This is a genomic window from Pseudomonas sp. GM74 (assembly GCF_000282455.1).
Taxonomy (GTDB): Bacteria; Pseudomonadota; Gammaproteobacteria; order Pseudomonadales; family Pseudomonadaceae; genus Aquipseudomonas.
Genome location: NZ_AKJG01000103.1, coordinates 1 through 56,707 on the forward strand (window position 1 = coordinate 1; position 56,707 = coordinate 56,707).

Genomic DNA, 56,707 nt, shown 5'->3' on the forward strand with positions numbered 1-56,707 from the left:
TCACCATTGCCTGTGGCGCGGTATCGGGTTTCCACGCGCTGATCTCCTCCGGGACCACGCCGAAGCTGCTGGATAACGAAACCAACGCCCGCTACATCGGTTACGGCGGCATGCTGATGGAATCCTTCGTGGCGATCATGGCCATGGTTGCCGCTTCGGTGATCGAGCCTGGCGTGTACTTCGCCATGAACAGCCCGGCGGCCGTGGTCGGCGGTGATGTGGTGGCCGTTGCGACAGCCGTCAGCAACTGGGGCTTTGCCATTACCCCGGAAGCGCTGCAAGCGGTGGCCCACGACATTGGCGAAACCACCATCCTGGCCCGTGCCGGCGGCGCGCCAACCCTGGCGGTCGGTATCGCGCAGATCCTGCACAGTGTCCTGCCGGGTGAAAACACCATGGCGTTCTGGTACCACTTCGCGATCCTGTTCGAAGCGCTGTTCATCCTGACTGCGGTGGACGCCGGTACCCGTGCCGGTCGTTTCATGCTGCAGGACTTGCTCGGCTCTTTCGTGCCGGCGCTCAAACGTACCGAATCCTGGACCGCCAACCTGATTGCCACCGCCGGTTGTGTGGCGATGTGGGGCTGGTTGCTGTACCAGGGCGTGATCGATCCGTTGGGGGGCATCAACACCCTGTGGCCGTTGTTCGGTATCTCCAACCAGATGCTGGCCGGTATCGCCCTGATGCTCGGCACCGTGGTGCTGATCAAGATGAAACGCCAGCGTTATGTCTGGGTCACCATGTTGCCGGCGGTGTGGCTGTTGATCTGCACCACGACAGCGGGCTTCATCAAGCTGTTCGACGCCAACCCGGCGATCGGCTTCCTGTCGCTGGCCAAGAAATACAGCGATGCCCTGGCCAACGGCCAGATCCTCGCCCCGGCCAAGGACATCACCCAGATGCAGCACGTGATCTTCAACGCCTACACCAACGCAACGCTGACCGCGCTGTTCCTGTTCGTGGTGTTCAGCATCCTGTTCTATGCGCTCAAGGTTGGTATTGCCGCCTGGGGTAAAAAAGAGCGTACGGATAAAGAGTCGCCATTCCAGGCGCTGCCGGATGCGTAACCAGAGGATTGCAGCATGTTCAATGACTTGAGTCGCCTCGGTAAATACCTCGGTCAGGCCGCGCGCCTGATGGTCGGCATGCCCGACTACGACAACTATGTCGAGCATATGCAGAGCAAGCACCCGGACAAACCGGTGATGAGCTATGAGATGTTCTTTCGCGAGCGTCAGGAAGCCCGTTACGGTGGCAAGGGTGGGCCGAAGTGCTGTTGATCCGGTTGTCGGATTAACAGCAATACCTGTGGGAGCGGGCTTGCTCGCGAAAGCGGTGTGTCATTCAACATTCATGTCGACTGACACGACCCCTTCGCGAGCAAGCCCGCTCCCACATTTGTTTTGTGTTGTTTTTTCACTGTGTGAAAAAGGAGATCCAGTTTGTCCTCTCCCATCCCGGTCACGATCCTCAGCGGCTTCCTCGGCGCCGGCAAGACCACCCTGTTGCGTCACCTGCTCAAGGCCGAGCACGGCCTGAAAATCGCCGTGATCGAGAACGAATTCAGCAATGCCGGTATCGATACCCAGCTGTTGGGCGATGAGCCGGTACAAGTAATGACACTGTCCAACGGCTGCGTCTGCTGCACCATCCACACGGACCTGACCAAAGCGCTTTATCTGTTGCTCGAGCGTCTGGACCGGGGCGACATCGCCTTCGACCGCCTGGTGATCGAATGCACCGGCCTGGCCGATCCGGCACCGGTGGCACAAACCTTTTTCATCGACGAAGAGTTGCGTGAGCGCTATATCCTCGACGGCATCATCACGCTGGTCGACGCGGCACATGCCGACTTGCACCTGGCCCAGACCATCGCCCAGGCGCAGGTCGGATTCGCCGACCGCTTGCTGGTGAGCAAGCGTGATCTGGTGGACGAGGCGACCTTCACTGCGCTGAGCGAGCGTCTGACCCGCATCAACCGGCGTGCGCCGATTCGTGTGGTTGACCACGGCAAGATCGACCTGGCCGAGTTGCTCGATGTGCGCGGCTTCAACCTCAATGCCGATCTCGGCGGCGGCGTGACTTTGCGCCCGGTCAGCCAGGTTCCGTCCATCGACCGTATTTCAAGCCTGGTGCTGCGCACTGAAAAACCGCTGGATATCGACAAGCTCAGCGAGTTCATGAACGAGTTGCTGGAGGAGCATGGCAAGCAGTTGCTGCGCTACAAAGGCGTGTTGAACATCCTCGGCGAATCCCGTCGCATGGTGTTTCAGGGTGTGCTCAAGCTTTATGGTTTCGACTGGGATACCGAGTGGGGGGAAGACGACGTGCGCGAAAGCGTGATCGTGTTCATTGCCGATGACTTGCCGGAAGAAAAGATTCGCGAGGGGTTTGCGCGGGTGGCTGCGGTCTGAGGTTTTTATGGCGTCTTTGAGGACGCCATCGCGGGCAAGCCCGGCTCTCACAGGTTTCTGGTTGAACACAATGTCTGTGCTCATCCTCGAACACTGTGGGAGCGGGCTTGCCCGCGATGCAATCTAGCCGGCAACACAATGTTCACGGGTTGTATTGAGCAGTGTCTGTTCCAGGTAATCCAGATGCCGGTTGAGCGCGACTTGCGCCGTCGCGGCATCGCCTCGCTCCAGCGCATCCAGAATCGCCATGTGCTCCACACAATAATCCTTCTGCTGCAGATCAAACTGCGCAATCGCCAATGAAGTCAGCGGTACCAGGCTCTCAAGAAAATGCGCTAATGGTGCATTCCCCGCCATTTGTGCCAGCTGCAGGTGAAACTCTCCCGACAAACGAATCGCCCGGCCACGTTCGGTGCATTGACGCTCGTTGTCGACCAGTGTCCGCAGGCGCTTCAAGTCTTGTGCGCATGGACGTTGACAGGCCAGCCGCACCAGCATGATCTCGGCCAGACGCCGGGCATGCAGTGTTTGCCGGGTCTGCTCGACATCAAGTTCGGCGACGCGGGGACGATGATTGACGCGAAGGATGATGATCTGCTGATGGGACAGCCGCGTCAGCACATCACGGATGTCGCTGCGCCTTGCCCCGAACATCTGCGCCAGGCTTTCTTCGGTAAAGCGACTGGCCGAATGGATGCGCTGTTCGAAAATGGCGTCCAGGACCCGCGAATACAGATCATCCACCGACGGGCGGACGGGCAGGGTAGCGAGCGTTTGTGGTGAAGCGTAGCTGTTCATGGCCAATCTCCAGTTCGAAGAGGTTTCAACTGCCGAGGTTGTCTTCCGGAATGTTCAGTTCGATGCCTATGCGTTGGCCTTCGCGCAAAATGTGCCGACGCATTTCGACGCTGGCCTGGGCGCTGTTCTTGCTGCGGATCGCCCGCACCACGGCTTCGTTTTCTTCAAGGCGTTCGGCCAGATGCTCCGGGGAGTTGCGCAACACTTCGGCGCTTTGCTTGAGGGCATTGCTGGTTTGCTGGACCACGCTCTGGAAGATCGGGTTCGACGTCAGCGTGAACAGCTCTTCGTGGAACGCGATATAGGCGCTTACGCCGGCTTCACTGTCATTGGCCTCCAGGGCTTCGCGCATGTCCATCAGGGTCAGGCGCAGTTGCCCGACTTCCTTGCTGCTGATGGACTGCGCAACGAGACCGACGATGAATGGCTCCAGGGTGTAGCGCAGTTGCAGCACGTCTTCCAGGCTCGCTGCGGCCACTGCGCTGTCGTGGGACTGGCCATCGCTGAGACTGGCCTCGAGCACGACGACGCCTTTGCCCGGCATCGAACGCACCAGGCCAAGGGTTTCCAGGACGATGACCGCCTCACGCAGGCTTGGGCGGCTGATACCCAGCTGTTCGGCCAGCTCGCGTTGCCCCGGCAGCATTTCGCCGGAGCGCCACTGACCACGGGCCAAAGCGGCCCGAAGTTTTTCCACGACTGAAGTTACAACGGTCGACGAGGTAATCACTGTTCGCTCCATGAGCATCTAAAAGGGGTGAAGGTGTGCCGGCCAAGACGAGGCGGGCACACCGTTGATTCAGAATTCCTGCTGATGCGCCGGTGCGACCGGTTTTCTCGGCTGGAAGGTATAACCCGCCTGGCCCGAAAGTACCTTGTTCGCCCGCTGCACATCGATGTCCTTTTCCCACCGCGCGATGGCGACGGTCGCCACACAGTTGCCGATCAGGTTGGTCAGCGCCCGGCCGATGCCCATGAACCAGTCCACGGCCAGCACCAGCACCAGACCCACTACCGGAATGGCCGGGATGGCTGTCAGGGTGGCCGCCAGAATTACCAGCGCCGAGCCCGGAATACCGTGGGCCCCCTTGGAGGTGATCAACGATACCAACAGAATCGTCAGCAGGTCGGTCATTGCCAGCGGCGTGCCGGTGGCATTGGCGATGAACACGATGGCCAAGGTCAGATAGATCGAGAAACCGTCGAGATTGAACGAGTAACCTGTTGGAATCACCAGCCCGACCGTCGAACTGCCGATGCCCAGATGCTCAAGCTTGCGCATGATTTGCGGCAGCACGGCGTCGGACGAAGCGGTGCCCATGACAATCAGCAGTTCTTCTCGCAGGTATTTGAGCAACGGCCACATCTTCAGGCCGGAGAGGCGCATCACCAGACCGAGAATCAGAGCTACGAAGGCAACGCAGGTCAGGTAGAACAGGCCGACCAGGCTGCCCAGGTGTTGCAGCGAGTCCAGGCCATATTTGCTGGTGGTGAAGGCGATCGCACCGAATACACCGATCGGCGCCAGGCGCACGATCATGCCCATGATGCGGAAGATCACGTGGCTGAGTTCATTGATCAGCCGCGAAATACCCGATGCCGCCTCGCCCACCAGATTCAGCGCACTGCCGAACAGCACAGAGAACAACAGGACTTGCAGGATATTGTTATCGGCAAAGGCACCGATCACCGACGTCGGAATCAGGTCCATCAGGAACTGTGTGGTGGTGTGCATGTGCTGGCTGCGCTGGGCAATATCGCCCATGTCGGCTGCGGAAAGCTGCTCCAGGTGAATGTTCGCGCCGCTGCCGATGCCGGTGCTGAAGGCGAACACCAGACCGATCACCAGGGCGATGGTGGTCAGGATTTCAAAGTAGATCACTGATTTGAGGCCGATACGGCCGACCTTCTTCAGGTCGCCGGCACCGCTGATGCCGCTGACCACTACGCAAAACACAATCAAGCCAATGAGCATTTTGATCAGCTTGATAAAACCGTCACCGAGCGGTTTGAGCTGAGCGGAGTATTCGGGAAGGGTCAGCCCGCAGACGATGCCGAGCACCAGTCCGAGAACCACTTGGAGGAAGATTGAACGCGAGCACCATCTGAGCATGGGAGGAATCCTGGTCGGTGTCCTGGCTGCCGTGTGCGGGGCACATCAGATTCAGGACTTAATTATTGTGGTCTTACCGGTATGTCCAGTGCGGGTGCAGTTTAGGCGCTGATTTTGGTGGGTCGCAAGCGAAATTTACAAAATTGGCATGACCGGTCTTACCAGTGGAGCGGAATACCCGGTCTTGAGCGGTGTGGGAAAAATCGGATGCCGATTTTTTGAGAATATGGGTGAGGCTGCCCCGGGAGGCAGCCTGCGGGCGACATTATGTAAGCCGCATTTGATGGTGTTTGTTCAAACGTTATTGTGGGTAAAGTCAGGTTCGAGGTGCTTTTCTTTCAAGGATAGTCAGGATGAAAGTAATTTTTGAGCGCTCTTCAGTTTTTCCAAGATAAACATAGGGTGAGCCTTTTACTTTAAGTCCTCCCATGTAATGTTTGTCTTCGAATTTTAGCGAGATTGGTGAGTGAGTCGCCGGTAAATTATCCAGTGTGACCGCTGCGTCTTGATGGTTGAGAAGTGTAAAGGCTGTCGCTTCGCCAGTGTCTGAATTCATGGCGTCAAAGGTATTAAGCCAGTTCTCGCTGATGACCCGATTATAATAATTACCCTTGTTTTTTATTGTAAGTATGTAGCCATCAGCGGTATGCAGAAAGTGCAGTTTCAAGCTTTTCACTTCACTGATCTGCTCGTTGGGACGTATTCCGAGCAGGTGGGAGTGGTCCTGAGTTTGCGGTTTGCCGGTGTAAAAGCCTCCGCTGAACAGTCTGATGGTGGCCATCGCCGGTTTGCCGTGGAGCAGTTCAAGAACATTCACTTTATGGTCAAACATTCGCAGTATTGCGATGAAAGATTTTTCAATATTGCCATTCATGATGTAACCCATTCGTTATTGGTTGATGATTGAAACGGGTTTTAGAATAAGCAGTTTTTGTTAGTTGAGGGTGTCGTGTATGTTGCAAGGGTTTAAGTTTGCAAGTGGCAGGGTGTGTTTTTTTGTCTGGGTGTTGTTGTGTTGTTAGTTGGTTGTCTTGCGGGTATGAGTCGCTAATTAAACTCCAGGCAATAAAAAACCGGCCATCTCTGGCCGGTTTTCATTACTGCGGTTTAGCGGGGCTGATTAAGCGCCGTACACCGGCAGCTTCTTGCAGATGGCCTTGACCTTCTCACGAACGGCGTCGATCACCGCTTCGTTGGTCAGGTCAGCCAGGATGTCGCAGATCCAGCCGGCCAGTTCCTTGCATTCTGCTTCCTTGAAGCCACGAGTGGTCACAGCCGGGGTGCCGAAGCGCAGGCCGGAGGTGACGAACGGGGAGCGTGGATCGTTTGGCACGGAGTTCTTGTTTACGGTGATGAACGCTTTGCCCAGAGCGGCATCGGCGTCTTTACCGGAGATTTCCTGCTTGATCAGCGACAACAGGAACAGGTGGTTCTGAGTGCCACCGGAAACCACGTCGAAACCGCGCTCGATGAACACGCTGGCCATGGCCTGGGCGTTCTTCACCACTTGTTGCTGGTAAGCCTTGAACTCAGGCTGCAGCGCTTCCTTGAAGCAAATCGCCTTGGCCGCGATCACGTGCTCCAGCGGGCCGCCTTGGGCACCCGGGAATACGGCGGAGTTCAGCTTCTTCTCGATGTCGGCGTTGGCGCGAGCCAGGATCAGGCCGCCACGTGGACCACGCAGGGTCTTGTGGGTGGTGGTGGTCACGACGTCAGCGAATGGAACCGGGTTCGGGTAGACGCCGGCGGCAACCAGGCCGGCCACGTGGGCCATGTCGACGAACAGGTAGGCACCTACTTTGTCGGCGATTGCACGGAAGCGCGGGAAGTCGAGGATCTGCGAGTAGGCAGAGAAACCGGCCACGATCATTTTCGGCTTGTGCTCAACGGCCAGACGCTCGACTTCGTCGTAGTCGATCAGGCCGTTGGCGTCGATGCCGTACTGGATGGCGTTGTACAGCTTGCCCGAAGACGAAACGCTGGCACCGTGGGTCAGGTGACCGCCGTGGGCCAGGCTCATGCCCAGGATGGTGTCGCCGGCCGACAGCAGGGCCAGGTAAACGGCGCTGTTGGCTTGCGAGCCGGCGTGCGGCTGAACGTTGGCGTAGTCGGCGCCGAACAACTCTTTGGCGCGGTCGATAGCCAGCTGCTCGACGATGTCTACGTACTCGCAACCACCGTAGTAGCGCTTGCCCGGGTAGCCTTCGGCGTACTTGTTGGTCAGTACCGAGCCTTGGGCTTCCATCACAGCAGGGCTGGTGTAGTTTTCCGAAGCGATCAGCTCAATGTGCTCTTCCTGGCGCTGAGCTTCTTGCTCCATGGCGGCAAAGAGATCGGCGTCGTACTTGGCAATAGTCAAATCACGGCTGAACATGGCGGTCCTCAAGGATCGGGGGCGGAAAAGGGGGGCATTCTAACCCAATGGGTTTTAGATGGCATATGAAACGGCATCATGTCGCAGACAAGTGGGCTTCATGAGCGGGTATGCGGTGCCTGGGCGGGCCCCTTCGCGGGCAAGCCCGCTCCCACAGGGGAACGCATTCCAAATGTGGGAGCGGGCTTGCCCGCGAAGGGGCCGCCCGCATCACTGCAAGGCTTCAGTCAAACATGAACAGCGCATCATTGCTGAACTGCCCTTCAAACCGCCCCGCCGGCATCGGCCGACCGAACAGATAACCCTGTACCTCGTCACAGCCATGCTCCCTCAGGAAGTCCAACTGCTCTTGGGTTTCCACGCCCTCGGCGATCACCGCCAGGTTCAGGCTGTGGGCCATGGCAATGATTGCCCGGGCAATTTGTGCGTCCTGCTCACCGCTGGGCAGGCCATCGACGAAGGTGCGGTCAATCTTCAGAACGTCGATCGGGAACTGCTTGAGGTAGTTGAGAGATGAATAACCGGTACCGAAATCGTCGACTGCAATGCTCAGGCCGAGGTTTTTCAGTCCGGCGAGAATCTGCATCGCCTCGCTGACTTCGCGCATCAGGATACTTTCGGTCAGCTCCAGTTCCAGGCACGCCGGCGGCAGGCCGGTTTCCTTGAGGATGGTAGCGATTCGCGTACCGAGCTGGCCGTCGGAGAACTGTCGCGCCGAGATGTTCACCGACACCTTCGGCACCCGTACCCTGGCCTGATGCCAGGCCTTGAGCTGACGGCAGGCTTCGCTGATCACCCAGTCGCCGACATCCACCACCAGCCCGAGCTCTTCGAGCACCGGAATGAAATCCCCCGGCGGCACCAGCCCGCGGCGTGGATGACGCCAGCGCAACAGCGCCTCGGCACCGGTCAGGCGCTTGCCGTCGCCGCTGAACTGCGGCTGGTAATACAGCACGAATTCGTTCTGTTCCAGGGCATGGCGCAAGTCGCTTTCCAGCTCCAGGCGTTCCAGCGCACTGGCGTTCATGTCCGCCTGATAGAACTGGAAGTTGTTCTTGCCACGCTCCTTGGCGTGGTACATCGCGGTGTCGGCATTCTTCATCAACTGGCTGAGTTCGTTGCCGTCCTGCGGACTCAGGGCGATGCCGATACTGGCCGTGACGAAGAACTCGCGGCCTTCGAGCACGAAGGGTTTCACCAGGCTGGCGAGAATCTGTTCGGCCACATGGATCGCCCGGTTCAGGGCGATTTCACGGTTGGCTCGCGGTTGCAGGAGCAAGGTGAATTCGTCACCGCCCATGCGTGCCACCGTGTCGTCATCGTCGACGCAACCGAGCAGGCGCGTGGCCATTTCCTTGAGCATGCGGTCGCCGGCGGCGTGGCCCAGGGAGTCGTTGATCGGCTTGAAACGGTCGAGGTCGAGGAACATCAGCACCACCCACGACTTCTGCCGTTCAGCCGATTGCAGTGCCGTGTGCAGGCGATCCTGGAACAGCGAACGGTTGGGCAGGTGGGTCAGGGCGTCGTAGTAGGCGAGGCGGTGAATCCGCTGCTCGCTGGCCTTGCGCTCGCTGATGTCGCTGAAGAAACACACATAGCTGGCCAAGTCGCCTTCGTCGTCGAGTACGGCGGTGATCCCGACCCAGGCCGGGTAATGTTCGCCATTACGGCGCTTGAGCCAGACTTCGCCCTCCCAGGTGCTGTGCTGGCCCAATTGCTTGAGCACGTAACGCAGATGGGCTTCCTGCTGGTCGTCGACGGTCAGCATGTTCGGCAGCTGGTCGAGGACCTGCTCCACGGCGTAACCACTGACACGACTGAAAGCTTCGTTGGCCTGGACGATGTAGCCGGCCGGGTCGGTGATCAGGATCGCCGAGGTCGAGTGTTCGAATACCGTGGCGGCCATGCGCAGGTCTTTTTCGGCCCGGCGTTGCTGGCTGATGTCGCGGCCGACGCCAAGCACGCCTTCGAACGTGCCGTGTTCGTCCCAGACCAACACCAGACGCAGTTCGATCGGGATCTTGCGCCCGTCGGCCCGCAGGCAATCGAACAGGAACAGTTGGGTTTGTACCTGGCTGCGCAACAGCGCCAGTTGGTCCGGTTGATCCAGCGCTTTGCTGACCCGGTCCATCAGGTGGTAGATGCCGGTCAGTTGTTGCGGGTTGGCGATGGTCGATTGCCAGCCGTTCTGGAAAATCCACTCGGCGTCGTAACCCAGCACCGCTTGCACCGAAGGGCTGACGTAATTGAGGTTAAGGCGGCTGTCGGTGGAGAAGATCACGTCGCTGATGCTTTCGGCGAGCATCCGGTAGCGCTGCTCACTGTCGCGCAGGGATTCGCTGGCTTCGATCTGGTCGGTGATGTCCTTGGCCACGCCGATGATCCGCGTGACCTGGTCGTTCTTGTCCCGGGCCAGTGCCTGCTCGCGAATCTCGAAGCGTCGCCACTGGCCGTCCCGATGGCGGAAGCGCAACTGGCACTGCATCAACTGGCGATAACCGGCCTGGCGCTGGATCTGGCGGGAGCGATGGTAGTAGTCGGCGTCTTCGGGATGCAGGAGGATTTCCCAGAAGTATTCGCCCATCTGGTGCAGTTCGGTGCGGTTGTAACCCAGGGTCTGGCCCAGGTGATGGTTGCTGTAGATCATGCGCTGGCTGATCACATCCTGCACATACAGGTGATCTGGCACGGTGCGCACCACGTCCGACCAGAACCCTTCGCGCTCCTGCAGCGACAACTCGATGAGCTTGCGGCTGGTGATGTCAGTGATGCTCAGGATCACTGCCTTATAGTCGTCCGGAGTTTGCGGCAGGCGCAGCACCAGCCACAGGTGCTGGTCGCGACCGCTGGCGTCCTGCAGCTTGATTTCCAGCTCGAGCTGTTGCTGCTGGTTGAGCATTGCTTCGAGCACCTGGTCGCCGATGGCGGTGCCGTCCTGTGGTTTGCCGTCGATCAGCAGTTTCCAGGCTTTGTCGGCGCTATCGACATTCAGCAGTTGCAGCGCAACCTGGTTGACCTCGGTGATCCGCAGCTCCTTGAGCAATGGCCGGCGTTGCTCCGGGATCGCCAGCCACGCTTGCAGTTGCTCACTGCCCTGCAGTTGCGCCTTGTCGAAAAAGACCTTGAGCCCGGACATGTCGAGGACGCACAAGGCCACGCCTGTGCCTTCGAAAATGTCCTGGTAGCGCCGGCGGCCTTCATTCAACTGGCGCTGACGCCGGCGCATGTTCAGCAAGGCGAGGAACGGCAGCATGGAAAACGCCAGGCCCAGCAGGCATTTGCCGATGAACGCCGGCAACAGCCCTTCCAGCACGCGCTGACGGTCGAACAAGCCGCGCAGTTGCCAATCGCTGCTGCTCAGCGGGACGGTCAGCACGCTGTTGGCGACATCGTCTTCGGTCAGCGTGCCAGGATTGATCGAGGGCAGCGCTTCGTCGCGGCTGATGATCTGATGATTGATGCGGTTTTCCACCAGCCACAGCGGGCGGCCGTCGGCCTCGCTTTGTTTGGCCAGGGACGAAAAGAAGGTGGGGGTCAGGCGCAGGACCCAATAGCCTCGGGAACTGCCGCTGGCCTGATGCAACAATAAATGCACCACGGAACCGTCGGTGGCGTTGCTGAAGTAGTGCGCCTGGGCGTGGCTGCGGCGTACCAGTTCACCCAGGTAGTCGCTGTCATCGCTGTCGGGAGCGCTGTCACTGATGACTCTTCCCGAGGGGCTGAGCAACGCCAGGCTGCGCAGGTCTGGCAGCGACTGTTGCAGCTTGCGCAACAGGGCCTGCAATTCATCGGCGCCCTGGGGTTGCTCGACGATCGGTAACAGGTTGAGGGCGATCTGCGCGTTGAGCGCCATGTTCAGGCTGACCTGCGCGGCCAGATCGGCGGTGTAGTCGATGGTGTACTGGCGCTGGTTCTTCTGGGTTTCACGCAACTGGTCGAGCAACTGCCAGAACAGCAGGGCCAGCAGCAATAATACGAGTGTCGCCAAGGTGCCCTTCAACGTCCCGCGCAGGGGGGAGCCGGGCGCTGTGGCCGGCGCGCTGGAAGTCAGAGGCGGAGGGACAATGGACAAGCTGTAATCCTGCGGTTTGGCTGGACTGGCGCGACGTGCACTATAAGCCGGACGCCCGAAGGGCGGCTAGCATGCCTTGAGTTGTGGCGAAGTGCCAGCCCCTGTCCGTCGGCTGGACTGCCACTGGTCAATCAGGTAGCTTTGCCGGTTACGCGGGAGCGTTTCAGCTCCGGGGGGCGTTCTCAATTAGTTTCCGCACCGCGCCGGGTCTGCTGTTGTGCAGGGCAAGGCGCGAGAAGCGTGGTTTGGTCATTCCAAATAAGCTTCGAGCAACGCAGCCCTGCACAACAGCAGACCCGGCCCTTCAGGTTGTGCCTTAAAGCGGGCCAGGCTGCGTTGCAGGCCTTGGAAAGGGAACGACCATTTCCAGCGGCCTGCGCCTTGCCTGGCCCGCTTTAAGGCGACAACGCGGCGTGGAAACTAATTGAGAACGCCCCCATAATCAGACTTTTTCAGCGCGCACGTATTGATAGCCTCAAGCGAGCGACGCGCACGGTCTGGCCGGGCATCCGCCTGCGCACCAATCATTCATCAGTCACTGACCCTAGGTTCTCCATGGCTCAATACGTATTCACCATGCATCGGCTGGGCAAAGTTGTTCCGCCGAAGCGGGAAATCCTGAAAAACATTTCTCTGTCGTTCTTCCCCGGCGCCAAGATCGGCGTACTCGGCCTCAACGGTTCGGGTAAGTCCACGCTGCTGAAAATCATGGCCGGCGTCGACACCGAGTTTGAGGGCGAAGCCCGTCCGATGCCGGAGCTGAACATCGGCTACCTGCCGCAAGAGCCACAACTGGATCCGACCAAGACCGTGCGTGAAGTGGTCGAGGAAGCGGTCAGCGTGATCAAGGACGCCCAGGCGCGCCTGGACGAGGTCTACGCGGCCTACGCCGATCCGGATGCCGACTTCGACAAGCTGGCGGCTGAACAGGCCAAGCTCGAAGCCATCCTGCAAGCCAGCGACGGCCACAACCTGGAGCGTCAACTGGAAGTCGCCGCCGATGCGCTGCGTCTGCCGGCCTGGGATGCCAGGGTCGAAGTTCTGTCCGGTGGTGAAAAGCGTCGTGTGGCCCTGTGCCGCCTGCTGCTGTCCGCACCGGACATGCTGCTGCTCGACGAACCGACCAACCACCTGGACGCCGACTCCGTTGCGTGGCTTGAGCACTTCCTGCACGACTTCCCGGGCACCGTGGTCGCGATCACGCACGACCGTTACTTCCTGGACAACGTTGCTGGCTGGATCCTGGAACTCGACCGCGGCGCGGGTATTCCTTACGAGGGCAACTATTCGGGTTGGCTGGAAGCCAAGTCCGATCGTCTGGCTGCCGAATCCAAGCAGCAGTCGGCCCACGAAAAAGCCATGAAGGAAGAACTGGAGTGGGTGCGCAAAGGCGCCAAGGCCCGCCAGTCGAAATCCAAGGCTCGTCTGCAACGCTTCGAAGAAATGCAGTCGCAGGAATTCCAGAAACGCAGCGAAACCAACGAGATCTACATCCCGGCCGGTCCGCGCCTGGGCGACAAGGTCATCGAATTCAAGAACGTCACCAAGGGCTATGGCGACCGCGTGCTGATCGACAACCTGTCGTTCTCCATGCCTAAAGGCGCCATCGTCGGCGTGATCGGCGGTAACGGTGCCGGTAAATCGACTCTGTTCCGCATGCTGATGGGCAAGGAAACGCCGGACTCTGGCAGCATCGAAGTCGGTGAAACCGTGCAGCTGGCTTGCGTCGACCAGAGCCGCGAAGACCTGGACGGCAGCAAGACCGTGTTCCAGCAGATTTCCGACGGTTCCGACCAGATCCGCATCGGCAACTACGAGATCCCGTCGCGTACCTACGTCGGTCGCTTCAACTTCAAGGGCGGCGATCAGCAGAAGTTCGTCAAGGACCTGTCCGGTGGTGAGCGCGGTCGCTTGCACCTGGCCCTGACCCTGAAGGAGGGCGGCAACGTCCTGCTGCTCGACGAACCGTCCAACGACCTCGACGTCGAAACCCTGCGTTCCCTGGAAGAAGCCCTGCTGGACTTCCCGGGCGCCGCCATTGTGATCTCCCACGACCGGTGGTTCCTTGACCGCGTCGCGACTCACATCCTGGCGTACGAAGACGACTCGCAAGCGGTGTTCTTCGAAGGCAACTACACCGAGTACGAAGCCGACCGTAGAAAGCGCCTCGGCGAAGCGGCTGCCCAGCCGCACCGTGTACGCCACAAGAAACTGGCCTGATTTCGGGTTGGTTGCATAAAGAGCGGAGCCTTCGGGCTCCGTTTTTTTGCGCGTTTTTTCAGGGATACCGAGGTGGATTCATCGCTGGCAAGCCAGCTCCCACAGGGTTTGGGTAATGCCCAAAATGTGTGCGGCTACAAAACTTGTGGGAGCTGGCTTGCCAGCGATGACGATGTAACTGTTGGTGCAAGACTTGAGTTGCTCTCCCCATTCAGGTGCATGAATGACCTGGAAAACAGGGTGAATTTATATCATGTGCACCATTTAATTTCATTAATGCGACATTTTGCTCTGTTCTTGTGCGCGAATCGTTTGTTACAGTCCGGCTCAATCTCTTCCAACGACAATAAATTTGCCGAGACTTTTCCATGATCGAATCCGTCGAATCCTTCCTTGCGCGCCTGAAAAAACGCGACCCGGATCAACCCGAATTCCACCAGGCTGTCGAAGAAGTCCTGCGTACCCTGTGGCCGTTTCTTGAAGCCAATCCGCATTACCTGACCTCCGGCATCCTGGAGCGCATCTGCGAGCCGGAGCGGGCGGTGGTGTTTCGCGTGTCGTGGGTTGACGATCAGGGCAAGGTCCAGGTCAATCGTGGATTCCGCATCCAGATGAACAGCGCGATCGGCCCGTACAAGGGTGGCCTGCGTTTCCACCCGTCGGTGAACATGGGCGTCCTGAAATTCCTCGCCTTCGAACAGACCTTCAAAAACTCGCTGACTTCATTGCCCATGGGCGGCGGCAAGGGCGGTTCTGACTTTGATCCGAAAGGCAAAAGTGACGCGGAAGTCATGCGCTTCTGCCAGGCCTTCATGAGCGAGCTGTACCGCCACATCGGTGCCGACGTTGACGTGCCGGCCGGGGACATCGGTGTCGGCGCGCGGGAAATCGGCTTCCTGTTCGGTCAGTACAAGCGCCTGAGCAACCAGTTCACCAGCGTGCTGACCGGCAAAGGTCCAAGCTACGGCGGCAGCCTGATTCGCCCGGAAGCCACCGGTTTCGGTTGCGTGTACTTCGCCGAAGAAATGCTCAAGCGTCGCGGCCTGGCCGTGGAAGGTAAACGTGTAGCGATCTCCGGCTCCGGCAACGTCGCGCAATACGCGGCGCGCAAGGTCATGGACCTGGGCGGCAAAGTGATTTCGCTGTCTGACTCCGAAGGCACGCTGTATTGCGAAAGTGGTTTGACCGAGGAGCAATGGCTGGCGGTGCTGGAACTGAAAAACGTACAGCGCGGGCGCATCCGTGAACTGGCCGGCCGTTTTGGCCTGGAGTTCCGCGCCGGTGAGCTGCCGTGGAGCCTGAGCTGCGACATCGCGCTGCCGTGCGCGACGCAAAACGAACTGGATGCCGAAGCTGCTCGCACCTTGCTGCGCAACGGTTGCATCTGCGTGGCTGAGGGCGCGAACATGCCAACCACCCTGGAGGCGGTGGATCTGTTCATCGAGGCGGACATTCTGTTTGCACCGGGCAAGGCATCCAACGCCGGTGGCGTGGCGGTGAGCGGGCTGGAGATGTCGCAGAACGCCATGCGCCTGGCGTGGACCGGTGGCGAAGTGGACAGCAAACTGCACGCGATCATGCAGTCGATCCACCACGCTTGCGTGCATTACGGTGAGGAGAACGGCCGGGTCAACTACGTCAAGGGCGCGAACATCGCCGGCTTCGTTAAAGTCGCCGATGCCATGCTCGCCCAAGGCGTTGTCTAAGCCGGCTCGATACGGATCACCTCAATCACTTGATCACCGGCAGGGCGCTGCCACAGCACTTCATCGTTGAGTCGCGCACCGAGCAGTGCCCTTCCCAGCGGTGAACCCCAATTGATCAGGCCGTGGGCGGCATCGGCCTGATCTTCGCCCACCAGTTGTACCCGGCGTTCGGTGGCGTGTTCATCGGCGTAGGTCACCCAACTGCCGATCTGCACTTTCTCTCTCGAAGTCGCGGCGGGTACCACTTGAGCGCTGCCCAGGCGCTGCTTGAAGTAACGCAAATCACGCTCGAGATCCGCCAGGCGCTGCTTGTCTGCCTGCTCGCCTTTTGCCGATTGTTCGGCGTGCAGGGTTTGCAGTTCGGCGACTTTTCCCTGCAACAGGTCCAGGCCTTGCGGCGTGACGTAATTGGGCTGCGCGCTGACCTGCCGTTCGACAGGCTGATCGGCTTGCGCGGCGGCGTTATCTTCATTGACGAAGGCACGGCTCATGGAATTCTCCCGATATAGGGTTTTGGCCATGGTCGCAGGCATTTGGTTTCACCGGATGTCTGAAAGCGACTTATGGCGAGTGATAGGCCCGGGCGGCGGTCTGATCCTTCTGCTGCTGCCAGGCTTTGTCCCGTTCCTCCAGATGACTGTTGCGGTCGCATACCGCCCCATCTCACTCTCCCAGGCCGATACGCGGCTGATAAGGAAAGTCTAGAAGTGGATGCGTCGGGTGTTTGTGAAAGCTGTATATGCTTTTTGTCGAACGCCACGTACCCCCTGTGGGAGCAAGCCCGCTCCCACAGGGATTTGCGGTGCGTTCGGATCAGTAGTGATACCACTTCAGCTCAAGCATCACTTCGTTCTCGGCCGTCGCCAAATGGCTGAACTCACGCTCGGCGCTCAAGCGCAGTCCGAGATTGCGGGATATTTCCCACTGCTGGTTCAGGCTCAGGCTACGGCGCACCTCGCCATTGGTGAAGAAATCACCCTTGGCTTCCAGGCTCAGATTGCCCAGAGGGTTTTTCCACAGCACACCCGTGTTGAAGCCGGCGGCCGGTGCGATGAACGCGGCAAAGTCGTTGTTGTGCTCGATACGCACGGTGCCCAAGGCAAAGCCGAGCATGTCATCGCCCAGTTGCCAGGTGCCACCACCACCGCCGTTGACGTGGCTGACCAGGGTCTGGTCATCGTGCTTGCCCGGTACTCGCTCCAGACCGCCGGTGACTTGCCATGACAGCGGTTGCAGCAATTCGTTACGCGGGGTCAGGGAGCGAATGGTGGCCAGGTCCAGTTGCTGCATTTGCCAGTCATTGCCTTCGTACTGGCGCAGTTTCAACTGCAGGATTTCAATCTGCGCGCCAAGGGGAAAGCTTGCGTTGTTGTCATTGAGGTCGTGATAAGCCATGCGCAAGCCGTACTCGCCAAAGGCTTTATCTCCACGAGTGCCCAGGCCGAGTTGCCAGGTACGGGACTCGTGACCGTCCTCAGGCAGGCCCGGTTGCGGGATATCCAGCTCCGGCGCCGGGTTCTGGTTGATTGCCCGCAATAGCTCGAAGCTGCGTTGGGCGCGCGCCGGGTCGCGTTCCTGGCCGTTGGCGCGGTAACGCTCCAGACGATAGGCCGCATCGATGATCAGCGCCTGGCGTTCACGGGGTTGTGTCTTGAACGCCGGGTCCTGCAATTGTTTCTGATCGGCGCTGACTTTCAGCACCCATTGCTGCTCTTCAGGGTTCAACGGCGCGGCGCGGCTGAGCAACTCGCGCTCCCGGGACGGACGATATTGAATGGACTCCACCAGCCCGGCATTTTTCACGGCTTTGACGGTGTCGGTCGGGATGGCCGTAAGCGGGAACTGTTCGGTCAGGCGCAGGCCAGGGCGGGCCACTTGCAGCAGTTCCAGCAAGCGGTACGAGCAGTTTTCGTCGAAGAAGAAGTAGTCGAACTTGATCTGCTTCAGCTCCCAGACGTGCTCGACCATGCGCGCGGTTTCCTGTTGGGTCAGGTTCAGGCGGTACTCCCACAGGTCGCGGTTTTCCAGGCTTCGGTATTCCGAGAGCTTTTCCTGATAGGGCACCATCGCGAACAGGCCGGGATAGCCGCCCATCAGGCCTTTCCAGGCATAGATGATGCTGTTGTCGGAGCCCTCGATGTAGGCGCCGAAGTTGATCGCGTAACTGAGCAGCGAAGTCTTGTCGCTCTTCACTTCGGCCTGGTCGATGCGCAACAGGGTATGGCCGAACATCGAGGACGGGCTGTTCAGGTAAGCCGCCGGGAAGATCATCACCGCGCTGTCGGGCGAGACGTCCTTGAACCATTGCTTGAACCCGGCGCAATCGAGCGTCGGCAGGCCGGCCAGGCCGAGTTGTTCTTTCAGCCAGCGGGTGCGCGCCGGGTAGACGCATTGAGCGTGTGTTTCACCGGCACTGGCCGGGGCGTACAGGGCTTGTACAGTCGCCGCCAGTTCATGGTCAGGATGTTCATTGCCGTCAGCGGCGAGAAAAAACTTCCTGTCGCTGACATAGCTGCGCCAGCCGCCGAGCTTGGCGGTTTCGTAATGGCCCAGGGATATCCAGAAAGGGTCGTTGGCCAGTTGCTGCAAACGTTGTGGGTCGATGTGAGGCGCGGCGGACAGCGGGGCGCAGACATACAGCGCCAGCCAGGCAAGGCGTTTGAACATAGATGGCAACTTAAACAGGAAAAAAACCAGGACCAGCGCAATTGATGTCCTTCACCTGTAGGAGCTGTCGAGTGAAACGAGGCTGCGATCTTTTGATCTTTTAAAAACAAAGATCGCAGCCTCGTTTCACTCGACAGCTCCTACAGATGGTTGGCATTACCCGAAAAGGGGGCAGGTCCAAAAAACAAAACCCGCTTCCCGAAAGAAGCGGGGCGGGTCGAGCTTAAGCCTGAGTCGCGTATTTGGCCAGACGAGGGTCGGCTTTGAGTACGGCCAGGGTATTGGTATGCACGTCTTCTGCGGTCACGTCAGCCTTGCTGAAGATCTGCTGGAAGTGCTCGTGAGTGACGGCGGCGAAGTGCGCACGGTCTTCCGGTGCCACGCCCAGTACCACGGCATAGGTGGTCAGCGCTTCGCCTTGGCCCTTGGCCATGTCTTCGGACAGTTCGTTCATCATGCCATTCATGGCAAACCAGGATTTGCCGCCATAGGTCAGCGCCGAATTGGTTGCGCAACCGTTGGTACCGGAGGTCATGCCGAAGGTCGCGTTGCCGGAAGTGCCGTTGGTGGTGGATGCCAGGAAGTGAGCCGGAGTACCACGCTGGCCTTCGAACAGCATGTTGCCCCAACCGCAATCCGGGCCGCCTGGCGCTTGCGCCATGGCATTGATGGATACAGCGGTGAAGAGAGTACCAAGAAGAATCCGTTTCATAGCTTTGTTCTCTTTATGTGCATACCAATTGACAAGGAGTTCTGGCCCGTTCCGGTGCCAGTGGGCCGGGCATTAGTCCAGCCGCGCAGTTTGGAGTTTAGGCACGATCGCGGGGTTTCGTGATTTTTTGCAAAACATTCATGGGGAACGGCGGCGCAAGCCCGGCCCGCTTGGGGTTGGCCGATTGACGATGCTCAGGTCTGCGGCGCTCCTTGCCAGTCGGGCATGGGCAGCGCCAGAATGCTGCCATCTGCCCCGCCTGATTGTTAAGGAAGCCCGATGCCTGATCCTGTTGCTGCCAGCTTGCGTCTAGCGCCCGAAGCGCTGACCCGTCCGTTTTCCGCTGAACAGTTCAGCTTCTCTACCACCAATGATCTGGAGCCCTTTCGCGGTGTGCTTGGCCAGGAACGTGCGGTCGAAGCCTTGCAGTTCGGCGTGGCCATGCCACGCCCCGGTTACAACGTATTCGTCATGGGCGAGCCCGGCACTGGCCGGTTCTCGTTCGTCAAACGCTACCTCAAGGCCGAAGGCAAGCGCCTGCAGACCCCGGCGGACTGGGTCTACGTCAACAACTTCGATGAACCGCGCGAGCCGCGCGCACTGGAACTGCCTTCGGGCACCGCCGGGGCCTTCATCGGTGACATCAACGGCTTGATCGACAACCTGCTGGCCACGTTCCCGGCGGTTTTCGAGCATCCGTCCTACCAGCAGAAGAAAAGCGGCATCGACCGTGCCTTCAACCAGCGCTACGACAAGGCCCTGGACGTCATCGAGCGCCTGGCCCTGGAAAAGGACGTAGCGCTGTACCGCGACGCCAGCAATATCGCCTTCACTCCGATGGGCGACGGCAAGGCCTTGGACGAAGCTGAATTCGCCCAGTTGCCGGAAGCCGAGCGCGATCGCTTTCACGAAGATATTTCGGCATTGGAGGAGCGTCTGAACGAAGAGCTCGCCAGCCTGCCGCAATGGAAGCGCGAGTCGAGCAACCAGCTGCGTCATCTGAACGAAGAAACCATCACCCTGGCCTTGCAGCCATTGTTGTCGCCATTGTCGGAGAAGTACGCCGAGAACGCGGCGGTATGCGGTTATCTGCAAGCCATGCAGGTGTACTTGCTCAAGACCGTGGTCGAGCAGCTGGTGGACGACAGCAAGACCGACGCAGTCGCCCGTAAGTTGCTGGAAGAACAGTACGCGCCGAGCCTGGTGGTCGGGCACTCGGCCAGCGGTGGTGCGCCGGTGGTGTTCGAGCCGCACCCGACCTACGAAAACCTTTTCGGGCGCATCGAATACAGCACTGATCAGGGCGCGCTGTACACCACCTATCGCCAACTGCGGCCGGGTGCCTTGCATCGGGCCAACGGCGGTTTCCTGATCCTTGAAGCGGACAAAATGCTCAGCGAGCCGTTCGTGTGGGACGCGCTGAAACGCGCCCTGCAATCGCGCAAGCTGAAAATGGAATCGCCACTGGGTGAGCTGGGCCGTCTGGCCACCGTGACCCTGACGCCGCAACACATTCCGTTGCAGGTCAAGGTCGTCATCATCGGTGCCCGTCAGCTGTATTACACACTGCAGGACCTCGATCCGGACTTCCAGGAGATGTTCCGCGTCCTGGTGGATTTCGACGAAGACATCCCGATGGTCGACGAGAGCCTGGAGCAGTTCGCCCAGTTGCTCAAGACCCGTACTTCCGAAGAAGGCATGGCACCGCTGACCGCCGATGCGGTGGCACGCCTGGCGACCTACAGTGCGCGTCTGGCCGAGCATCAGGGGCGCTTGTCGGCGCGTATCGGTGATTTGTTCCAGCTGGTCAGCGAGGCGGATTTCATCCGTCACCTGGCTGGCGATGAAATGACCGACGCCGGGCACATCGAGCGCGCGCTCAAGGCCAAGGCCACGCGGACCGGGCGGGTGTCGGCGCGGATTCTCGACGATATGCTGGCCGGGATCATACTGATCGACACCGATGGCGCGGCGGTCGGCAAGTGCAACGGCCTGACCGTGCTGGAAGTCGGCGATTCGGCTTTCGGTGTGCCGGCGCGGATTTCCGCCACGGTGTACCCGGGTGGCAGCGGTATCGTCGACATCGAACGCGAGGTCAACCTCGGCCAGCCAATCCACTCCAAAGGCGTGATGATCCTTACCGGTTATCTGGGCAGCCGTTACGCCCAGGAGTTTCCGCTGGCGATTTCCGCGAGCATCGCCCTGGAGCAATCCTACGGTTATGTCGATGGCGACAGTGCTTCCCTGGGCGAGGCCTGCACCCTGATCTCGGCCTTGTCGAAAACCCCGCTCAAGCAGTGCTTTGCCATCACAGGTTCGATCAACCAGTTCGGTGAAGTACAAGCGGTCGGCGGGGTCAACGAGAAGATCGAGGGCTTCTTCCGTCTGTGCGAAGCTCGCGGATTGACCGGTGAGCAGGGGGCAATCATCCCTCACGCCAACGTCGCCACGCTGATGCTCGACGAGAAGGTGCTGGCGGCGGTGCGTGCGGGGCAGTTCCATGTCTACGCGGTCCGTCAGGCCGACGAAGCCTTGAGCTTGCTGGTCGGAGAACCGGCCGGCGAGCCGGACGAGAATGGCGAGTTCCCTGAAGGCAGCGTGAATGCGCGGGTCGTGGAACGCTTGCGGGTTATCGCGGAAATGATCAGTGAAGATGATCTGAAAGAAGCCGAGAAGGAGTTGGCGCAGGAGGCTTTGGCGGAAACCAAGCCGGCGTGATGCAGTAACCCATGTGGGAGCGGGCTTGCTCGCTCCCACATTTGTTTGTGTGAATACCGGAGAGTGTCGTCGAAATGACGTCAATATTCACACTATGACCATTCGGCGCCTTTCGGTCTTGCCCCGGCCTGCAAGCCAGACTTTTCTTCTATTCTCTGCTCAAGGATATCGACAGTAATCACAGGATCGAAACAGCCTTCCCATGGGGGCTGAATACCGGATCTACCGAGGGTCGCCGCCATGTCGCGCAACCTCTGTCTCACCCGTCAATGCCTGGGCCTTGTGACCCGTATCGAATGTGCCATCCGTCCATTGGCGGGAGATACGGGCATGTGGACTCTGCTGTTCGCTGCCGGAATGGCTGGTGAACAACCTTCGGCCATCAAGGCCCAAGGCCCGTTTCACGGTCCGTTCGTCGCTGAATCAATCCTCGACACCATCGTTGAAAGCCTGACCTTGCACGGCTACGAGTTGGCTGACGATCCGCAAATCTGGTGCCTGCACCTGCAAGCCCAACTGCGGGAAATCAACGGTGGTCGCTGCCGGAACATGGGCGGCTTCGAGTTTCACCCCGAGCACTGAGTGGCACTATTGATCAAGGCTTGTCATGTCGGCCTTGTCGAGTTTGACTTCGAAACCATATTGCACGGTGGCGAGGTCAGTGCGCTGATAGGTTTCCAGGCGCGTAGGCTGCCCGTAGAAGTAATGCACGGCAAACTGCGCCGGACCCTGTGCGCTCGCGCCATGGTTGACCGATAGAATCTCCTTCAAGTAATTGCCGCTGTCGTCCTTGGCGAAAAAGCGCCAGTCCTGGGCGGGAAATGCCTTCAGGTCCACCACCAATGCATTGTCTTTTAGCCCGAGGCCCTTGGGCAGTTGACGGGCATCGACGGATTGTTTGTCGAGCGTGGCCAGGAACAGCGGCATCGAGCCCACCGCATAGGCCGGGGTTTGCGGAAACAGATTCAGATCGTAAGTGATGGTGCCGCGCAGAGGATCGATCTGGTACGCCTCTGACGGCAGTTCGATCGGTTCGTCGCGTTTGCCAAGAGTGTCTTCGGTAAAGAAGCTCACCGGACTTTCACCGGGGTTGAACGATGTGCCGAGCAGTTCATCGTTGAAGGTGCGCAGGTGAGTGAATTCGATTCGCGCAGCACTGGGGTCGTCGACCGACTGACTGATGCTGACATTCTTTTTCAGCTGATCCTCAGTCAGCGTTGCCCCTTTCAGCCAGCCCGCCGCCTGGTCGTCGTAGACCACCACCGACAGGTTCAAGGGCTGGATGGACTTGTCCGTGGTATTGGCATCGAAGCGCCGGATCGGCAGGTCGAGGTCCTTTCGGGTGACCGTGACGGCGGAAAAATCCAGCAGGCTGACTTCGAGTGTTTCGATCGTCCCGTTGAAGTACACCTTCGAATAATGCCGAGCCTGCTGTTTCTCAAAGTTGCGTTGTTCTTCGTCGAGCTGTTTTTCCAGGGCCTCGCTCCAGCTTTTTTGCTGCTGCATCTTGGCCAGTTGCTGCTGATAGAAGGCAATTTGAACCGAGGTTTCGTTGATTGAGCCGGCGCGTGCGATGAATTGCCCGGTGCTGTCCCTGGCCTGGACGATCAGCGGGTTGAGCGGCGTTTCACTGACTTCGGGGGCCGGCGCGCTGTTGTTGTATTCGATTTCCGCGTAGTTGTTCGTCAATGAGAGCAGGGTGACGCTCAGGTTGTCATTGGTGCGGGTCTGGCCTGCGTCGTTTTTCGTCAGGTCGAAGCTGTAGAGGCGGCGTGGCGCGATGACTTCGATCTTGCCTTGCAGGCTTACCGGTTGCGGTTGCTGCTTTCTGTCGATGTCGAGGCCTTCGATGAAGGGGTAGGCCACGGTCAGGTCATCGGGGTTGGTCAGGTTGGAGCTCGATGGGCTGAGCTGAATGCCCGGGTCGGTTTCCGACCATTCCGGCTGGAAGGGAATCACCCGTTTGTTGCTTAGTGTGACCGACTGCCATTCCAGGCCATGGGGAAACAAAAACGCGGCAGGAATGCTGAAGGTGAAGGGAAATACTGGTTGCAGATCGGTCAGGTAGTCGGAACCGGAGTCTTTTTGCAGCACGAACAACCCGTTGATGTAGGTGTCGACCAGGGCTTGCGGGCTCGGGTAGTGCTTGAGCATGGCGAGGGCGTCTTCGCCGTATTCGGTTTCCACCGGCTTGCTGTCGAGCTTGAGTTGCGCGCGCTCGAGCAACAGCAGCGAGCCGCCCAGCTCCGACACGGCATCCTTGAGTTTCGGATCCTGGATGGCGTCCAGCGATTTTTCGAACTGCGCGGTTTTTTCTTCGAGACTGACCTGACGTTTTTCGTCGCTGGGCGAGCAGCCGCTCAGTAGCAGCGCCATGCAAATTCCGGCACTCGTCAAAGGTAATCGCACATCCATTTCCCGTCTTCCTGTCCGACATCACTGAGCAGTCAATGATTTGGACACTAGCAGAAAAACTTTGATACACAGGCGCAGGTGGCGGATTTTTCGACGGTTTCTGGCAGCTTCTGGGTATGGACGGGCGGCTGGTATACTCGCCGCCATTTTCAGCCCAACATGTGAGATTCAATGGAACGCTTTATCGAAAATGCAATGTACGCCTCGCGCTGGCTGCTGGCGCCGATCTATTTCGGTCTGTCCCTCGGGCTGTTGGCGCTGGCACTGAAATTCTTCCAGGAAGTCTTCCACGTCATCCCGAACGTGTTTTCGATGGCCGAATCGGACTTGATCCTGGTGCTGCTGTCGCTGATCGACATGGCCCTGGTGGGCGGCCTGCTGGTGATGGTGATGATTTCCGGCTACGAGAACTTCGTCTCGCAACTGGACATCGACGACAGCAAGGAAAAGCTCAACTGGCTGGGCACCATGGACTCTTCGTCGCTGAAGATGAAGGTGGCCGCATCGATCGTGGCGATCTCTTCCATTCACCTGCTGCGCATCTTCATGGACGCCAAGAACGTCGATCCCGAACATTTGCAGTGGTACGTGATCATCCACATGACCTTCGTGGTCTCGGCATTTGCCATGGGTTACCTGGATAAAGTCACCAAGCACTGATTTCAACTTCCATTGTGGGAGCGTGGCTTGCCCGCGATGGCATCACCTCGGTCTAACGATGAACCGCAGTGATGCCATCGCGGGCAAGCCATGCTCCCACAGGGTTGCAAAACAGACGGGCGGTGTTGTTTGCGGCTTGTACTTTGATGCGTCGAAGCCTATCCCTGTAAAGAGGCTCGCTACTGCGTGAGGTGCGCTCATGAACCTGCAAGAGTTGAATGCGTATGCCGTCGCCGGGAAGGTCGATGAGCTGAACCTGATCTCTATGGAGGGCGGCATCTACCTGCTGGAGGCGCGGATGCATGGCACGGCGTATCCCTTGAGCGATACGCGCGGACACATGATGAGCCTGCGCTCGGTGGAGCACGCCCGTGATGTTCTGCGCTCCTTTCCCAAGTTGCACTTCAACCTCGTGCACACGGTCGTGCATGACGAAATGTGCGGTCTGGTTGCCGATGTAGAGGAAAACCTGAAGGTGCCGATCGCCTGAGGCCCCTCATCAATGGCATGACATCTGTGCTAGTCTGCTGGCCCTTTTGGTTCCGGGCGCTCCGGGACGCGCTGTGCACGCATGGCAAGTTCCCGAGCCGTCCGCACAGCGGAGCAGTGTCATGTCCGAAGTAAATCTGTCCACCGACGAAACCCGCGTCAGCTACGGCATTGGCCGTCAGTTGGGCGACCAACTGCGCGACAACCCGCCGCCGGGCGTAAGCCTGGACGCGATCCTGGCCGGTCTGACCGACGCATTCGCCGGCAAGCCAAGCCGTGTGGGTCAGGAAGAAATGTCCGCCAGTTTCAAAGTCATCCGCGAAATCATGCAGGCCGAAGCTGCAGCCAAGGCTGAAGCGGCTGCTGGCGAAGGCCTGGCCTTCCTGGCTGAAAACGCCAAGCGTGACGGCATCACCACTCTGGCTTCCGGCCTGCAGTTCGAAGTCCTGACCGCTGGTGAAGGCGCCAAGCCATCCCGTGAAGATTCCGTACGTACTCACTACCACGGCACCCTGATCGACGGCACTGTGTTCGACAGTTCCTACGAGCGCGGCGAGCCTGCGGAATTCCCGGTTGGCGGCGTGATCGCCGGCTGGACCGAAGCCCTGCAGCTGATGAACGCCGGCAGCAAATGGCGCCTGTACGTGCCGAGCGAACTGGCTTACGGCGCTCAAGGCGTTGGCAGCATCCCGCCGCACAGCGTACTGGTGTTCGACGTCGAGCTGCTCGACGTTCTGTAAGACCTGGCCCGATATAACGTCGGGCTAATGTGGGAGCGACGGTGCGGCGATCCGACTTGCTCGCGATGGCGGTGTGTCAGTCAATGTATCTGTGATGGAACATCCGCTATCGCGAGCAAGCTCGCTCCCACAGTTTTTTACGGTGATTCATATTTCGATCTTGTGGTGCAGTTCACTGTGCGGGCGCAACGCCCGGGCATAGCAGAACAGAAACAGATTACGCACCAGTTCCTTGAGCACCACCGGCTCGCTGGAACTCAGGCCATTGAGGTCAAGATCACCCTGGTCCTGCAGTTCGCTCAAGGCTTCTTCTTCCAGCACCGCACAGACTTCCCCGGTTTCCCGATGCAGGATCCGAAGGTATGGGTGTGGGCGGTCCAGCCAGGCATCGATCAAATAAGTCATGGTTCTCATCTCCACTGAGGGTTTGATGAGAATAATTCTTATTCATCAAATAGCAAGGGCCTATTGGCGGTTTGCGCTTTTTTCCGGGTAAAGATTGCGTCAGGTCAAATCGACTGGCGTTTGGCTATTGCGAGGGTTTACCGGGTGAAACGGGGGAGGGTGAGGCGCCATCCCACGCCGGGCGCGGGATGGACAACAGCAGGCTCAGACTTTTCTGACGAACTCGGACTTGAGTTTCATCGGGCCGATGCCGTCGATCTTGCAATCGATGTCGTGATCGCCATCGCACAGGCGGATGTTCTTGACCTTGGTGCCGACCTTGACCACCAAAGACGTGCCCTTGACCTTGAGGTCCTTGATCACGGTGATGGTGTCGCCGTCCTGCAGGACGTTGCCGACCGAATCCTTTTTCACTGTGTCATCAGACACCGCTTCGGTTTCACCGCTGGCGGACCATTCGTGGGCGCACTCGGGGCAGATCAGTTGGGCGCCGTCTTCATAGGTGTATTCGGAATTGCATTTTGGGCAGGGTGGCAACGTGCTCACTAAGGCTCCTTGGATTCAGGATCGCTAAAAGCGCACATTGTATAGGGTTTTAGGTGGGAGAGGGCACAGCGCAGGAAAACCTGTGGGGAACAATCCTGTGGGAGCGAGCTTGCTCGCGATGGCGTCCTTTCAGTCAACAACAATGTTGAATGTAAGTGCTTGATCGCGAGCAAGCTCGCTCCCACAGGGTTTTGCAGTATTGTCAGTGCGTGCGGGCTACCGCAAATTCGCTCAGCTCAACCAGCGCATCGCGGTATTCGCTGGCAGGTAGCGCTTCGAGGCACTTGATCGCGCGGGCCACGTAATCTCGGGCCAGTTGTGCGGTGTACTCCAGCGAGCCCGAGGCTTCCACGGCTTCGCGGATACTTTCCAGGTCTTCGATCCCGCCTTTCTGGATCGCCTTGCGCACCAGGGCGGCCTGTTCCGGCGTACCTTCGCGCATGGTGTAGATCAGCGGCAGGGTCGGCTTGCCTTCGGCCAGGTCGTCACCGACGTTCTTGCCCAGGGTTTCGGCGTCGCCTTTGTAGTCGAGCAGGTCATCGACCAGCTGGAAGGCCACGCCCAGGTGATCACCGAATGTACGCAGGGCTTCTGCCTGTTCCGGTGAGGCCTGGCACAGGGCAGCGGCGCTGTGGGTCGAGGCTTCGAAGAGCATCGCGGTCTTGCCGCGGATGACTTCCATGTAGGTTTCTTCGGTGGTGCTGGCGTCACGAACCTTCGACAGTTGCAACACTTCGCCTTCGGCGATGATGCGCGTGGCTTGCGAAAGGATCTTCATCACCGGCATCGAGCCCAGCTCGACCATCATTTCGAACGAGCGCGAATACAGGAAGTCGCCGACCAGCACGCTTGGCGCGTTGCCCCACATGGCGTTGGCGGTCGAGCGGCCACGGCGCATGCCGGACATGTCGACCACGTCGTCATGAAGCAGGGTCGCGGTGTGCAGGAACTCGATGGTGGCGGCCAGCAGACGCAGTTCGTCGCCTTCGCGCCCCAGGGCCTTGCCGCACAGCAACACTAATAAAGGACGCAGGCGTTTGCCGCCGGCCGAGGTAATGTAATCGCCGATTTTCGATACCAGCGGCACTCGAGAAGTCAGCTGCTTCTTGATGATGCCGTCGACGGCGCTAAAATCGTCCGCCACCGCGCGGTAGAAAGCTTGGGGTTGCATCAGCGACAGTCGCTCCAGAAGGGTTGCGCGGCATGCTAGGACCCACGCTTGCAGGTGTCAAGGCGCGATGGACGGCCCCTTGCAAGGCGCTCGTGCCTTGCGTACAATCGCGCACCCTGAACTTCCTGGGCAGCACCTGCCTTACGCAATTGCAAGCGGGCCTCCAGCCCCATGCAGCCATGCCAGCCAATACCTCTTCTTATAAAGAGCTGGGTGAGCAGGATTATCGGAGAAATACCATGTCTTATGCAGTAATCGTTACTGGCGGCAAGCAGTACAAAGTCGCCCCAGGTGAATACCTGAAGATCGAAAAACTGGAAGTCGCTACCGGCGAATCCGTTACCTTTGATCGCGTTCTGTTGGTTGCCAACGGTGACGACGTGAATATCGGCGCTCCAGTTGTTGCTGGCGCTACCGTTGTGGCTGAAGTGATCTCCCAAGGTCGTCACGATAAAGTCCGCATCATCAAGTTCCGTCGCCGTAAGCACCACATGAAGCGTATGGGCCACCGCCAGTGGTACACCGAGATCAAAATCACCGGTATTCAGGCTTAATTACAGCCTAATTCCTCACTAGGAGAATTGAACTCATGGCACACAAAAAAGCTGGTGGTAGTACCCGTAACGGTCGCGACTCAGAAGCCAAACGCCTTGGCGTGAAGATGTATGGCGGCCAGGCTATCAAAGCAGGCAACATCATCGTGCGTCAGCGCGGCACCCAATTCCACGCTGGCTACGGCGTTGGCATGGGTAAAGATCACACCCTCTTCGCTAAAGTCGAAGGCGTGATCAAGTTCGAAGTAAAAGGCGCCTTCGGTCGTCGTTACGTGAGCGTAGTCGCAGCTTAATTGCGCGATCGCTGGAAAAGCCCTGTCTCGCGACGGGGCTTTTTCGTTTGTGGGGTGAGTCTCTTGCAAAGCTGTTTGTATGGGCTGTCGGCGTACGATGTAGGTGTCGTGGTTCAGGGTCGCTGCGCTCATTTTTGCAAGAGTCTTATGTCTTGATTGTTTTTCGGCTCGTCCGTATGGCGAGAGGCGTTTGTTATGAAGTTTGTTGATGAAGTATCGATTCGCGTAAAGGCTGGTGACGGCGGCAATGGCGCCATGAGTTTCCGTCGGGAAAAATTTATCGAGAACGGTGGCCCGAACGGCGGTGATGGCGGTGACGGCGGTTCCATCTACATGATGGCCGACGAAAACCTCAACACCCTGGTGGACTACCGTTACACCCGGCACTTCGATGCCGAGCGTGGCTCCAACGGCGGCAGCACCGACTGCACCGGCAAGAAGGGTGAAGACCTGATCCTGCGCGTTCCGGTCGGCACCACGGTGATCGACTCCGCGACTCAGGAAGTCATCGGCGACCTGACCAAGGCCGGTCAGAAATTGATGGTGGTGCAGGGCGGCTGGCACGGTCTGGGCAACACCCGATTCAAATCCAGTACCAACCGTGCGCCGCGCCAGACCACTCCGGGCAAGCCGGGTGAGCAGCGCGACCTGAAGCTGGAAATGAAAGTGCTGGCTGACGTCGGTCTGCTGGGTTTGCCGAACGCCGGTAAAAGTACCTTTATCCGTTCGGTTTCGGCAGCCAAGCCGAAGGTTGCCGACTACCCGTTCACCACGCTGGTGCCGAACCTGGGTGTGGTCAGCGTCGATCGCTGGAAGAGCTTCGTCATTGCCGATATTCCGGGTTTGATCGAAGGCGCTTCCGAAGGTGCTGGTCTGGGCATTCGCTTCCTCAAGCACTTGGCGCGTACGCGTCTGCTGCTGCACCTTGTGGACATGGCGCCGCTGGATGACGCCAGCGCACCGGATGCCGCTGAAGTGATCGTCAACGAGCTGATCAAGTTCAGCCCGTCCCTGGCAGAGCGTGATCGCTGGCTGGTCCTGAACAAGTGCGACCAGATCCTTGATGAAGAGCACGATGCTCGCGTCAAGGAAATCGTTGATCGCCTGGAATGGACGGGCCCGGTCTACGTGATCTCGGCCATCTCCAAGCTCGGTACCGAGCGTCTGTGCCACGACATCATGCGTTACATGGAAGATCGTGCTGATCGCCTGGCCAATGATCCGGCCTACAAGGAAGAGCTGGCCGATCTCGATCAGCGCATCGAAGATGAAGCTCGCGCGCAATTGCAGGCGCTGGATGACAAGCGTGCCCTGCGTCGCAGCGGCGTGAAGTCGGTCCACGACATCGGCGACGATGATTGGGACGAAGAAGATGTGGATGACGAAGACGGTCCGGAAATCATTTACGTGCGTGACTGATTCGTTGCGATAAACTTAAGCGCCGCTCAATCGAGCGGCGTTTTGGTATCTGGAAATCGATTGTTGGTCACGAATAACCACGAATAACGTCACGGGCAGCGCTGGGTCGCGGTGCCCTCAAGCTAAGGTTGAAGATGATGCGGAGCAAGGTGACAGGTGCGCAGCGTTGGGTCGTGAAGATCGGCAGCGCTTTGCTGACGGCGGACGGCAAAGGCCTGGATCGCGCGGCAATGGGTGTCTGGGTTGACCAGATGGTGGCCTTGCATGAGGCGGGTGTCGAGCTGGTGCTGGTGTCCTCCGGGGCGGTGGCGGCCGGTATGAGCCGTTTGGGCTGGACCTCGCGACCCAGTGCGATGCACGAGCTTCAGGCTGCCGCCGCAATCGGTCAGATGGGGTTGGTGCAGGCCTGGGAGTCGAGCTTTGCCGAGCATGGCCGGCATACCGCGCAGATTCTCCTGACTCACGATGACTTGTCCGACCGCAAGCGCTACCTGAACGCCCGCAGCACCTTGCGTGCGTTGGTCGAGCTGAAGGTCATTCCGGTGATCAACGAGAACGACACCGTGGTCACCGACGAAATCCGTTTTGGCGACAACGACACCCTGGCGGCGCTGGTGGCCAACCTGGTCGAGGCTGACTTGCTGGTGATCCTGACAGATCGCGACGGCATGTTCGACGCCGATCCGCGCAACAATCCGGATGCCCAGCTGATTTACGAGGCGCGTGCCGATGATCCGGCGCTCGACGCGGTAGCGGGCGGCACTGGTGGTGCGCTGGGGCGTGGTGGCATGCAGACCAAATTGCGTGCTGCGCGTCTGGCGGCCCGTTCCGGCGCTCACACCATCATCGTTGGTGGTCGTATTGAACGTGTGCTGGATCGCCTCAAGGCGGGTGAGCGCATTGGCACTCTGCTGTCGCCGGAGCGCGGCATGCTGGCGGCGCGCAAGCAGTGGCTGGCCGGTCATCTGCAAACCCGTGGCACCCTGGTGCTGGATGCGGGGGCGGTGACCGCTTTGTCCCAGGGCAACAAGAGCTTGCTGCCGGTTGGGGTCAAGTTGGTGCAGGGCAGCTTCCGTCGCGGCGAGATGGTGGTCTGCGTGGCGCCGGATGGTCGCGAGATTGCCCGTGGCCTGGCCAACTACAGTGCGCTGGAAGCGCAAAAAATCATCGGTCAGTCGTCCGAGGCGATTGTCGGTCTGTTGGGTTACATGGCGGAACCGGAACTGGTTCACCGCGATAACCTGATCCTGGTCTGAAGGAATACCTGAATGCGCGTGGCAAAAGGATTGTTGGGGTTGCTGTTGGCGATGCCGCTGCTGGCTTCGGCCGAAGAGATCGGTCAGGTGTCGACGGTGTTCAAGTTCGTCGGGCCGAACGACCGGATCGTGGTCGAGGCCTTTGATGATCCCAAGGTCGATGGCGTGACCTGCTACCTTTCGCGCGCCAAGACCGGTGGGGTGAAGGGCGGTCTTGGTTTGGCCGAGGATCGAGCCGAAGCATCTATCGCTTGCCGGCAGGTCGGGCCGATCAGCTTCAAGGGTGAGCTCAAGGATGGCGATGAGGTGTTCAAGGAGCGCACGTCCCTGGTGTTCAAGACCATGCAGGTGGTGCGCTTCCTCGACAAGAAGCGCAATACACTGGTGTATCTGGTGTATAGCGATCGCTTGATCGAAGGCAGTCCGCAGAATGCGGTGACGGCGATTCCGATTTTGCCGTGGGCGCACGCCCAGTAATTTGACGCAAATCCAATTGTGGGAGCGGGCTTGCTCGCGAAAGTGTTGAATCAGTCAATATTGATGTCGACTGACACGCCGCTTTCGCGAGCAAGCCCGCTCCCACAGTTTTTTGTGTGTCCATCAAATTGCAGGCAATAAAAAACCGACCCTGAGGTCGGCTTTTTAATGAACGAGTCGCTTAGGCAGCGGCGGCAACGTTCAGGGCCTTAACGTGGCCATTCAGGCGGCTCTTATGACGAGCGGCCTTGTTCTTGTGGATGATGCCTTTATCGGCCATACGGTCGATAACTGGCACAGCCAGAACGTAAGCAGCTTGAGCTTTGGCAGCGTCTTTTGCGTCGATGGCCTTAACTACATTCTTGATGTAGGTACGAACCATGGAACGCAGGCTGGCGTTGTGGCTGCGACGCTTCTCAGCCTGTTTTGCACGTTTTTTGGCGGAAGGTGAGTTGGCCACCGTCGAGCTCCTCGAAAGACTTTTTAGGAAATAGCAAACAAAATAGGCCGCGAATCATGCCGATGAGTTGAGGTCTTGTCAAGGGCGGTTGAGACGTTCCGCTAAGTGGTAGGTGAAGCAAGCTTGGAGATTTCTTTCCAGCGTGCGACCTGTAAACTCGCGAGCTTTGGCTCTGTGCTGTTGCGGCGCGGAGTATCGCATAAGTAGGCGCTTAGTTCGCCTGCTGTTTATCGACAGGCACAAACTCTTTCAATGAATCTGCTCAAATCGTTGGCCGCCGTCAGCTCTATCACGATGCTTTCCCGGGTTCTGGGGTTTGTTCGTGACACCCTCATTGCGCGTACATTTGGCGCGGGAATGGCGACCGACGCCTTCTTTATCGCCTTCAAATTGCCCAATCTGTTGCGGCGGATCTTTGCCGAGGGGGCGTTTTCCCAGGCATTCGTGCCGATTCTTGCGGAATACAAAAGCCAGCAAGGCGAAGAGGCGACCCGAACGTTCATTGCCTATGTCTCGGGCCTGTTGACGCTGGTGCTGGCGCTGGTCACGGTGTTGGGCATGCTGGCCGCACCCTGGGTCATCTGGGTGACGGCACCGGGATTCACCAATACCCCGGAAAAATTCGAGCTCACTTCCAACCTGTTACGGGTGACCTTTCCTTACATATTGCTGATTTCCCTGTCGTCGCTGGCGGGCGCAATCCTCAATACCTGGAACCGTTTTTCGGTGCCAGCCTTCGTGCCGACGCTGCTCAACGTCAGCATGATTATTTTTTCGCTGTTCCTGACACCGTATTTCGATCCGCCCGTAATGGCGCTTGGCTGGGCGGTTCTGGTGGGCGGGCTGGCGCAATTGCTCTACCAGCTGCCGCACCTGAAAAAGATCGGCATGCTGGTGTTGCCGCGCCTGAACCTGCGTGACAGCGGTGTATGGCGCGTCATGAAGCAAATGTTGCCGGCCATTCTCGGTGTCTCGGTGAGTCAGATTTCGTTGATCATCAACACCATTTTCGCTTCGTTCCTGGTCGCAGGTTCCGTGTCCTGGATGTACTACGCCGACCGATTGATGGAGTTGCCGTCCGGCGTGTTGGGCGTGGCGCTGGGGACGATTCTGCTGCCGACCCTGGCCAAGACTTACGCCAACAAGGATCGTCACGAGTATTCGCGGATCCTCGACTGGGGGCTGCGCCTGTGTTTCGTGCTGGTATTGCCTTGCGCCCTGGCGCTGGGGATTCTGGCGGAGCCGCTGACGGTTTCGCTGTTCCAGTACGGTCAGTTCGACGCCCATGATGCGGCCATGACCCAGCGCGCGTTGATCGCCTATTCCGTCGGATTGCTCGGGATTATCGTGATCAAAGTGCTGGCGCCGGGCTTTTATGCGCAACAAAACATCCGTACGCCGGTAAAAATCGCGATTTTCACCCTGGTGGTCACACAATTGTTCAACCTGATGCTGATCGGTCCGCTGGCTCACGCGGGACTGGCGCTCGCCATCAGCGCCGGCGCCTGCCTCAATGCAGGGCTGCTCTTCTATCAACTGCGTAAACAGCAGATGTATCAGCCGCAACCGGGCTGGGCAAAGTTCTGCTTCAAGCTGGTGATTGCGGTCGCGGTGATGTCCGGCGTGTTGCTGGCAGGGATGCATTTCATGCCGGCCTGGGGTGAGGGGCAGATGCTTGAGCGTTTCCTGCGTCTGGGTGCCTTGGTCGTTGCCGGTGTGGTGGCTTATTTCGGCATGTTAGTGTTGATGGGCTTCCGTTTGCGCGACTTCAATCGCAAGGCGCTGGGCTGAGGTTCTGGTCTCGATAAACACGGGCGAGCCGGCGGTTTTGTCGGCTCGATCACTTTGGGTTACGGTGTTGCCTGTCGTCGGCCGCCGGGTGTGGTTATAATCGACCACTTTATGAGCAAGAAGCGCGTTATGCAGCTGGTTCGAGGCCTCCACAATCTGCGCCCTCAGCATCGGGGCTGTGTCGCCACTATTGGCAACTTTGACGGTGTACACCGTGGTCACCAGGCTATCCTGGCGCGGCTGCGTGAGCGTGCGCTCGAGTTGGGCGTGCCCAGTTGCGTGGTGATTTTCGAGCCGCAGCCGCGAGAATTCTTCGCTCCGGACACCGCTCCGGCCCGTCTGGCCCGCTTGCGGGACAAGCTGCAGCTGCTGGCGGCAGAAGGCGTCGATCGTGTGCTGTGCCTGGCGTTCAACCAGCGCCTGAGCAAGCTCAGCGCCAGCGAGTTCGTCGATACCATTCTGGTGGATGGCCTTGGCGTCCAGCACCTGGAGGTCGGCGATGATTTCCGTTTCGGCTGTGACCGAGCGGGAGATTTCGATTTCCTGCAACAAGCCGGTATCGTTCAGGGCTTTACCGTCGAGGCGGCGCAAACCGTTGAACTGGGCGGTATTCGCGTCAGCAGCACTCAGGTCCGCAATGCCCTGGCCGCAGCTGATTTTGCCTTGGCCGAGCGACTGCTAGGTCGGCCGTTCCAGATTACCGGGCGGGTGCTGCACGGCCAGAAGCTGGCTCGCCAGTTGGGTACGCCCACGGCCAACATACAACTCAAGCGCCGTCGCGTTCCGCTTTCCGGGGTTTACCTGGTCAACGTCGACATCGACGGCAAGACCTGGCCAGGCGTCGCCAACATCGGCGTGCGGCCAACGGTACAAGGTGATGGCAAGGCCCACCTCGAAATACATCTTTTAGATTTTGCCGGCGATCTGTATGACCGGCGTTTAACGGTGGTTTTCCACCACAAGCTGCGCGAAGAGCAGCGTTTCGCCTCTCTGGAGGCGTTGAAAACGGCGATCAACGCGGACGTCGCCGCCGCCCGTGCACTAGCCGCACCTAGCGCCCATCGCTAATGAAGAGCCTTAAATGACCGACTATAAAGCCACGCTAAACCTTCCGGACACCGCCTTCCCAATGAAGGCCGGCCTGCCACAGCGCGAACCGCAGATTCTGCAGCGCTGGGACAGTATTGGCCTGTACGGAAAGTTGCGCGAGATTGGCAAGGATCGTCCGAAGTTCGTATTGCACGACGGCCCTCCGTACGCCAACGGCTCTATTCACATCGGTCATGCGCTGAACAAGATTCTCAAGGACATGATCATCCGCTCGAAGACCCTGTCGGGCTTCGACGCGCCTTACGTACCGGGCTGGGACTGCCACGGCCTGCCGATCGAGCACAAGGTCGAAGTGACCCACGGCAAGAACCTGGGCGCGGACAAGACCCGCGAACTGTGCCGGGCCTATGCCACCGAGCAGATTGAAGGGCAGAAATCCGAGTTCATCCGTCTGGGCGTGCTGGGCGACTTCGCCAACCCGTACAAGACCATGGACTTCAAGAACGAGGCCGGTGAAATCCGTGCCTTGGCTGAAATCGTCAAGGGCGGTTTCGTGTTCAAGGGCTTGAAGCCTGTGAACTGGTGCTTTGACTGCGGTTCGGCCCTGGCCGAAGCGGAAGTCGAATACGAAAACAAGAAGTCCTCGACCATCGACGTGGCGTTCCCGATTGCCGATGAAGCCCAACTGGCTGCCGCTTTCGGCCTGTCGTCGCTGGCCAAGCCTGCCTCGATCGTGATCTGGACCACCACCCCGTGGACCATCCCGGCCAACCAGGCGCTGAACGTTCACCCGGAATTCAACTACGCCCTGGTCGACGTCGGCGACAAGCTGCTGGTACTGGCTGAAGAACTGGTCGAGTCGTGCCTGGCGCGCTACTCGCTGGAAGGTTCGGTCATTGCGACCACCACCGGTAAAGCGCTGGAACTGATCAACTTCCGTCACCCGTTCTACGACCGTCTGTCGCCGGTTTACCTGGCCGACTACGTTGAGCTGGGCGCCGGCACCGGTGTGGTTCACTCCGCTCCAGCCTATGGCGTGGACGACTTCGTGACCTGCAAGAAGTACGGCATGGTCAACGATGACATCCTCAATCCGGTTCAAAGCAACGGCGTATACGCGACCTCGCTGGAATTCTTCGGCGGCCAGTTCATCTGGAAGGCCAACCCGGCCATAGTCGACAAGCTGACCGAAGTCGGTGCGCTGCTGCACACCACTATCATCGAACACAGCTACATGCACTGCTGGCGCCACAAGACCCCGCTGATCTACCGCGCCACCGCGCAGTGGTTCATCGGCATGGACAAGCAGCCGACCACCGGCGACACCCTGCGTCAGCGCTCGCTCAAAGCCATCGAAGAGACCCGGTTCGTTCCGGCCTGGGGGCAGGCGCGCCTGCACTCTATGATCGCCAACCGTCCGGACTGGTGCATTTCCCGTCAGCGCAACTGGGGCGTGCCGATCCCGTTCTTCCTGAACAAGGAAAGCGGCGAGTTGCACCCACGTACCGTCGAGCTGATGGAAATCGTGGCCAAGCGCGTTGAAGTCGAAGGCATCGAGGCCTGGTTCAAGCTGGACGCCGCCGAGCTGCTGGGCGACGAAGCGCCGCAGTACGACAAAATCAGCGACACCCTGGACGTCTGGTTCGACTCGGGCACCACGCATTGGCACGTCCTGCGCGGTTCGCACCCGATGGGCCACGAAACCGGCCCGCGCGCCGACCTGTACCTGGAAGGCTCGGACCAACACCGTGGCTGGTTCCACTCGTCGCTGCTGACCGGTTGCGCCATCGACAACCACGCACCGTATCGCGAACTGCTGACTCACGGCTTCACCGTCGACGAGTCCGGCCGCAAGATGTCCAAGTCCCTGGGTAACGTGATTGCGCCACAGAAAGTCAACGACACCCTGGGCGCCGACATCATGCGTCTGTGGGTCGCTTCGACCGACTATTCGGGCGAAATGGCGGTTTCCGAGCAGATCCTGCAACGCAGTGCGGACGCCTACCGGCGTATCCGTAACACCGCGCGCTTCCTGCTTTCCAACCTGACCGGCTTCAACCCGGCCACCGACCTGCTGCCGGCCGAAGAAATGCTGGCTCTGGACCGTTGGGCCGTGGACCGTACCCTGCTGCTGCAACGCGAGCTGCAAGAGCACTACGGCGAATACCGCTTCTGGAACGTGTACTCGAAGATCCACAACTTCTGCGTACAGGAGCTGGGCGGCTTCTACCTCGACATCATCAAGGACCGTCAGTACACCACTGGCGCCGACAGCAAGGCCCGCCGTTCGTGCCAGACCGCGCTGTTCCACATCTCCGAGGCGCTGGTGCGCTGGATCGCGCCGATCCTGGCGTTCACCGCCGACGAACTGTGGCAATACCTGCCGGGCGAGCGTAATGAGTCCGTCATGCTCAATACCTGGTACGAAGGCCTGAGCGAACTGCCGGAAGGCATCGAGCTGGATCGCGCTTACTGGGACCGGATCATGGCGGTCAAGGTCGCGGTCAACAAGGAAATGGAGATCCAGCGCGCCGCCAAGGCTGTCGGTGGCAACCTGCAGGCCGAAGTGACGCTGTTCGCCGAAGATGCGCTGACCGCCGACCTGGCCAAGTTGAGCAACGAATTGCGTTTCGTACTGATCACGTCGACCGCCAGTGTTGCGCCATTGGTGCAGGCACCGGCCGATGCCGTGGTCACCGAAGTCAGCGGCCTGAAGCTGAAGATTGTCAAGTCGAGCCATGCCAAGTGCGCCCGTTGCTGGCACTGCCGTGAAGACGTCGGCGTGAACCCGGAGCATCCGGAAATCTGCGGTCGTTGTGTCGACAACATCAGCGGCGCTGGCGAGGTCCGTCACTATGCCTAATGCCGTTGGCCGTTTCGGACGGCTGAGCTGGCTCTGGTTGAGTTTGCTGGTCCTGGTCATTGACCAGGCCAGCAAGTTCTACTTCGAAGGCAAGCTCCAGATGTATCAGCAGATCGTGATCATCCCCGATTACTTCAGCTGGACCCTGGCCTACAACACTGGCGCGGCGTTCAGCTTCCTGGCTGACAGCTCCGGCTGGCAGCGCTGGCTGTTCGCGTTGATCGCGGTCGTGGTCAGTGCGGTGCTGGTGGTGTGGCTCAAGCGTCTGGGGCGCAACGAGACCTGGCTGGCGATTGCGCTGGCACTGGTGCTTGGCGGCGCGCTGGGCAATTTGTATGACCGCATTGCCTTGGGCCATGTGATCGATTTCATCCTGGTGCATTGGCAGAACCGCTGGTATTTCCCGGCGTTCAACTTTGCCGACAGTGCCATCACTGTTGGGGCTGTCATGCTGGCACTGGATATGTTCAAAAGTAAAAAGACCGGAGAAACCGTTCATGACTGAACAGGTATTGGCTGAGCAACGCATTGGCCAGAACACGGAAGTCACCTTGCATTTCGCATTGCGCCTGGAGAACGGCGACACGGTGGACAGTACCTTTGACAAGGCCCCGGCGACCTTCAAGGTCGGTGACGGCAACTTGTTGCCAGGTTTCGAAGCGGCGCTGTTCGGTTTCAAGGCCGGTGACAAGCGTACACTGAGCATCGAGCCGGAAAACGCTTTCGGCCAGCCGAACCCGCAAAACGTGCAGATCATCCCGCGCTCCCAGTTCCAGGACATGGAACTGTCGCCTGGCTTGCTGGTGATCTTCAACGATGCGGCCAATACTGAATTGCCGGGCGTGGTCAAAGAGTTCGATGACGCGCAAGTGACCATCGACTTCAACCACCCGCTGGCGGGCAAGACGTTGACCTTTGACGTGGAAATCATTTCCGTCAAAGCGCTGTAAGGCATCATGGGGCAGCTACTGTTGCCACCTGACCCTGTGGGAGCGAGCTTGCCCGCGATGAGTGCCTGACATTCAATATTGATATTGACTGACACTCCGCCATCGCGAGCAAGCTCGCTCCCACAGTTTGTTTTTCATTGTTTTCGCGCGCAAGACACGAGGCACAGCATGCAAATCAAACTCGCCAACCCCCGTGGCTTCTGCGCCGGTGTGGACCGGGCGATCGAAATCGTCAACCGCGCCCTGGAAGTCTTCGGGCCGCCGATCTATGTGCGCCACGAAGTGGTTCACAACAAATTTGTCGTCGAAGACCTGCGCTCCCGTGGCGCGATCTTCGTCGAAGAGCTGGATCAGGTGCCGGACGACGTCATCGTGATCTTCAGCGCCCACGGCGTTTCCCAGGCTGTGCGCAGCGAAGCGGCTGGCCGAGGGCTGAAAGTGTTCGACGCCACGTGCCCGCTGGTGACCAAAGTCCACATCGAAGTGGCGCGCTACAGCCGTGACGGTCGAGAGTGCATACTCATCGGCCACGCCGGTCACCCGGAAGTCGAAGGCACCATGGGCCAGTACGATGCCGGCAATGGCGGCGCGATCTACCTGGTCGAAGACGAGAAGGATGTCGCGGCGTTGCAGGTGAACAACCCTGAAAAGCTCGCCTTCGTGACCCAGACCACACTGTCGATGGACGATACCAGCCGCGTTATCGATGCCCTGCGTTCGCGCTTCCCGGCCATCGGTGGGCCGCGCAAGGACGACATTTGCTACGCCACGCAAAACCGTCAGGACGCGGTCAAGCAATTGGCCGACGAATGTGACGTGGTGCTGGTGGTCGGCAGCCCGAACAGCTCCAACTCCAATCGCTTGCGCGAATTGGCAGAGCGCATGTCCACTCCGGCCTACCTGATCGACGGTGCCGAAGACCTGCAAAAGAGCTGGTTCGACGGCGTCGAGCGTATCGGCATCACCGCCGGCGCATCCGCCCCGGAAGTCCTGGTGCGCGGCGTGATCCAGCAGTTGCAGGCCTGGGGTGCCACCGGTGCCGATGAACTGGCCGGTCGCGAGGAGAACATCACGTTCTCGATGCCTAAAGAACTGCGCGTTCGCTCGTTGCTCTGAATTCAGTCCTTTTTTCGCATAACGCCTGCTCAACCTTGTCGTTGCGCAGGCTGACGCGACCGGTCCGTGCCAACACCACTTGGTGTTGGCTTACCGGTTCGCGAACGCCGCAAATGTGTAACGTCCCTCCAAACAGTGCTTCGCCCTGACCTCTGAAGCGTATTGAGCTTTCGACCGGACCGTTCCCCGCAATCAACACGCGTGCGCCGCTCTGGCGTTCGGCCAGCAGTGGATTGTCGCTGTCCATCTCCCCCTTGCCGCTGATATCCAGGATCATCCGCCAGCCTTGGCTCCAGTCGCCATTGATGCCGTGAATCACCACGGCCTGGTTGCGGGTGATGGCTTCGCTCCGGGCGGTGCGAATACCGCTGGAAAGAGCCTGGGCCGCTTGCTGTCTTTGGTTCGACTCGATCAGCGTTGCGAACGCCGGACTGACCAAGTGCAGAACAATTCCCGTAATTGCCAGTCCCATGAGCAGTTCGATCAGGCTGAAGCCTTGTTGTCGCATGACATCTCCCTCCGTGGCGTGTTGTGGCTCGCGCAATCCCTGCGCGAGAAATGGCAACGCAAACGCACCGCATCGCTCGAATGTTGTGCCGCGCAAGAGCAGGTATAGCCGAAGGAAACAGAAGGCCCCGATGGATCATCCTACAAAAGGTTTCACGCTGATCGAGTTGCTGGTCGCGATCGCGATCCTCCTGATGCTGCTGACTCTGGCTGTCCCGGCGTTTACCCGCTCGACGCAAACAACCAGGGCTGATACTGAAATCGCTGACCTGCGACGAGCCCTGAATTTTGCCCGGCTCGAAGCCATCGATCGGGGCAATACCACACGGGTGCGCCCGACGGCGGGTGGGGATGTCTGGAGTGGGGAACTGGCGATTTACGACGGTACTGGCGCTTTGGCCAATGTATTACGGGTTGTTCCGGCGATGAGCAGCGGCGCAACTCTGGCGCTAACCTCTGGCGTCACTGCCATCGATTTCAACAGCATGGGCGGACTGTCATCACCGTCCTCAGAGGTGGTGATCAGCTATGGGCGGGGCGCACAAGGCAGGACGCTGACTGTGTGTTTGAACGGACGAATTCTATTGGGTGGAAAGTGCGGATGAGGGCAGGGAGGCAAGGTGCGCAGGAGGGCATGACGCTGGTCGAAGTCCTGGTGGCGTTAGTCATTCTGGGAGTGGGCCTGCTGGGGGCGGCGGCGTTTCAGCTCAATGCGCTGAAGTACACGGACAGCGCGCGCATGACCAGTCAGGCCAGTTTTATCGCCTACGACCTGATGGACCGTATTCGCGCCAACGCTGCTGCGGACTACACCATTGCGCCGCCGGCTTCGGGCAATCCGGACGTTACCCGGGACCAGGACCTGTTTGACTTCAATACCAACATTGTCAGTTCACTCGGTGCCTCCGCGACGGGCAGTGTCACCGTCAACCAGAAGGTGTACACCATCACGATCACCTGGGACGACTCACGGGCTGTGAAGGCTGCCGACTCGCGGCGCAGCTTCGTCCTGAGCAGTCGCGCGGCCATTGATCCGACGGTGATCCCGTGAGCCGCTCAAGCAGAGGTTTTAGCCTGGTCGAGTTGCTGATTGCCCTGGCATTGAGCCTGATCGTGGTGCTGGGCGTGGTGCAGATTTTCATCGCGGCCAAGAACACCTATCTCAGCCAGAATGCGGCCGCGAACATACAGGAGGACGCACGTTTTGTGTTGAGCAAAATGATTCAGGAAGTCCGCATGGTCGGGATGTTCGGTTGTCTGGCAACGATCACCGATTCAAGTGAGAAAGGTGATTTTCATGCCAGTCAGCTAACGCCGATCCGTTGGGACAACGGCGGCCGCAAGTTGACGCTGGTTACGGCGGATGTCGGCGCTCATGGCGGCAAACCGGACTGGACCGTGCTTTCCGATTGTCGAACCCATTCGACGGCCTACAGTGAAGGTCGGACGCCAGTGGCAGGGCAATTGGCCTTTCCGGTCCGGAGGCTGATTTACAGCTTCAGCAATAACCAACTGCTTATGAAAGGCGGGGCCGCAGCAGACCAGGTATTGGTGGACAACGTCAGTGCTTTCGACGTGAGCTTCGGCCTGGCCAGCACGGCCACTGATCTGGCTGCTTCGCGCTACAGCAGCAACCCGCCGGACCCCGCGCTGATTCGTAGCGTTCGCCTGAGCCTGACTCTCTTCGATCCGAACCACCGGGTGAGCGATCAAACCTTCAACGTGGTTGCCGCACTGCGCAACCGCTTGCCATGAGGGAGTGCCAATGAATCGTGCTCTCAAGACGTATTTCGCCCAACGCGGCATGGCACTGTTGGTCAGTCTGGTGTTCTTGCTCTTGCTGACGCTGATTGGTCTTTCATCGATGCAGAGCGCGACCCTGCAGGAAAAAATGGCCGGTAGCGTCGCCCTGCGCAACCAGTCGTTCCAGAGTGCCGAAGCCGCCTTGCGGGTGGGCGAGGGTACAGTGCAGCGGGACAGTTATGCGCTACCTGTTTGTAGCGGCATCGTTCAATGTGCGCCACCGTCAGAGTCTTCGACTATTACCGCTGCCGGTTTCAACGCCTCTTCCGGAGTGACCTGGATTGCATCGGGCAAGGGCTTTTATGGCGTGCAAAACATCGGTGTCAGCCGAAATGCGGTGAATGTGCCAATCAATACCCCGGCAACCTTGTATCGGGTAACGGCAGTCGGCATCGCAGGGCATTCGCGCAGTGTGGTGGAGAGCATCTATGCGAAGTACTGAGCGACCTGTCAGGTTATGGTCACAACTGTTCGCTGTCGTCGTCGCGCTTGATCTGTCGATGTCGGCGCACGCGGCCTCGTCAGCGGATTCACCAGCGCTGAACCGGCCAACCTGTCTGGCCAAAGGCAACTGGTACGGTTTTTATCACAGCAATCAGGGGTTGAAGGCCGTCTGCCTGAAGCTGCCCGAGGCGATCAGCGTTAAGATGCTCGACGGCAACGCCGATGGAGTGGTCGACAACAGCGACACGCTGTCCGATGGCGTGATCTTTATCGGAGAGCATTCGGCCCAGGACGCCAGTGACAATGGCGGGGCCGTGAACGATTCCACTGGCGACGGTACTGCGGGGATGGAAAAGTCCGGCGGCAGCCGTCGCATCATGTGGCGACAAATACAGTGACTGAGAATTGATGCATGCGTAGTTCCAACCGCGGGTTTACCCTGATCGAAATCATGATCGTGATTGCGATCATCGGTATTGTCATGACCATTGCCGCCCCGAGTTTCACCGAATACCTGAACAAGGGCCGTCGCGCAGAAGTGGCCGGTCTGCTCTCGGAGCAGGCGCAGCTCCTGGAGCGTTTCTACTCGCAGAAAAATGTCTACACCGATGCGACAGGCCTCAGTGCCGGCAATGATTACTACAGCATCACACCGACCCTGACCGACCAGACCTTTCTGCTGACGGCAGTGCGCAAGGCTGACTCGAGCATGGCCACTGACAAGTGCGGTGATCTGACCATCACCAACACCGGTGTGCTCGGTATGGTCAACGCGAAATCCGGCCTGACCAGCAAAGACTGCTGGGGGCGCTGAGTTTCTTTTTCGGGTGCCTTTTGTACCCTCTGTCTATTTAACGATTGGATCAGAACATGACCAGGCAACAGCAAGTGGTGATTGTCGGCGGTGGGGTGATTGGATTGCTGACGGCTTACAATCTCGCCTCCGAAGTGCAAAGCGTTGTGCTGCTGGATCGCTCGAGCGTCGGCCAGGAATCGTCCTGGGCCGGCGGCGGCATCGTTTCGCCGCTTTACCCGTGGCGCTACAGCCCGGCGGTCACTGCCTTGGCTCACTGGTCCCAGGACTTTTATCCACAGTTGGGCGAGCGCTTGTTTGCCGCCACTGGCGTTGATCCGCAAGTGCACACCACCGGTCTGTACTGGCTGGATCTGGATGACGAGGCTGAAGCCCTGGCATGGGCCGTCCGGGAAAGTCGCCCGCTTAGCGCGGTAGATATTTCGGCAGCACACGACGCCGTGCCGGTGCTAGGCAGTGGTTTTTCCCGGGCGATCTACATGGCCGACGTCGCCAACGTGCGTAATCCGCGTCTGGTGAAGTCACTCAAGGCCGCGTTGCTGGCGCTGCCGAACGTGACGATCCAGGAGCAGTGCGAAGTCAGCGGGTTTGTTCGTGACGGCAACAAAGTGGTCGGGGTGCAGACCTCCACAGGTATTGTCCCGGGCGATCAAATCGTCCTGACGGCGGGGGCCTGGAGCGGTGATTTGCTCAAGCTTCTTGATCTGGCGCTGCCGGTCGAGCCGGTGAAAGGGCAGATGATTCTCTACAAGTGTGCGGCGGATTTCCTGCCGAGCATGGTCCTGGCCAAGGGCCGTTATGCGATTCCCCGGCGCGACGGGCACATACTGATCGGCAGTACGCTGGAGCATGAAGGCTTCGACAAGACGCCGACCGGGTCGGCACTGGAAAGCCTGAAGGCGTCCGCTGTGGAGTTGATCCCGGCGCTGGCCGATGCCGAAGTGGTGGGGCACTGGGCCGGATTGCGCCCGGGATCACCCGAGGGCATTCCTTACATCGGCCCGGTGCCGGGGTTTGACGGGCTTTGGCTCAACTGCGGGCATTACCGAAACGGGCTGGTGCTGGCGCCGGCGTCATGCCAGCTGTTTGCCGATGTGATGCTGGGCCGTGCGCCGATTATCGATCCGGCGCCTTATGCGCCTGCCGGAAGACTTTAAAGCCTCAATCCAGTCCCAGCTTCTTGAGCCGGTAACGCATCGACCTGAATGACAGGTTCAACCGCTGAGCCGCCGCCGTGCGGTTCCAGCGGGTTTCCTCCAGGGCCTGGAGCAGCAGTTGGCGTTCGACGTTTTCCAGGTAGGCTTCCAGATTGTCGATCCGGGTCAGGTCCGGCAGGCCGCCCTCGGCGCCACGGTTGCCTTCAGCCAGGCGCAGGTCACCGGCTTCGATCTGATTGTCCTCACACAAGGTGTGCGCCCGTTCGAGCATGTTTTCCAGTTCCCGCACATTGCCCGGAAAACGATAGCTTTTCAGCGCATCGAGGGCTTGGGGGTGGAGTCTCGCCGCAGGTTGACCGCTATCGACGGCCAGACGCTTGAGTATGTGGCTGGCTAGCATTTCGATGTCATCACGGCGCTCGCGCAAGGGCGGCACCCGGAGTTCGATCACGTTCAAGCGGTAGTAAAGATCATGACGAAATCGTCCGGCGGCGACTTCGGCGCCAAGGTCTTTGTGCGTGGCGCAGAGAATGCGCACATCCACTGCCACTTCCTGCTGTCCTCCGACGCTGCGTACGGATTTCTCTTGAATCGCACGCAGCAGTTTGACTTGCATGGCCAGCGGCAGGTCGGCTACTTCGTCGAGGAGCAGGGTACCGCCGTGAGCTGCCTGGAACAGGCCGGGTTTATCTTCGATGGCGCCGCTGAAACTGCCTTTGCGATGGCCGAAAAACTCGCTCTCCAACAGTTCCGAGGGAATCGCCGCGCAGTTGATCGCAATGAACGGCTGATTGGCGCGGGGGCTTTGATCATGGATCAGGCGCGCGACCAACTCCTTGCCACTGCCGGACTCTCCGCTGATGTATACCGTCGCATGGCTGCTGGCCAGTTTGGTGATGTGCTTGCGCAGGTTGCGCATGGGCAATGAGTCGCCCAGCAAGCGTCGATCGATGCCGACCCCGCGGGCAGGAACCAGCAGGGCACTGGTGACCAGTTCACGCAGGCGTGCAAGGTCCACCGGTTTGGTCAGGAAGTCGAATGCCCCGGCCTTGAGCACATTGATCGCGTTTTCGAGACTGTCATAGGCGGTGATCATCGCCACCCGGACCTGAGGGTGGCGCTGCTGGATGTGCTGCACCAACTCAAGGCCGGTACCGTCCGACAACTGCATGTCGGTCAGGCATAGATCGAAGGTTTCGCGTTTGAGCAGCGATTGCGCTTCGCCGATGTTGCGGGCGTTGAACGTCTCCAGCTTCATCCTTCCCAGGGTGATTTCCAGTAGTTCGCGAATGTCCGGCTCGTCATCGACGATCAAGACTTTTTGTCGTGGTCTTGTGTTCAACGTGGGGTTCGTCCGTGAGCATAAATCATGCAAAAGCAGCTGTTTTCCTGGCGTGCCTTGAAGTCTAGGCGGGACAGAGTGCTTTCGCCCGGCTGGCCGGACAGATAAAGCCCCAGGCCTCTGAAATGGCGGGCCGGGGCTTCATTATCGAGTATTTCCAGTGATTTCGGATCGAGCCGTAGCGGCGGCATTTGCTCGCGGCGCTGCAGATAAAGGACGTTTTCGATTACCCGGTTCATTCGCAGAGAGAGGTCTTGAATAATCTGTGTCAGACGTCGTTCAACACCTTTCAGTTCCTTGGTGATGCGCGATAGACCTTAAACGGCTGCCATTTCTGCGCAAGTGTCAGCGGCCACTGGAGCCCTTGCCTTGCTCGAGATGAGCCTGGCTGCAATACCATTGCTGGTCGAGGCTCAGCGCGCGGTCACGGGGCAGGTGGACGCCACAATGGGCGCAACGGACCATGGGCGCCGCTTCCCGCTCGGCAGGGGATCTGGGGGTGGAAGCCTGCCCCTTGATCTTGCGCCAGAGCCACACTGCAGCGGCAATCAGGGCAATCCAGAACAATAAACGAAGCATGGTGAGCTGCTTTTCGGCTGATGATCCGGCAGTTTAGCCAAGGTCCTGCCAGGCGCACAGTGTAATAAAGCGCTGAAATAAAAAAGGGAGACTCGAAAGTCTCCCTTTTTGCACAACCCGGGGTGTCAGTCGAACACGCCGAAGGTCATGTAGCTGAACCACGAACGGTCGCTGTTGTTGCCTTGCGCTTCGTGATTTTCTTCTTCGACCGCGTCGCCATTGTCATCTTTAGGCTTGAGTTCGGCCGGGATGGCGTCCTTGGCGTCCTGGAACTGCTTCTGTACGTCCTGGTTGGCGCGGGTTTCGCCCGGTGGCAGCGGCGGACGGGACTCGATCAGGCCCAGGGTCGTCTTGCTCAGCCACGAACGGTTGTCGGCTTCGGCCACGGTCGGTACGAACTGACCGTCTACCAGCGTCGGGTGGTTCGGGTAGTTGAGCTTCAGGGTTTCCAGGCTGGTGGCAGCCAGTTCGTCCAGGTGCAGGCGCTGGTAGGCCTCGGTCATCACCGCCAGGCCGTCGCCGACCGAAGGGGTTTCCTGGAAGTTTTCCACCACATAACGACCGCGGTTCGCGGCGGCGACATAGGCCTGACGGGTCAGGTAGTAATCGGCCACGTGAATTTCATAGGCCGCCAGCAGGTTGCGCAGATAGATCATGCGCTGCTTGGCATCCGGTGCGTAGCGGCTGTTCGGGAAGCGGCTGGTCAGCTGGGCGAACTCGTTGTAGGAGTCGCGGGCGGCGCCCGGGTCACGCTTGGTCATGTCCAGCGGCAGGAAACGCGCCAGCAGGCCGACGTCCTGGTCGAAAGAAGTCAGGCCCTTGAGGTAGTAGGCATAATCGACGTTCGGGTGCTGTGGGTGCAGGCGAATGAAGCGTTCCGCAGCGGATTTTGCCGCTTCTGGCTCGGTGTTCTTGTAGTTGGCGTAGATGAGTTCGAGTTGCGCCTGATCGGCATAGCGACCGAACGGATAACGCGATTCCAGAGCCTTCAGCTTGGCGATGGCACTGGTGTAGCTACTGTTGTCCAGGTCATTTTGAGCCTGTTGGTACAACTCGACTTCACTGAGGTTTTCGTCTACGACTTCCTTCGATGAGCAAGCAGCGGTCAATGCGAGGATGGCGATCAGCAGCAGGTGTTTCACTTGCATGGCGGCTTGCGTCCCTATGACGGCCGCTGTCTTGGGCGTGGCCGTCCTGTTATGATGAGCGCCCCGTTGAATAGCCTCGGGGCAAAAGACGCCGTATTTAACCACAAGCGCGCAGCCGAAACCAAAGGCTGTGCCGACGCCTAGTCTGAGCATGTCCGATAAAATTGAACTTCGCGCAGAGGTGCCGTCCGAATTGGGCGGCCAACGCCTCGATCAAGTCGCCGCACAATTATTCGCTGAGCACTCGCGCTCGCGCCTTTCCGCCTGGATCAAAGACGGCCGCCTGACTGTGGATGGGGCGGTTATCCGCCCGCGAGACATCGTCCACGGCGGCGCCATCCTTGAGCTGACTGCCGAGCAGGAAGCTCAGGGCGAATGGGTCGCTCAAGACATAGCCCTGGATATCGTCTATGAAGACGACGATATCCTGGTGATCAACAAGCCAGCGGGCCTGGTGGTGCACCCGGCTGCCGGTCATGCCGACGGCACCTTGCTCAACGCCTTGCTGCACCACGTGCCGGACATCATCAATGTGCCCCGCGCCGGTATCGTGCATCGCCTGGACAAGGACACCACCGGTCTGATGGTGGTGGCCAAGACCATTCAAGCGCAGACGCAGCTGGTTACACAGTTGCAGAGCCGCAGCGTCAGCCGGATCTACGAGTGCATCGTGATCGGTGTGGTGACAGCCGGTGGCAAGATCAACGCGCCGATCGGTCGTCACGGCCAGCAACGCCAGCGCATGGCCGTGATGGAAGGTGGCAAGCAAGCCGTCAGCCATTACCGCGTGCTCGAGCGCTTCCGCTCCCACACTCACGTGCGGGTGAAGCTGGAAACCGGTCGTACGCACCAGATTCGCGTGCACATGGCGCACATCAACTACCCGTTGGTCGGAGATCCTGCCTACGGCGGTCGTTTCCGTATCCCGCCGGCCGCCAACCCGACCATGGTCGAGTCGCTGAAAAACTTCCCGCGTCAGGCGCTGCATGCGCGTTTCCTGGAACTGGATCATCCGACCACCGGTCAGCGCATGAGCTGGGAATCGCCGTTGCCGGAAGATTTCGTCTGGCTGCTGACCCTGCTCAAGCAAGACCGCGAGGCGTTCATCGGATGAGTGACTGGCTGATTCCTGACTGGCCCGCGCCGGCCGGGGTCAAAGCCTGCGTCACCACCCGTGCGGGCGGCGTCAGTATGGCGCCGTTCGACAGCCTCAACCTCGGCGATCACGTCGACGACAGCCCTGAAGCTGTTGCCGAGAATCGCCGTCGTCTTACCGATCATTTCTCCATTCAACCGGCCTGGCTGCAGCAGGTCCACGGCATCGTCGTGGTCCATGCCGATCCTGGCCGGGTGGATACGGCTGATGCCTGTTGGACATCAACGCCGGGCGTCGCCTGCGCGGCGATGACCGCCGATTGCCTGCCTGCGCTGTTTTGCGACCGTGCCGGCACCCGCGTCGCTGCGGCCCATGCCGGTTGGCGCGGGTTGGCGGCGGGCGTGCTGGAAGCAACCCTCGACAGCCTGGCCGTGCCACCAGCAGAAGTGCTCGTCTGGTTAGGTCCGGCCATTGGTCCGCAAGCCTTTGAAGTCGGCCCCGAAGTGCGCGAGACATTCGTCCAGCAGTTGCCGCAAGCAGCTCAAGCTTTTGTACCAAGCCAAAACCCCGGCAAATTCATGGCCGACATCTATATGTTGGCGCGCTTGCGTCTGGCAGCTCGTGGTGTAACCGCTGTCTACGGTGGCGGTTTCTGCACCGTCACCGATCCACGCTTCTTTTCCTACCGCCGTGCGCCCCGCACCGGTCGTTTTGCCTCCCTTGTCTGGCTCGAACGCTAGACTTGCCTGACTTGCATCAACGTCCCGACGCTTGAAACTCCCAGAATCGACCACATCTATTGTGGTATCTGGCAGGTTTCTTCATTCAGGATGTTTTATAGGTCCGGCCTGCTCAAAAGGAAGGTGACCCATGCGTATAGACCGTTTAACCAGCAAATTGCAGTTAGCGTTGTCCGATGCCCAATCCCTGGCTGTCGGCCACGATCATCCGGCCATTGAACCGGCGCACTTGATGCAGGCCTTGCTCGAACAGCAGGGCGGCTCGATCAAGCCCCTGCTGATGCAGGTGGGCTTCGACGTCAACAGCTTGCGTAAAGAGCTGACCAAAGAGCTCGACCAGCTACCGAAAATCCAGAACCCGACCGGTGACGTGAACATGTCGCAGGATCTGGCGCGCCTGCTCAATCAGGCCGACCGTCTGGCCCAGCAGAAGGGTGACCAGTTTATCTCCAGCGAACTGGTGCTGCTCGCCGCCATGGACGAGAACAGCAAGCTCGGCAAGCTGTTGCTCGGCCAGGGCGTGAGCAAGAAAGCCCTGGAAAATGCGATCAACAACCTGCGCGGCGGCGAGGCCGTCAACGACCCGAACCACGAAGAAGCACGACAGGCCCTGGATAAGTACACCGTCGACCTGACCAAGCGCGCCGAGGACGGCAAGCTGGATCCGGTGATCGGCCGTGACGATGAAATTCGCCGGACCATCCAGGTGCTGCAACGTCGTACCAAGAACAACCCGGTGCTGATCGGTGAGCCTGGCGTGGGTAAGACCGCCATCGCCGAAGGCCTGGCCCAGCGCATCATCAATGGTGAAGTGCCGGATGGCCTCAAGGGCAAGCGCCTGTTGTCCCTGGACATGGGGGCGCTGATCGCTGGCGCCAAGTATCGCGGCGAGTTCGAAGAGCGCCTCAAGGCATTGCTCAATGAACTGTCGAAGCAGGAAGGGCAGATCATTCTGTTCATCGACGAACTGCATACCATGGTCGGCGCCGGTAAAGGTGAGGGCTCGATGGATGCTGGCAACATGCTCAAGCCGGCCCTGGCCCGCGGTGAGCTGCACTGCGTTGGCGCCACCACGCTCAACGAGTACCGCCAATATATCGAGAAGGACGCCGCCCTCGAGCGACGTTTCCAGAAAGTGCTGGTGGACGAGCCGAGCGAAGAAGACACCATCGCCATCCTGCGTGGCCTCAAGGAGCGTTATGAGGTTCACCACAAGGTGGCGATTACCGACGGCGCGATCATTGCCGCGGCCAAGCTCAGCCATCGCTACATCACTGACCGGCAGTTGCCGGACAAGGCCATCGACCTGATCGATGAGGCCGCCAGCCGCATCCGCATGGAGATCGACTCCAAGCCGGAAGTGCTGGACCGTCTGGAGCGTCGCCTGATTCAGCTGAAGGTGGAATCCCAGGCGCTGAAGAAAGAAAGTGACGACGCGGCGAAGAAGCGTCTGGAAAAACTGCAGGAAGAAATCGCGCGTCATGAGCGTGAGTACTCGGATCTCGAAGAAATCTGGAACTCGGAAAAAGCCGAGGTGCAGGGTTCTGCGCAAATCCAGCAGAAGATCGAGCAGTCTCGTCAGGAACTGGAAGCCGCTCGCCGCAAAGGTGACCTGAACCGCATGGCCGAGTTGCAGTACGGGGTGATCCCGGATCTGGAGCGCAGCCTGCAAATGGTCGACCAGCATGGCAAAGCCGAAAACCAGTTGCTGCGCAGCAAGGTGACTGAAGAAGAGATCGCCGAAGTCGTTTCGAAGTGGACCGGTATTCCGGTGTCGAAAATGCTCGAAGGCGAGCGCGAAAAGCTGATGAAAATGGAAAGCCTGTTGCACCAGCGTGTGATCGGCCAGGACGAAGCTGTGGTTGCGGTTTCCAATGCGGTGCGGCGTTCCCGCGCCGGGTTGTCCGACCCGAACCGGCCAAGCGGCTCGTTCATGTTCCTCGGCCCGACCGGTGTCGGTAAAACCGAGCTGTGCAAGGCCCTGGCCGAGTTCCTCTTCGATACTGAAGAGGCGATGGTGCGGATCGACATGTCCGAGTTCATGGAGAAACATTCCGTGGCTCGCTTGATCGGTGCGCCACCAGGCTACGTGGGCTACGAAGAGGGCGGTTACCTGACCGAGGCCGTACGTCGCAAGCCGTATTCGGTGATCCTCATGGACGAAGTCGAGAAGGCGCACCCGGATGTATTCAACATCTTGCTGCAAGTGCTCGAGGATGGTCGTCTGACCGACAGCCATGGCCGCACGGTGGACTTCAAGAACACCGTGATTGTCATGACCTCCAACCTGGGATCGGTACAGATCCAGGAGCTGGTCGGTGACCGTGAGGCGCAGCGGGCGGCGGTGATGGATGCGATTTCCAGCCACTTCCGGCCGGAGTTCATCAACCGGGTCGACGAAGTGGTGATCTTCGAGCCGTTGGCACGGGATCAGATCGCCGGTATTACCGAGATCCAGTTGGGGCGTCTGCGCAGCCGCCTGACCGAGCGCGAGCTGAAGCTTGAGCTCAGCCCTGAGGCGATGGACAAGCTGATCGCGGTCGGCTACGACCCGGTGTATGGCGCACGGCCGCTCAAGCGCGCTATCCAGCGCTGGATCGAGAACCCGCTGGCGCAGTTGATTCTGTCCGGTCGATTCATGCCGGGCGATACCGCTCACGGCGTGGTGGAAAACGACGAAATCGTCTTCGTCTGATCCATAACGGCAGCAAAATCGAAAAGGCCTCGCATAACGAGGCCTTTTTTTCGTTAGGCTGTTGAACTCAAAGGAAAAGGCTTGTAAAGTGCGCCCCGCAGTAAGTCACCCGCCAGGGTTTCCGCTCCCCAAGCAGGAATCTAAAATAAGTTGCAAATCATTAACTTGAAAGCAATTTAGGGGGTTGACAGAGGTGCTGAAGATTGTAGAATAGCGCGCCTCAGACACACGAACGCAGCGATGCGAACGGGTTGAAGAGAACGCAGTAAAGCTTCAAAGTTGTAAATTGAAATGTGTAGTTCCGTGATAGCTCAGTCGGTAGAGCAAATGACTGTTAATCATTGGGTCCCAGGTTCGAGTCCTGGTCACGGAGCCAATTTCAAACCGGGGTATAGCGCAGTCCGGTAGCGCGCCTGCTTTGGGAGCAGGATGTCAGGAGTTCGAATCCCCTTACCCCGACCATTTTTGGGTCGTTAGCTCAGTTGGTAGAGCAGTTGGCTTTTAACCAATTGGTCGTAGGTTCGAATCCCACACGACCCACCATTTTTGAAACCAGTTAGCGCTGGAATCGAATCTTAAGATCAGAGGCCAAAAGCGCTGATCGAAGAAGGCGCCTTCAAGGGTGCCTTTTTTTTACCGGGGTATAGCGCAGTCCGGTAGCGCGCCTGCTTTGGGAGCAGGATGTCAGGAGTTCGAATCCCCTTACCCCGACCATATTAAAAATCCTCGTATCGAAAGATACGGGGATTTTTTTTGCCTTCGATAATACTGGGCGTGCCGCAAAACCCTGTGGGAGCGAGCTTGCTCGCGATGACGGTGTATCAGGCGACATTGATATCGACAGAAAGGACGCCATCGCGAGCAAGCTCGCTCCCACAGGTTTACATCAGTGCAGCTTCAGCCGTGGCTCGGTACCGCGCCCGATCTTGCTGCCCAGCATCAGCATCGCCGTTCGGAACGGCCCGTACAGCGCCATCTGGTGCATGCGGTACAGCGACACGTAGAACATCCGCGCCAGCCAGCCTTCGAGCATCACGCTGCCGGTGAGGTTGCCCATCAGGTTACCCACAGCCGAAAAACGCGACAGCGAGATCAGCGAGCCGTAGTCGGTGTACTTGTACTCCGGCAGTGCCTTGCCTTCAATGCGCAGTTTCAGCGATTTGGCCAGCAACGAAGCCTGCTGGTGAGCGGCCTGTGCACGTGGCGGCACATTGCGGTCGCTGCCCGGTTGCGGGCAGGCGGCGCAGTCACCGAAGGCGAAGATGTTCTCGTCACGGGTGGTTTGCAGGGTCGGCAGCACTTGCAGCTGATTGATGCGGTTGGTTTCCAGGCCATCGATGTCCTTGAGGAAACCCGGTGCGCGAATCCCCGCGGCCCAGACTTTCAGGCTGGCCTTGATTTCGTTGCCGTCGGCGGTGATCAGGCTGTCGGCCGTCACTTCGCTGACAGCGGCATTGGTCATGACGTTGACCCCGAGTTTCTCCAGGGTTTTATGCACAGGTCCGCCAATGCGCTCCGGCAGCGCCGGCAACACCCTTGGACCGGCTTCGATCAGGGTGATGTGCATGTTTTCCGGTTTGATCCGGTCCAGGCCATAGGCTGCCAATTCGTGGGCGGCGTTGTGCAGTTCGGCGGCCAGTTCTACTCCGGTGGCACCGGCGCCGACGATGGCCACGCTGATTTGCTCGATCGTGTCGGTTTGCCCTGCGTGAGCGCGCAAATAGTGATTGAGCAGTTGCTGGTGGAATCGCTCGGCCTGTTTGCGGGTGTCGAGGAACAGGCAGTGTTGCGCCGCGCCCTGGGTGCCGAAATCGTTGGTGGTGCTGCCGACGGAGATCACCAGCGAGTCGTAAGGCACTTCACGGGCCGGTACCAGCTCCAGACCTGCTTCGTCATAGGTGGCGGCCAGCTGGATTTTTTTCTTCGCCCGATCGAGCCCGCTCATGCGTCCCAGTTGGAACTCGAAGTGGTTCCATTTGGCCTGGGCCACATAGTTGAGTTCGTCTTCGGAAGAGTTAAGGGAACCGGCCGCCACTTCGTGCAACAACGGTTTCCAGATGTGGGTCAGGTTAGCGTCGACCAGCATCACGTTGGCCGTGCCACGCTTGCCCAGAGTCTTACCCAGACGGGTAGCCAACTCCAGACCGCCGGCGCCGCCGCCGACAATGACAATACGATGGGACATGGGGATAACTCGCAAGGCTAAAAGAAATCTTTGTCGTCGTTACCCAAGCGAGCGCAAGGCAGCTCATAGCGTCAGGTAACTGATAAGTCGGCTCAACAGGCCCAGACCAATGGTCACTGCCAGCACCAGCACCAGGAGCATCCACGGTCGGAAGGGCCGGCGCTCGACTTGGTGCTGGGACAACTGCAGGTACTCTTCGACATGCTTTTGGTCGTCGGGGTTCAGGCGGCTGGTCATATCGGGCCTCGTCAGGGGTAGACGTTGCTGAATGAGTAGAAGCTACAGGGAAATTATTCAGCTGTGAACGGAGCTTAGCTGTTGACCGGGGAAAGGCTCGAGCCTCACAGGCTGATCCCGACATCAAAAACAATGCTGCGCCCCAGGTTGCTGCGCAAGAAGTCCGGCGCATCCGGGTGAGCGAACAGCACGCGGGCGAACGTCGGCCCCACCAAGGACAATGAACGCCAGCCTTGGCGCAGGTATTCGGTCGGCGGCGGGAAATGGCTGTTCAGGTCCAGCACTTCGCGTTTGAGGCTGGCGAAGGCAATGATGTCCAGCTCACCCAGATCCATGCCGCGCTCTTTGTAGTTGTGCGCTTTTTTGCGCAAGGTCGGCGCCAATCGCAGCAAGAACTCGTTGGCGGGGATGCGTCGTGGCTTGGCCTCGCGGCGCACCAGTTGGCTCAGGGAAAACGCGCTGCGTCGGCGTTGCAGTTCGTCGCGCCATTCATCGTTGAGGCGCCGGCCTTCGTCGAGCACGAAGAACACCTCGAAACTGGCATCGCGAAACAACACATCCGGCGGCTCCCCGGCTGGGGCGAACTCATCGGCGCGATAGGGAATGTTCAAGCCTTGCAGCAGGCGCTGGCAAACCCAACGCTCACGCTCCCATTTGCGGGCGTTGGACAGGAACGCGTTGGCTTGCTCGGCCGCGATGGTCAGCAGGCGTAAATAATCTGAGTCATCCATAGGCCCAAGCTTAGCGTTCAAATGTGATCGCAAAGAAGACAATTTGTCGCAGAGGCTCAATGCCTTCCGTTCCCATGCCCGTTTCAGGGCCCTGCACAAAATGGATAGTGGTCTGCGCGCGCTGGATATTGCCTCGTATCGGGCGGCTCTACCCTCGGCTGTACGGACGTAAGCCGTGTTACCGCCGCTCTGAAAAAACAACAACAAGAGATATATGCCATGCGCAAGATCGACGTACATGAGGTTATCGACAACGCTCGTTTCAACCGCTTTCACTGGATGGTGCTGTTCTGGTGTGCCCTGATCATCATCTTCGACGGCTACGATCTGGTGATCTACGGCGTGGTCTTGCCGATGCTGATGAAAGAGTGGGGGCTCAGTCCTTTGCAAGCCGGTGCACTGGGCAGTTATGCACTGTTTGGCATGATGTTCGGCGCACTGTTCTTCGGACCGCTGTCGGACAAGATCGGCCGCAAGAAAGCCATCACGATCTGCGTGATGCTCTTCAGCGGTTTCACCGTGCTCAATGGTTTCGCCCGAAACCCCACCGAGTTCGGCCTCTGTCGCTTCATTGCCGGGCTCGGCATTGGCGGCGTGATGCCTAACGTCGTGGCGCTGATGAACGAGTACGCGCCGAAAAAAATCCGCAGCACGCTGGTCGCGATCATGTTCAGCGGTTATTCGGTGGGCGGCATGCTGTCCGCCGGGCTGGGCATTGTGCTGATCCCGAGTTTCGGCTGGCAGTCGGTGTTTTACGTGGCGATCCTGCCGTTGCTGTTG

Annotated in this window: 53 protein-coding genes, 4 tRNA genes and 1 pseudogene (1 of these 58 cut by a window edge); 36 read left to right on the top strand and 22 right to left on the bottom strand. The window is 59.3% G+C overall.

Translation table 11 applies throughout. The features are described from left to right. The 3 genes from PMI34_RS08465 to yjiA all read left to right on the top strand — a co-directional run. Positions 1-1,067, top strand: a 1,067-nt coding sequence (locus PMI34_RS08465) for a carbon starvation CstA family protein (RefSeq protein ID WP_008052034.1), incomplete at its 5' end; no start/stop codon positions are given. A gap of 15 nt (positions 1,068-1,082) precedes the next feature. Next, positions 1,083-1,280: a YbdD/YjiX family protein gene (locus PMI34_RS08460; protein ID WP_008052036.1), complete on the top strand. Its 198-nt coding sequence runs from the start codon at positions 1,083-1,085 to the stop codon at positions 1,278-1,280. A gap of 162 nt (positions 1,281-1,442) precedes the next feature. Then, on the top strand, positions 1,443-2,414 hold the full coding sequence (gene yjiA / locus PMI34_RS08455; protein WP_008052037.1) for a GTPase: 972 nt from the start codon (positions 1,443-1,445) through the stop codon (positions 2,412-2,414). Positions 2,415-2,537: 123 nt separating this feature from the next. Here yjiA and PMI34_RS08450 read toward each other — a convergent pair whose 3' ends face one another. From PMI34_RS08450 to PMI34_RS08425, 6 genes are all read right to left on the bottom strand, one after another. Beyond that, a complete protein-coding gene (locus tag PMI34_RS08450) occupies positions 2,538-3,212 on the bottom strand; it encodes a GntR family transcriptional regulator (protein ID WP_008052038.1) in 675 nt (224 codons plus the stop codon). A 25-nt stretch (positions 3,213-3,237) separates the two neighbouring features. Continuing rightward, a complete protein-coding gene (locus PMI34_RS08445; RefSeq protein ID WP_008052039.1) occupies positions 3,238-3,942 on the bottom strand; it encodes a FadR/GntR family transcriptional regulator in 705 nt (234 codons plus the stop codon). Positions 3,943-4,011: 69 nt separating this feature from the next. Beyond that, the gene (locus tag PMI34_RS08440; protein WP_008052040.1) at positions 4,012-5,325 is read right to left on the bottom strand and encodes a C4-dicarboxylate transporter DctA; all 1,314 of its coding nucleotides are present in this window, start codon (positions 5,323-5,325) and stop codon (positions 4,012-4,014) included. Positions 5,326-5,641: 316 nt separating this feature from the next. Further along, positions 5,642-6,199 carry a hypothetical protein gene (locus PMI34_RS08435; protein ID WP_238538794.1) on the bottom strand — a complete coding sequence of 186 codons (558 nt, stop codon included), beginning with the start codon at positions 6,197-6,199 and terminating at the stop codon, positions 5,642-5,644. Positions 6,200-6,445: 246 nt separating this feature from the next. Further along, positions 6,446-7,699, bottom strand: coding sequence for a serine hydroxymethyltransferase (gene glyA, locus PMI34_RS08430; protein ID WP_008052043.1), 1,254 nt, complete (start codon positions 7,697-7,699; stop codon positions 6,446-6,448). Between the two features lie 223 nt (positions 7,700-7,922). Further along, positions 7,923-11,771 carry a sensor domain-containing protein gene (locus PMI34_RS08425; protein WP_008052044.1) on the bottom strand — a complete coding sequence of 1,283 codons (3,849 nt, stop codon included), beginning with the start codon at positions 11,769-11,771 and terminating at the stop codon, positions 7,923-7,925. A gap of 555 nt (positions 11,772-12,326) precedes the next feature. Between PMI34_RS08425 and ettA the strand changes: the two genes are divergently transcribed. After that, positions 12,327-13,991, top strand: a complete 1,665-nt coding sequence (gene ettA / locus PMI34_RS08420; protein ID WP_008052045.1) for an energy-dependent translational throttle protein EttA — start codon at positions 12,327-12,329, stop codon at positions 13,989-13,991. 368 nt (positions 13,992-14,359) lie between these two features. Continuing rightward, on the top strand, positions 14,360-15,697 hold the full coding sequence (gene gdhA / locus PMI34_RS08415; protein WP_008052046.1) for an NADP-specific glutamate dehydrogenase: 1,338 nt from the start codon (positions 14,360-14,362) through the stop codon (positions 15,695-15,697). On the opposite strand, the gene PMI34_RS08410 is transcribed toward gdhA, so the two are convergent. From PMI34_RS08410 to PMI34_RS08395, 3 genes are all read right to left on the bottom strand, one after another. Beyond that, entirely contained in the window at positions 15,694-16,188 is a 495-nt protein-coding gene (locus tag PMI34_RS08410; RefSeq protein ID WP_008052047.1) for a GreA/GreB family elongation factor, read from the bottom strand. The genes gdhA and PMI34_RS08410 overlap by 4 nt on opposite strands. A 322-nt stretch (positions 16,189-16,510) precedes the next feature. Beyond that, positions 16,511-18,364, bottom strand: coding sequence for an Lnb N-terminal periplasmic domain-containing protein (locus PMI34_RS08400; protein ID WP_008052052.1), 1,854 nt, complete (start codon positions 18,362-18,364; stop codon positions 16,511-16,513). Between the two features lie 223 nt (positions 18,365-18,587). Beyond that, on the bottom strand, positions 18,588-19,076 hold the full coding sequence (locus tag PMI34_RS08395) for a DUF3015 domain-containing protein (protein WP_008052053.1): 489 nt from the start codon (positions 19,074-19,076) through the stop codon (positions 18,588-18,590). Between the two features lie 279 nt (positions 19,077-19,355). Here PMI34_RS08395 and PMI34_RS08390 point away from each other — a divergent pair, with 279 nt between their 5' ends. Both PMI34_RS08390 and PMI34_RS08385 read left to right on the top strand, forming a co-directional pair. Further along, positions 19,356-21,794, top strand: coding sequence for a Lon protease family protein (locus PMI34_RS08390; RefSeq protein ID WP_008052054.1), 2,439 nt, complete (start codon positions 19,356-19,358; stop codon positions 21,792-21,794). A 240-nt stretch (positions 21,795-22,034) separates the two neighbouring features. Further along, positions 22,035-22,376, top strand: coding sequence for a PA4575 family protein (locus PMI34_RS08385; protein WP_008052055.1), 342 nt, complete (start codon positions 22,035-22,037; stop codon positions 22,374-22,376). A 6-nt stretch (positions 22,377-22,382) separates the two neighbouring features. Here PMI34_RS08385 and PMI34_RS08380 read toward each other — a convergent pair whose 3' ends face one another. Continuing rightward, entirely contained in the window at positions 22,383-24,209 is a 1,827-nt protein-coding gene (locus PMI34_RS08380; RefSeq protein ID WP_008052056.1) for a hypothetical protein, read from the bottom strand. A 171-nt stretch (positions 24,210-24,380) separates the two neighbouring features. Between PMI34_RS08380 and PMI34_RS08375 the strand changes: the two genes are divergently transcribed. From PMI34_RS08375 to PMI34_RS08365, 3 genes are all read left to right on the top strand, one after another. Continuing rightward, positions 24,381-24,869 (top strand): TIGR00645 family protein, encoded by a 489-nt coding sequence (locus PMI34_RS08375; protein ID WP_007970904.1) that lies wholly within the window; start codon positions 24,381-24,383, stop codon positions 24,867-24,869. A 199-nt stretch (positions 24,870-25,068) separates the two neighbouring features. Continuing rightward, positions 25,069-25,359 carry a DUF6482 family protein gene (locus PMI34_RS08370; protein ID WP_008052057.1) on the top strand — a complete coding sequence of 97 codons (291 nt, stop codon included), beginning with the start codon at positions 25,069-25,071 and terminating at the stop codon, positions 25,357-25,359. Positions 25,360-25,480: 121 nt separating this feature from the next. Continuing rightward, positions 25,481-26,098 (top strand): FKBP-type peptidyl-prolyl cis-trans isomerase, encoded by a 618-nt coding sequence (locus PMI34_RS08365; RefSeq protein WP_008052058.1) that lies wholly within the window; start codon positions 25,481-25,483, stop codon positions 26,096-26,098. A gap of 147 nt (positions 26,099-26,245) precedes the next feature. Here PMI34_RS08365 and PMI34_RS08360 read toward each other — a convergent pair whose 3' ends face one another. The 3 genes from PMI34_RS08360 to PMI34_RS08350 form a co-directional block, all read right to left on the bottom strand. Further along, on the bottom strand, positions 26,246-26,503 hold the full coding sequence (locus PMI34_RS08360) for a PA4570 family protein (RefSeq protein ID WP_008052059.1): 258 nt from the start codon (positions 26,501-26,503) through the stop codon (positions 26,246-26,248). Between the two features lie 204 nt (positions 26,504-26,707). Next, the gene (locus PMI34_RS08355) at positions 26,708-27,049 is read right to left on the bottom strand and encodes a zinc ribbon domain-containing protein YjdM (RefSeq protein WP_008052060.1); all 342 of its coding nucleotides are present in this window, start codon (positions 27,047-27,049) and stop codon (positions 26,708-26,710) included. Positions 27,050-27,251: 202 nt separating this feature from the next. Continuing rightward, on the bottom strand, positions 27,252-28,220 hold the full coding sequence (locus PMI34_RS08350; protein ID WP_008052062.1) for a polyprenyl synthetase family protein: 969 nt from the start codon (positions 28,218-28,220) through the stop codon (positions 27,252-27,254). 239 nt (positions 28,221-28,459) lie between these two features. Between PMI34_RS08350 and rplU the strand changes: the two genes are divergently transcribed. The 5 genes from rplU to PMI34_RS08325 all read left to right on the top strand — a co-directional run bounded on the left by rplU (position 28,460) and on the right by PMI34_RS08325 (position 32,219). Then, positions 28,460-28,774, top strand: a complete 315-nt coding sequence (gene rplU / locus PMI34_RS08345) for a 50S ribosomal protein L21 (protein WP_007950961.1) — start codon at positions 28,460-28,462, stop codon at positions 28,772-28,774. A 35-nt stretch (positions 28,775-28,809) separates the two neighbouring features. Continuing rightward, complete coding sequence (gene rpmA, locus PMI34_RS08340) at positions 28,810-29,067, top strand: 50S ribosomal protein L27 (protein WP_003281574.1); 258 nt, start codon at positions 28,810-28,812, stop codon at positions 29,065-29,067. 195 nt (positions 29,068-29,262) lie between these two features. Further along, complete coding sequence (cgtA, locus tag PMI34_RS08335; protein WP_008052064.1) at positions 29,263-30,486, top strand: Obg family GTPase CgtA; 1,224 nt, start codon at positions 29,263-29,265, stop codon at positions 30,484-30,486. A 137-nt stretch (positions 30,487-30,623) separates the two neighbouring features. Next, the gene (proB, locus tag PMI34_RS08330) at positions 30,624-31,742 is read left to right on the top strand and encodes a glutamate 5-kinase (RefSeq protein WP_032829785.1); all 1,119 of its coding nucleotides are present in this window, start codon (positions 30,624-30,626) and stop codon (positions 31,740-31,742) included. Between the two features lie 12 nt (positions 31,743-31,754). Beyond that, positions 31,755-32,219: a CreA family protein gene (locus PMI34_RS08325; protein ID WP_008022496.1), complete on the top strand. Its 465-nt coding sequence runs from the start codon at positions 31,755-31,757 to the stop codon at positions 32,217-32,219. A gap of 181 nt (positions 32,220-32,400) precedes the next feature. Here the strand turns inward: PMI34_RS08325 and rpsT are convergent, their stop codons facing one another. After that, complete coding sequence (gene rpsT, locus PMI34_RS08320) at positions 32,401-32,679, bottom strand: 30S ribosomal protein S20 (protein ID WP_007970922.1); 279 nt, start codon at positions 32,677-32,679, stop codon at positions 32,401-32,403. Between the two features lie 252 nt (positions 32,680-32,931). On the opposite strand from rpsT, the gene murJ reads away from it, so the two are divergent. The 6 genes from murJ to ispH all read left to right on the top strand — a co-directional run bounded on the left by murJ (position 32,932) and on the right by ispH (position 40,449). After that, a complete protein-coding gene (gene murJ, locus PMI34_RS08315; RefSeq protein ID WP_008052066.1) occupies positions 32,932-34,470 on the top strand; it encodes a murein biosynthesis integral membrane protein MurJ in 1,539 nt (512 codons plus the stop codon). Between the two features lie 129 nt (positions 34,471-34,599). Further along, positions 34,600-35,538, top strand: a complete 939-nt coding sequence (gene ribF / locus PMI34_RS08310) for a bifunctional riboflavin kinase/FAD synthetase (protein WP_008052067.1) — start codon at positions 34,600-34,602, stop codon at positions 35,536-35,538. Positions 35,539-35,551: 13 nt separating this feature from the next. Then, the gene (gene ileS, locus PMI34_RS08305) at positions 35,552-38,383 is read left to right on the top strand and encodes an isoleucine--tRNA ligase (protein ID WP_008052068.1); all 2,832 of its coding nucleotides are present in this window, start codon (positions 35,552-35,554) and stop codon (positions 38,381-38,383) included. Then, entirely contained in the window at positions 38,376-38,888 is a 513-nt protein-coding gene (lspA, locus tag PMI34_RS08300) for a signal peptidase II (protein ID WP_008052069.1), read from the top strand. The genes ileS and lspA overlap by 8 nt, the downstream gene beginning before the upstream one ends. Positions 38,889-38,895: 7 nt before the next feature. After that, positions 38,896-39,333: an FKBP-type peptidyl-prolyl cis-trans isomerase gene (fkpB, locus tag PMI34_RS08295; protein WP_172435403.1), complete on the top strand. Its 438-nt coding sequence runs from the start codon at positions 38,896-38,898 to the stop codon at positions 39,331-39,333. Between the two features lie 168 nt (positions 39,334-39,501). Continuing rightward, positions 39,502-40,449 carry a 4-hydroxy-3-methylbut-2-enyl diphosphate reductase gene (gene ispH, locus PMI34_RS08290; protein ID WP_008052070.1) on the top strand — a complete coding sequence of 316 codons (948 nt, stop codon included), beginning with the start codon at positions 39,502-39,504 and terminating at the stop codon, positions 40,447-40,449. On the opposite strand, the gene PMI34_RS08285 is transcribed toward ispH, so the two are convergent. Next, complete coding sequence (locus tag PMI34_RS08285) at positions 40,418-40,957, bottom strand: GspH/FimT family pseudopilin (RefSeq protein ID WP_008052071.1); 540 nt, start codon at positions 40,955-40,957, stop codon at positions 40,418-40,420. The two genes, ispH and PMI34_RS08285, sit on opposite strands and share 32 nt — an antisense overlap. A gap of 130 nt (positions 40,958-41,087) precedes the next feature. On the opposite strand from PMI34_RS08285, the gene PMI34_RS08280 reads away from it, so the two are divergent. Genes PMI34_RS08280 through thiO form a run of 7 tightly spaced genes read left to right on the top strand, consistent with a single transcriptional unit; the run spans position 41,088 to position 45,174 of the window. Then, entirely contained in the window at positions 41,088-41,561 is a 474-nt protein-coding gene (locus PMI34_RS08280) for a GspH/FimT family pseudopilin (RefSeq protein WP_008052072.1), read from the top strand. Continuing rightward, positions 41,558-42,007 (top strand): type IV pilus modification protein PilV, encoded by a 450-nt coding sequence (pilV, locus tag PMI34_RS08275; protein ID WP_008052073.1) that lies wholly within the window; start codon positions 41,558-41,560, stop codon positions 42,005-42,007. The genes PMI34_RS08280 and pilV overlap by 4 nt, the downstream gene beginning before the upstream one ends. After that, complete coding sequence (locus PMI34_RS08270) at positions 42,004-42,711, top strand: PilW family protein (protein ID WP_008052074.1); 708 nt, start codon at positions 42,004-42,006, stop codon at positions 42,709-42,711. The genes pilV and PMI34_RS08270 overlap by 4 nt, the downstream gene beginning before the upstream one ends. Before the next feature lie 10 nt (positions 42,712-42,721). Then, positions 42,722-43,201, top strand: coding sequence for a pilus assembly PilX family protein (locus PMI34_RS08265; RefSeq protein ID WP_008052076.1), 480 nt, complete (start codon positions 42,722-42,724; stop codon positions 43,199-43,201). Between the two features lie 58 nt (positions 43,202-43,259). Further along, positions 43,260-43,601 (top strand): hypothetical protein, encoded by a 342-nt coding sequence (locus tag PMI34_RS08260; protein WP_238538796.1) that lies wholly within the window; start codon positions 43,260-43,262, stop codon positions 43,599-43,601. Between the two features lie 14 nt (positions 43,602-43,615). Beyond that, the gene (locus tag PMI34_RS08255; RefSeq protein ID WP_008052078.1) at positions 43,616-44,017 is read left to right on the top strand and encodes a type IV pilin protein; all 402 of its coding nucleotides are present in this window, start codon (positions 43,616-43,618) and stop codon (positions 44,015-44,017) included. 56 nt (positions 44,018-44,073) lie between these two features. Then, positions 44,074-45,174, top strand: a complete 1,101-nt coding sequence (gene thiO, locus PMI34_RS08250; protein WP_008052079.1) for a glycine oxidase ThiO — start codon at positions 44,074-44,076, stop codon at positions 45,172-45,174. Between the two features lie 4 nt (positions 45,175-45,178). Here the strand turns inward: thiO and PMI34_RS08245 are convergent, their stop codons facing one another. The 4 genes and pseudogenes from PMI34_RS08245 to PMI34_RS08235 form a co-directional block, all read right to left on the bottom strand. Then, the gene (locus PMI34_RS08245) at positions 45,179-46,516 is read right to left on the bottom strand and encodes a sigma-54-dependent transcriptional regulator (protein WP_008052080.1); all 1,338 of its coding nucleotides are present in this window, start codon (positions 46,514-46,516) and stop codon (positions 45,179-45,181) included. Continuing rightward, positions 46,513-46,818 (bottom strand): annotated as a pseudogene (locus PMI34_RS28365) (hypothetical protein); the annotation flags it as partial. The gene PMI34_RS08245 and the pseudogene PMI34_RS28365, both read right to left, overlap by 4 nt. Before the next feature lie 43 nt (positions 46,819-46,861). Continuing rightward, the gene (locus PMI34_RS08240; protein ID WP_008052082.1) at positions 46,862-47,095 is read right to left on the bottom strand and encodes a PP0621 family protein; all 234 of its coding nucleotides are present in this window, start codon (positions 47,093-47,095) and stop codon (positions 46,862-46,864) included. A gap of 125 nt (positions 47,096-47,220) precedes the next feature. After that, positions 47,221-48,243: an outer membrane protein assembly factor BamD gene (locus tag PMI34_RS08235; RefSeq protein ID WP_008052083.1), complete on the bottom strand. Its 1,023-nt coding sequence runs from the start codon at positions 48,241-48,243 to the stop codon at positions 47,221-47,223. A 151-nt stretch (positions 48,244-48,394) separates the two neighbouring features. On the opposite strand from PMI34_RS08235, the gene rluD reads away from it, so the two are divergent. The 7 genes from rluD (at position 48,395) to PMI34_RS08200 (ending at position 53,488) form a co-directional block, all read left to right on the top strand. Next, a complete protein-coding gene (rluD, locus tag PMI34_RS08230) occupies positions 48,395-49,357 on the top strand; it encodes a 23S rRNA pseudouridine(1911/1915/1917) synthase RluD (RefSeq protein WP_008052092.1) in 963 nt (320 codons plus the stop codon). Next, positions 49,354-50,079 (top strand): peptidoglycan editing factor PgeF, encoded by a 726-nt coding sequence (gene pgeF, locus PMI34_RS08225; protein ID WP_008052093.1) that lies wholly within the window; start codon positions 49,354-49,356, stop codon positions 50,077-50,079. The genes rluD and pgeF overlap by 4 nt, the downstream gene beginning before the upstream one ends. Before the next feature lie 130 nt (positions 50,080-50,209). After that, positions 50,210-52,774 (top strand): ATP-dependent chaperone ClpB, encoded by a 2,565-nt coding sequence (clpB, locus tag PMI34_RS08220; RefSeq protein WP_008052094.1) that lies wholly within the window; start codon positions 50,210-50,212, stop codon positions 52,772-52,774. Between the two features lie 300 nt (positions 52,775-53,074). After that, positions 53,075-53,150 (top strand) — tRNA-Asn (locus PMI34_RS08215). Positions 53,151-53,159: 9 nt separating this feature from the next. Continuing rightward, a tRNA-Pro gene (locus PMI34_RS08210) sits at positions 53,160-53,236 on the top strand. 5 nt (positions 53,237-53,241) lie between these two features. Next, positions 53,242-53,317: transfer RNA gene (locus PMI34_RS08205), tRNA-Lys, on the top strand. 94 nt (positions 53,318-53,411) lie between these two features. Continuing rightward, positions 53,412-53,488 (top strand) — tRNA-Pro (locus PMI34_RS08200). Positions 53,489-53,660: 172 nt separating this feature from the next. Here PMI34_RS08200 and PMI34_RS08195 read toward each other — a convergent pair. The 3 genes from PMI34_RS08195 to PMI34_RS08185 form a co-directional block, all read right to left on the bottom strand. Beyond that, positions 53,661-54,959 carry an NAD(P)/FAD-dependent oxidoreductase gene (locus PMI34_RS08195; protein WP_008052095.1) on the bottom strand — a complete coding sequence of 433 codons (1,299 nt, stop codon included), beginning with the start codon at positions 54,957-54,959 and terminating at the stop codon, positions 53,661-53,663. Between the two features lie 63 nt (positions 54,960-55,022). Beyond that, complete coding sequence (locus tag PMI34_RS08190) at positions 55,023-55,196, bottom strand: DUF3094 domain-containing protein (protein ID WP_007970531.1); 174 nt, start codon at positions 55,194-55,196, stop codon at positions 55,023-55,025. A 104-nt stretch (positions 55,197-55,300) separates the two neighbouring features. Further along, positions 55,301-55,927, bottom strand: a complete 627-nt coding sequence (locus PMI34_RS08185) for a DUF1780 domain-containing protein (protein WP_007970534.1) — start codon at positions 55,925-55,927, stop codon at positions 55,301-55,303. A 219-nt stretch (positions 55,928-56,146) separates the two neighbouring features. On the opposite strand from PMI34_RS08185, the gene PMI34_RS08180 reads away from it, so the two are divergent. Further along, positions 56,147-56,707, top strand: partial view of an aromatic acid/H+ symport family MFS transporter gene (locus PMI34_RS08180; protein WP_008052096.1) — the beginning only. The gene runs 783 nt beyond the window's last position; 561 of the gene's 1,344 nt are visible here — the first part of the coding sequence; the start codon lies at positions 56,147-56,149; the stop codon falls past the right edge of the window.

Excerpts from the sequence above, each read along its gene's own strand:
- PMI34_RS08460 (WP_008052036.1), top strand. The coding sequence starts at position 1,083 with ATGTTCAATGACTTGAGTCGCCTCGGTAAATACCTCGGTCAGGCCGCG.
- PMI34_RS08450 (WP_008052038.1), bottom strand. The coding sequence starts at position 3,212 with ATGAACAGCTACGCTTCACCACAAACGCTCGCTACCCTGCCCGTCCGC.
- PMI34_RS08440 (WP_008052040.1), bottom strand. The coding sequence starts at position 5,325 with ATGCTCAGATGGTGCTCGCGTTCAATCTTCCTCCAAGTGGTTCTCGGA.
- PMI34_RS08435 (WP_238538794.1), bottom strand. The coding sequence starts at position 6,199 with ATGAATGGCAATATTGAAAAATCTTTCATCGCAATACTGCGAATGTTT.
- glyA (WP_008052043.1), bottom strand. The coding sequence starts at position 7,699 with ATGTTCAGCCGTGATTTGACTATTGCCAAGTACGACGCCGATCTCTTT.
- ettA (WP_008052045.1), top strand. The coding sequence starts at position 12,327 with ATGGCTCAATACGTATTCACCATGCATCGGCTGGGCAAAGTTGTTCCG.
- gdhA (WP_008052046.1), top strand. The coding sequence starts at position 14,360 with ATGATCGAATCCGTCGAATCCTTCCTTGCGCGCCTGAAAAAACGCGAC.
- PMI34_RS08410 (WP_008052047.1), bottom strand. The coding sequence starts at position 16,188 with ATGAGCCGTGCCTTCGTCAATGAAGATAACGCCGCCGCGCAAGCCGAT.
- PMI34_RS08400 (WP_008052052.1), bottom strand. The coding sequence starts at position 18,364 with ATGTTCAAACGCCTTGCCTGGCTGGCGCTGTATGTCTGCGCCCCGCTG.
- PMI34_RS08395 (WP_008052053.1), bottom strand. The coding sequence starts at position 19,076 with ATGAAACGGATTCTTCTTGGTACTCTCTTCACCGCTGTATCCATCAAT.
- PMI34_RS08390 (WP_008052054.1), top strand. The coding sequence starts at position 19,356 with ATGCCTGATCCTGTTGCTGCCAGCTTGCGTCTAGCGCCCGAAGCGCTG.
- PMI34_RS08385 (WP_008052055.1), top strand. The coding sequence starts at position 22,035 with ATGTCGCGCAACCTCTGTCTCACCCGTCAATGCCTGGGCCTTGTGACC.
- PMI34_RS08380 (WP_008052056.1), bottom strand. The coding sequence starts at position 24,209 with ATGGATGTGCGATTACCTTTGACGAGTGCCGGAATTTGCATGGCGCTG.
- PMI34_RS08375 (WP_007970904.1), top strand. The coding sequence starts at position 24,381 with ATGGAACGCTTTATCGAAAATGCAATGTACGCCTCGCGCTGGCTGCTG.
- PMI34_RS08370 (WP_008052057.1), top strand. The coding sequence starts at position 25,069 with ATGAACCTGCAAGAGTTGAATGCGTATGCCGTCGCCGGGAAGGTCGAT.
- PMI34_RS08365 (WP_008052058.1), top strand. The coding sequence starts at position 25,481 with ATGTCCGAAGTAAATCTGTCCACCGACGAAACCCGCGTCAGCTACGGC.
- PMI34_RS08360 (WP_008052059.1), bottom strand. The coding sequence starts at position 26,503 with ATGACTTATTTGATCGATGCCTGGCTGGACCGCCCACACCCATACCTT.
- PMI34_RS08350 (WP_008052062.1), bottom strand. The coding sequence starts at position 28,220 with ATGCAACCCCAAGCTTTCTACCGCGCGGTGGCGGACGATTTTAGCGCC.
- rplU (WP_007950961.1), top strand. The coding sequence starts at position 28,460 with ATGTCTTATGCAGTAATCGTTACTGGCGGCAAGCAGTACAAAGTCGCC.
- rpmA (WP_003281574.1), top strand. The coding sequence starts at position 28,810 with ATGGCACACAAAAAAGCTGGTGGTAGTACCCGTAACGGTCGCGACTCA.
- cgtA (WP_008052064.1), top strand. The coding sequence starts at position 29,263 with ATGAAGTTTGTTGATGAAGTATCGATTCGCGTAAAGGCTGGTGACGGC.
- proB (WP_032829785.1), top strand. The coding sequence starts at position 30,624 with ATGCGGAGCAAGGTGACAGGTGCGCAGCGTTGGGTCGTGAAGATCGGC.
- PMI34_RS08325 (WP_008022496.1), top strand. The coding sequence starts at position 31,755 with ATGCGCGTGGCAAAAGGATTGTTGGGGTTGCTGTTGGCGATGCCGCTG.
- murJ (WP_008052066.1), top strand. The coding sequence starts at position 32,932 with ATGAATCTGCTCAAATCGTTGGCCGCCGTCAGCTCTATCACGATGCTT.
- ribF (WP_008052067.1), top strand. The coding sequence starts at position 34,600 with ATGCAGCTGGTTCGAGGCCTCCACAATCTGCGCCCTCAGCATCGGGGC.
- ileS (WP_008052068.1), top strand. The coding sequence starts at position 35,552 with ATGACCGACTATAAAGCCACGCTAAACCTTCCGGACACCGCCTTCCCA.
- lspA (WP_008052069.1), top strand. The coding sequence starts at position 38,376 with ATGCCTAATGCCGTTGGCCGTTTCGGACGGCTGAGCTGGCTCTGGTTG.
- ispH (WP_008052070.1), top strand. The coding sequence starts at position 39,502 with ATGCAAATCAAACTCGCCAACCCCCGTGGCTTCTGCGCCGGTGTGGAC.
- PMI34_RS08285 (WP_008052071.1), bottom strand. The coding sequence starts at position 40,957 with ATGCGACAACAAGGCTTCAGCCTGATCGAACTGCTCATGGGACTGGCA.
- PMI34_RS08280 (WP_008052072.1), top strand. The coding sequence starts at position 41,088 with ATGGATCATCCTACAAAAGGTTTCACGCTGATCGAGTTGCTGGTCGCG.
- pilV (WP_008052073.1), top strand. The coding sequence starts at position 41,558 with ATGAGGGCAGGGAGGCAAGGTGCGCAGGAGGGCATGACGCTGGTCGAA.
- PMI34_RS08265 (WP_008052076.1), top strand. The coding sequence starts at position 42,722 with ATGAATCGTGCTCTCAAGACGTATTTCGCCCAACGCGGCATGGCACTG.
- PMI34_RS08260 (WP_238538796.1), top strand. The coding sequence starts at position 43,260 with ATGTCGGCGCACGCGGCCTCGTCAGCGGATTCACCAGCGCTGAACCGG.
- PMI34_RS08255 (WP_008052078.1), top strand. The coding sequence starts at position 43,616 with ATGCGTAGTTCCAACCGCGGGTTTACCCTGATCGAAATCATGATCGTG.
- thiO (WP_008052079.1), top strand. The coding sequence starts at position 44,074 with ATGACCAGGCAACAGCAAGTGGTGATTGTCGGCGGTGGGGTGATTGGA.
- PMI34_RS08240 (WP_008052082.1), bottom strand. The coding sequence starts at position 47,095 with ATGCTTCGTTTATTGTTCTGGATTGCCCTGATTGCCGCTGCAGTGTGG.
- PMI34_RS08235 (WP_008052083.1), bottom strand. The coding sequence starts at position 48,243 with ATGCAAGTGAAACACCTGCTGCTGATCGCCATCCTCGCATTGACCGCT.
- rluD (WP_008052092.1), top strand. The coding sequence starts at position 48,395 with ATGTCCGATAAAATTGAACTTCGCGCAGAGGTGCCGTCCGAATTGGGC.
- pgeF (WP_008052093.1), top strand. The coding sequence starts at position 49,354 with ATGAGTGACTGGCTGATTCCTGACTGGCCCGCGCCGGCCGGGGTCAAA.
- clpB (WP_008052094.1), top strand. The coding sequence starts at position 50,210 with ATGCGTATAGACCGTTTAACCAGCAAATTGCAGTTAGCGTTGTCCGAT.
- PMI34_RS08195 (WP_008052095.1), bottom strand. The coding sequence starts at position 54,959 with ATGTCCCATCGTATTGTCATTGTCGGCGGCGGCGCCGGCGGTCTGGAG.
- PMI34_RS08190 (WP_007970531.1), bottom strand. The coding sequence starts at position 55,196 with ATGACCAGCCGCCTGAACCCCGACGACCAAAAGCATGTCGAAGAGTAC.
- PMI34_RS08185 (WP_007970534.1), bottom strand. The coding sequence starts at position 55,927 with ATGGATGACTCAGATTATTTACGCCTGCTGACCATCGCGGCCGAGCAA.